Source organism: Cyanobacterium sp. HL-69, from assembly GCA_002813895.1.
Lineage (GTDB): Bacteria > Cyanobacteriota > Cyanobacteriia > Cyanobacteriales > Cyanobacteriaceae > Cyanobacterium.
Map to the genome: position 1 here is coordinate 1 of CP024912.1, position 57,671 is coordinate 57,671.

The following is a 57,671-nucleotide window of genomic DNA, read 5'->3' on the forward strand; positions in this document are numbered from 1 at the left end:
ATGAACAAAGGTGAATTAGTTGATGCAGTAGCAGAAAAGGCTTCCGTTACCAAAAAACAAGCTGATTCCGTAATCAGTGCCACAGTAGAAGCAATCATGGAAGCAGTTTCGAGCGGAGAAAAAGTAACCCTCGTTGGTTTTGGCTCCTTTGAAAGCCGTGACAGAAAAGCACGTGAAGGTCGTAATCCTAAAACTGGTGAAAAAATGAATATTCCAGCTACTAAAGTTCCTGCTTTTTCTGCTGGTAAATTATTCAAGGAAAGAGTTGCCCCTCCTAAATCCTAGTTAATCCCTAGGTTGATTTTTCCATAGGGGTAAAAAGAATAAATCCTCTTTCTGCCCCCTTTTGATTTTCAAAGGGGGGAACAGTCTCATTCTATGGATAAAATAACGTTCAATCATTAAAACACTATTACATTTTCCCCTTAAACTGAAAATCCTATCTAAATTCAGTAATACCTACCTATTCAATTCTAATGGGATCGACATCAATACTAAAGGAAACCGTACTAGGACAATATTGTTTTAGGGTTAATAATTGTTGTTTTAACTCATGGGAAAAAGGCTCGAGGGATTTGAGTAAAATTTGCCAACGATAACGCCTTGCTACCCTCATCACATTGGCAGGGGCAGGCCCTAAAATTTCTACATCATCGGGGAGTATTTGTTCACAAACATCGACGATCGCCTCTACCGCTTCCCTTACCTTGTTTCCATCCGCTCCTGTACACTTGAGCAAAATTAAACTACCATAGGGAGGATAATCTAGGGCTTCCCTTTGTTCCAATTCTGTGGCAATAAATGCAGAATAGTTGTGAGTTTGTACCGCCCCGATAACGGGATGCTCAGGGGAATAAGTTTGTATTATAACCTGTCCGGGATCATCTCCCCTTCCTGCCCTTCCTGCCACTTGGGTTAAGGTTTGAAAAGCCCTCTCACTGGCGCGATAATCAGAATGGAATAGTAAACCATCGGCAGATACTACCCCCACCAGAGTTACTTGAGCCAAATCGATGCCCTTAGTTAACATTTGTGTACCAATTAATACATCCGCTTTTCCCGCTTCAAAATCTTCTAAAATACGGCGGTGAGCATTTTTGGTACTGGTGGTATCACTATCAAACCGTAATATTTTCAACTCAGGGAAGGCTTTTTGCAATTCTAATAATACCTTTTGGGTACCCGTGCCAAAAAACTTGAGATAGGGTGAGCCACATTCGGGGCAGTTTCTCGGATGAATTTGGGTATGGTTGCAATAGTGACAGCGTAACAGTTGGGTAGCCCCTTCCTTGGGGTAATGATAGGACAAGGAAACATCACAATGGGGGCATTCCATCACATAACCACAACTGCGACAAGATACAAAGGTACTATGTCCTCGACGGGAAATAAATAGGATGGCTTGTTTTCCTTCCTCCTTAAGATTACCCAAGGCGTTACCGAGGGCGTGACTAAAGATGCTACGGTTGCCCTTGCGCAATTCTTGGCGCATATCGACAATTTCCACGGGGGGTAAGGGGCGGTTATAAACTCGGTTAGGGAGGGATAGGTAATGATTTTTTTGCTCGGATTCTGGGGGATTTTGCCCCTCTGTGGCGAGTTGCCATGATTCAAGGGAGGGGGTAGCTGACCCTAAAATTAGGGGGCAATTTACCAATTCTGCACGCCATTGGGCGACGGTTTTGGCGTGGTAGGGAGGGACGGGTTGACTTTGTTTAAAGCTGGTGTCATGTTCTTCATCGAGGATTATCATACCCAGATTAGGGAGGGGTGCAAATACGGCGCTTCGGGTGCCGATAACCACTTGGGGTTCTCCTGTGAGCATTTGGCGCCATGTGTCATACCTTTCTCCGTCACTCAGGGCGCTGTGATAAACGCAAACTTGTTGTCCAAATCTGGCTCGAAATCTGTCAGTGAGTTGGGGAGTTAGGCCGATTTCGGGTACTAAAACAAGGGCTGATTTTTTTTGTGCGAGGATAGGGGCGATCGCCCTTAGATATACTTCTGTTTTCCCTGATCCTGTCACCCCATGGAGTAGGCTAATATTAAACCCTTGTAAACTGCTGATTTTTTCAAATGCACATTGTTGTTCTTCTGTCAACACTTTTGGTAAATCTTTTTTAGGGGCAGAATTTTGTAAAAGTCGCAAACTCTCTCTTTCTTGGATTACCACACAACCTTTTTTTGCCAAACTATTAATAACAGAATTACTATTTAACTCGCATTTTTGCATTAAATCTGGTTGGGACAATTCTCCCCCGTTTGCCTTGAGAATGGCTAAAACATCCCTTTGTTTTTGGGTGATGGTAGTGGCGGAATTTTCACTAATAAAAGTAACCACTTTCAGATATTTTGGTTTAGCTTTGGCGGGGGGTTGTAGGTAGGTTTGCGCCCAATCTCTTTTGACTAAATCGTTAATGCCCCTCCTCGCCCCTTTTACCTTTTGATTGATGTAACTAAAAGTGTAATCACCATTTTTACTATTCTGTAATAGTTGCAAAACTCGCCATGCCATGGGAGGACAAAAGTTTTCTGCACCTTGGGGAATGTTATCAAATAAAAGCCTAACTCTTTTTTGCGATTTGCCTAATAATTTGGGTGGTAAAGCACATTTAATTACATAAATTAAATCTGTTAAATAATATTCCGAAACCCTAGTTAATAATTCCCAATAACGAGGAGGAAAAAAGCCCGATGTGATGACATCTTCTACTGTTTTAATCTGGTCAATTTCTAATGTTTCTGGGGGTTTTGATACCAGTTTAAGGGCGATCGCACCTACCACCGAATTACCAAAAGGCACACTTAAAATATCCCCTGCTTGTACCTCCATTTCATCACCGATGGCGTAGGTATATAAACCCTCAGCATAGGGGCAATCCACCAACACCTCTACCCACTGACAGTTTTTTGAGCCATATTCTATTTTAGGCTCTGCTAAAGTGAGGGTGGATGAAGATTGAGAATACATAAGGATTACAGGAACAATAACATTTACATCAATTATAGGCTCATGGCTGAGAGTTATGATTTGATTAATTTACTATGGTTTCTTATCCACCACCCATTGCCTTAACTGTCCATTAGTTTAGCTTCTTTGAAAGTTCCAAGATTTTCTAATAGGGTGGCACTAGCTTCATTTAAGCCAATTAGTTCTACATCAGCGCCACTACGACGAAATTTGATCATCACTTTGTCCAAAGCTGCGATCGCCCCTTGATCCCAAAGGTGCGCATGGGTTAAATTAATAAATACCTTAGTCACCAAATCATCAAAATCAAATTTACTGTAAAATTCCTCAATGGAAACAAAGAAAATTTGACCAGACACATTATAGGTACACAAAGAATTTTCCTCATCCAATACCTTCTCCACAAATACCAATTCCGCAATTTGACGGGAAAAAAAGATAGTCCGTAAAATAATCCCTGTAATCACCCCAAGGGCAAAGTTACTGGTAACCACCGTAACAATCATGGTACTCAACATCACAATAGTTTCATTGGGAGGAGTGCGTTTAATATTCTTAAAAGATGACCAACGAATGGTACCAATGGACACCATAATCATCACCGCCACCAATGCACCCATGGGCATCCTTTGCACCCACTGTTGTAATACCAAAATGGCAAATAACAAAAACATTCCTGCCGAAAAAGTAGAAAGTCGCCCCCTACCCCCCGACTGCACATTAATCACCGATTGCCCAATCATGCCACATCCTGCCATACCCCCGAAAAAAGAGGTAATAATATTGGCTATACCTTGCCCTTTAGCTTCTTGGTTTTTGTTGCTAGGGGTATCGGTTAATTCATCTACTAAGGCGGCGGTGAGGAATGAAGCCAATAAACCCACCAATGCCATGGTTAAGGAGGTGGGTAATATAATTTGTAAGGTTTCTAAATTAAAAGGTACATCGGGTAAACGGAAAAAAGGTAATGTGGCGGGTAATTCCCCCATATCTCCCACCGTAGGCACTCCTAAGTTTACATCTAAGTTAAAAACCACCGTAACCACCGTTGCTACCAATAAAGCAACTAACGGGGAGGGTACAACCTGAGTAAATCGGGGTAAAATGTAAATGATTAATAATGAACCGATGGTAATGGCATATACTGCCGAAGGTACGTTAGTTAATTGGGGTAGTTGTGCTAAAAAGATTAATACCCCCAAGGCATTAATATAACCCATCATCACCGCCCTAGGAACGTATTTCATTTGTTTTCCTAGTTTGAGGATACCAAAGATAAGTTGAAGAATACCTGTTAGAAGGGTGGCGGCAAAAAGATATTCTATGCCATAATCTTTAACTAGATCAATCATTAGTAACGCCATTGCCCCTGTGGCTGCAGAAATAGAACCCGGTCTTCCCCCCAAAAAGGCGGTAGTTACTGCTATGATAAATGAAGCGTATAAGCCTACTTTGGGATCAACCCCTGCAATGATAGAAAAGGCGATCGCCTCAGGAATCAACGCCAAACCCACCACTGCACCAGCTAAAAGATCTTCTTTAACATTGGAAAACCATTCCCTTTGTAGGGTGAAAGTGTTAATCATCTCCTCCTCTCTCTATTTTTGGCACGGGGAAATTTTAATACTATCACAAAACTTTACAAAAAAAATAACTAGGATCATTAACCTACCGTAACAGTGAGAGGTTTTCGCACCTTTTTTCTGATAACCTAGATTGAGTCGTTAAAATTTCTATAAAAACTATTTATATGACCGCATCTAATGATAGTGAACGTACTATTGTAATTGGTACTCGTAAAAGTAATTTGGCTTTGGTTCAAACCTACTGGGTAAAAAAAGAGTTAGAAAGTCATTTCCCCCATGTGGATTTTGAAGTGGAAAAAATGAGTACCCAAGGGGATAAAATCCTTGATGTTGCCCTCGCTAAAATCGGTGATAAGGGTTTATTCACCAAGGAATTAGAGTTGGGCATGATTAATAATGAAGTTGATTTTGCTGTGCATTCTTTGAAAGATTTACCCACCAATTTACCCGATGGATTAATGTTGGGTTGTGTCAGCAAAAGGGTAAACCCTGCCGATGCTTTGGTGGTGAATGAAAAGCACAAGGATAAACAGTTAGATACTCTACCCGAAGGCGCTGTCATTGGTACTTCTTCTCTACGTCGTCTTGCCCAGTTGCGCCACCATTATCCTCACCTTACTTTTAAGGATGTCCGTGGTAATGTTAACACCCGTTTGGCGAAGTTGGATGCAGGGGAATATGATGCCATTATCTTGGCTGTGGCAGGGTTAGAAAGGTTGGATATGAGTGATCGCATTCACCAAGTTATCCCTAGCGAAATCTCCCTCCATGCCGTAGGGCAAGGGGCTTTGGGCATTGAGTGTCGCACGGGGGATGAAGCTGTTTTAGAAATTATTAAAGCAATCCAAGATCAAGATACCCTTGATTGTACCCTCGCCGAGCGCTCTTTTTTACGGGTGTTAGAGGGGGGTTGTCAAGTGCCTATCGGAGTTAATACTTCCATTGAAGGGAATCAGTTAACTTTGATAGGTATGGTTGCAAGTTTGGATGGTCAACAGTTACTTAAAGATAGTGTAACGGGCGATCGCACCAATGCTGAAAAAATAGGTCAAGAATTAGCCGAAAAACTCAAAAATCAAGGCGCAGGAGAAATCTTAGCCGCTATCCTCGCCGAAATTGATCGCTAATTTTTATTTTGTAGGGGCGATTTCGTCTCTACATTTTATCAAGTAATTCATTGCACTTATCATGTTAATAACTAAATGTCTTGGATTGATAAAGCACAAACATTTTTGGTCATATTATCAGTTGGTGTTGGTTTAATATTAGGGCAAATAAATTGGATTGCTCAAATTAGTCCTATTTTGATTTTACCTTTACTAATATTGATGCTTTATCTTACTTTTTTGCCCATAGCATTAAGAAAGTTCAGTGGGATTTTAAATCAATTTAAAGTAGTATTTCTAAGCCTAACTATAAATTTCATTTGGACTCCTATTTTTGCATGGATTCTAGGAATAGTTTTTTTAGCAAATGCTCCAGATTTACGAATCGGATTAATTATGCTAATGGTAACACCATGCACTGACTGGTATATTATTTTTACTGGTATTGCAAAAGGTGACGTTACTTTAGCTACAGGACTTTTACCGCTAAATTTAATATTGCAAATTGTTTTGTTACCATTATATTTGTTAATTTTTACAGATAACTTAGTAAAAATTAATGTTAATGAACTTTTTGAGAGTGTATTTTTAGTTTTAATTTTACCCTTAGCCATAGCAACGATAACAAGGTACTTTATATTTCAACAAAAAAAAACTATAAAATGGTTTTATCTTAACATACCAAAAATAAATTTAACTCAGCTATTAACCTTAAATTTAGCGATAGTAGCAATATTTGCATCCCAAGGAAATACTCTTTTAAATAGTCCTCAAATATTCTTACAACTTTTGACTCCCATACCACTTTTCTTTGCGATAAATTTTCTTTTAGCTTACGGTATTAAAAATTATTTTCATTTTTCTTACGAACAATTTGCCTGTTTTAGTTGCACTACTTTATCTCGAAATTCTCCCTTATCCTTAGCTATCGCTACATCTATTTTTCCATCTCAACCGCTGATTTCTCTAACGTTAATTATTGGGCCTTTAATTGAATTACCCATTATGGTTTTAGTCTCTCAATTACTATTAAAAATCAGAAATATCAAACCTAAAGTTTAAGAAAAAGTCTGAAATTGCTCTAAAATAATTCTCATAGACGGGGATTATTTTGATCGCCCTTAAATAAGCGAACATTGGTTAATATACATAACCTATCCATAAAAAGCCTATTTTTAGAAAGACTACACAGTGGAACATCCCAAAATGGATCTAGGCGCGATCGCCCCGTGCTAGTATTAGATGGTGCCATAGACACAAATTTGATTAAATCTAATATTTTCTATGACCAAGAAAGATAAATTATGGAAAAAAGCAAAAACTAATCCTCAAAATCTCACTTTTGCTGAATTTGAAACCTTATTAAAACAATGTGATTGGCAACTTAGCCGTCAAAAAGGGAGTCATCGTTTATGGTATTCCCCAAAAAATCAACCATTACCAATTCAACCTCAAAAAGACGGTAAAGCTAAGATTTATCAAATCAAACAGTTTTTAAAATATCAAGAGGAAATATAACTATGAGTATCAATAATTATGATTTTGACAAATTTACTATTAATCTTTATGTAGATGAGAATAACGATTGGTTATGTTATTTTGTGGAAATGCCCAATATCTCTGCTTTCGGAGATACTCCAGAGGAAGCATTAATGGAATTACAAACAGCATGGGAAATGGTGAAAGAAGATTTTATGATCAAAGGATTAGATATTCCCATTGCACCTCGTCAATTGGCTTTTTCTTAACGAAAACATTCTATCCTCACGAAGATTATTTTGATCGCCCTTAAATAAGCTAAAGTAGTTAATATATATAACTTATAGAAGCAATTATAAATAAATAACTACTCCATGAAAAGCCTATTTTTAGAAAGACTCCATAGCGGAACATCCCAAAACGGATCTAAGGGCGATCGCCCCGTGCTAGTATTAGATGGTGCCATGGGTACAAATCTACAAGTACAAAACCTCACCGCCGAAGACTTTGGCGGGGCAGAATACGAAGGCTGTAACGAATATTTAGTCCATACCAAACCAGAAGCTGTAGAAATCGTCCATAGACAATTCCTCGAAGCGGGTGCTGATGTCATCGAAACCGACACCTTTGGGGGTACCCCCTTAGTATTAGCAGAATATGACCTCGCAGATCAATCCTATTACCTCAACAAAACCGCCACCGAATTAGCCAAAAAACTAGCCCAAGAATATTCTACCCCCGAAAAACCTCGTTTTGTGGCAGGAAGCATTGGCCCTGGGACAAAACTACCCACCCTCGGACATATCGACTACGATAGCCTAAGAGATGCCTATGTAACCCAAATCCATGGTTTATACGATGGAGGTGCCGATTTACTATTAGTAGAAACCTGTCAAGACGTACTACAAATCAAAGCCGTCCTCAACGCCATCGAAGAAGTATTTAAAGAAAAAGGAGAAAGACTACCCCTGATGGTATCCGTCACCATGGAAACCATGGGTACAATGTTAGTAGGTACAGAAATAAGTGCAGCCCTTGCCATCCTTGAGCCTTATCCCATCGACATTTTAGGGCTAAACTGTGCCACAGGCCCAGACTTGATGAAACCTCACATCAAATATTTAAGCGAAAATTCTCCCTTCATCGTCTCCTGTGTGCCAAACGCTGGTTTACCCGAAAATGTTGGCGGACAAGCGCACTACAAACTATCTCCCATCGAACTAAAAATGCACCTAATGCACTTTATCGAAGACTTGGGAGTACAAGTAATTGGGGGTTGTTGCGGTACTCGCCCTGATCATATCAAAGCATTGGCGGAAATTGCTAGTACCCTTAAAGCAAAAGAGCGTCATTACAATTATGAGCCTTCCGCCGCCTCCATTTATGGTACTCAACCCTACCATCAAGATAACTCCTTCTTGATTGTAGGAGAAAGACTTAACGCCAGTGGCTCGAAAAAATGCCGTGATATGCTCAATGCCGAGGATTGGGACGGTTTAGTATCCCTTGCCAAAAATCAGGTAAAAGAAGGGGCGCACATCCTCGATGTGAATGTGGATTATGTGGGGCGTGATGGGGAAAAAGATATGCACGAATTGGCTTCCCGTCTGGTGAATAATGTCACCCTTCCCCTCATGTTAGACTCCACGGAATGGCAAAAAATGGAGGCAGGTTTAAAGGTGGCAGGGGGTAAATGTATCCTCAACTCCACTAACTATGAGGATGGGGAGGAAAGATTTTTTAAGGTGTTGGAGTTAGCCAAGCAATACGGGGCTGGGGTAGTAATTGGTACTATCGATGAGGATGGGATGGCGCGCACGGCGGACAAAAAATATGAGATTGCGAAACGTGCTTATAATGATGCCCTTAAATTTGGTATTCCTGCCCACGAAATCTTTTTTGATACCCTTGCTTTGCCTATTTCTACGGGGATTGAGGAGGATAGGGAAAATGGTAAGGCTACCATCGAATCTATCAAGCGCATCCATGCAGATTTTCCTGAATGTCATTTTATGTTGGGGGTTTCTAATATTTCCTTTGGGTTGAATGCGGCGGCGCGTCAGGTTTTAAACTCTGTATTTCTCCATGAGGCGATGCAGGTAGGGATGGACGGTGCGATCGTTTCTCCTAATAAAATACTACCATTAGCGAAAATAGATAAAGAAGTCTTAGAAATATGCCTAGACCTAATCTATGATAATAGAAAATTTGATGGGGATATTTGTAGCTATGACCCCCTAGGAAAATTAACCACTTTATTTCAGGGGAAAACCACGAAAAGTAATAAGAAAAATGTGGCTGATTTACCCATCGAAGAAAGACTTAAACAACATATCATTGAAGGGGAAAGAATTGGTTTAGAAGATGCTTTAAATATAGCCCTAGAAAAGTACCCTCCTTTAGATATTATCAATGTTTATTTATTAGATGGTATGAAGGTTGTGGGGGAATTATTTGGTAGTGGACAAATGCAGTTGCCCTTTGTTTTACAATCTGCTCAAACCATGAAATCGGCGGTAGCTTTCCTTGAACCTTTTATGGATAAAGCGGATACAAATAGTAATGGAAAAGGTACATTTTTAATTGCCACAGTGAAGGGAGATGTTCATGATATTGGTAAAAATTTAGTAGATATTATTCTTTCTAATAATGGTTATAAAGTTGTTAATATTGGTATTAAACAACCCGTAGAAAATATTATTCAAGCCTATCGAGAATGTAATGCTGATTGTATTGCTATGAGTGGTTTGTTGGTAAAATCTACCGCTTTTATGAAAGATAATTTAGAAACATTTAACCAAGAGGGAATTAATGTTCCTGTTATCTTGGGTGGGGCTGCTTTAACTCCAAAATTCGTCTATGAAGACTGTCAAAATGTTTATAACGGTAAAGTTGTTTATGGTAAGGATGCTTTTGCTGATTTACATTTTATGGACAAATTAATGCCTGCTAAAAATAGTAAGCAATGGGATAATTTAGAAGGCTTTTTTGGCACATTTGAGGAGGAAAATAATCTCTTTAAAGGTCGTAATTTTGATGATTCGGGAGAGGTACAAAAAGAAGAGAAAAAAGAGCAGGAGAAGGAAGAAGTTAAGGTAATTGATACTCGCAGAAGTGATGCTATTGATCCTAATATTGAACGTCCTACACCTCCTTTTTGGGGTACAAAAATTATGTATCCTGATGAGTTTGATTTTGATGATCTTTTTTGGTATTTAGACTTACAAGCATTGTTTGCTGGGCAGTGGCAATTCCGCAAACCTCAAGGGCAACCAAGGGAGGAATATAATGAGTTTTTAGCTGAACAAGTTTATCCTATTTTGCAGGAATGGAAAGCAAAAATAAAACTAGAAAATCTTTTACATCCTACCCTAATTTATGGTTATTTTCCCTGTCAATCGGAGGGGAATACTTTATATATTTATAACCCTGAAAATCCAGAAGCTAAGGAAGAAATTGCTAAGTTTGATTTCCCCCGTCAAAAGTCGGGTAAACGGTTATGTATTGCGGACTTTTTCGCCTCGAAGGATTCAGGGGTAATTGATGTTTTCCCCATGCAGGCGGTAACGGTGGGTGAGATTGCCACGAAGTACGCCCAAAAACTGTTTGCCAAGGATGAATATACCAACTATCTCTATTACCATGGTATGGCGGTACAAACGGCAGAAGCCATGGCGGAATGGTGCCATGCAAGGATTCGTCGGGAGTTAGGTTTTGGGGATTTAGAGCCTGATAATATTCGGGAGATGTTTAAGCAACGTTATCAGGGTTCACGGTATAGTTTTGGTTATCCTGCTTGTCCTAATATGTTAGATCAATATGTGCAGTTAGATTTATTGGATACTAAGCGTATTGGTATGTATATGGATGAGTCTGAACAAATATACCCCGAACAGTCCACAAGTGCTATTATTTGTTACCATCCTGTGGCTAAATATTTTAGTGCTTAAATGAGGTTTTGGTGGGGATTACCCACCCTACAATGAATCATTGTATGATTAGTAAAATAAAAATTAATCATTAAATCAATAAAATATTATGACTTATACAATCGATGCTATTTTTCATGGTAAAGTTTTTGAACCATCATCACAAGTTAATTTAAAACCAAATACGAAGGTTAAAATCACCATAGAAGAAAATCAAGAAAATGGAGAGTTCAATCGAGCTTACACTTTTTTAAAAACAGCTAGAAATCTTAACATAGATGCTCCAGCTGACTTTTCGGAAAACATTGATAGTTATTTATAAGGCGAAATAGATGATAATAAATAGTAAAGTTTTCTTAGATACCTCCTATGTTATTGCCTTAATTTCTACTCAAGATAACTATTATTAAAACGCCTAAATAATTGCTGAAATTTTAGAAGAAAAATCTATTACTTTAATTACCACTCAAGCAATTTTATTAGAAATTGGTAACGCACTATCTAAGTTAAAATATCGTCAAGTGGCTATTTCTTTATTAAAATCGTTAGAAATTGATCCGAAAGTAGAAATTATTAACTTATCCGATGAACTCTATCAACAAGCATTTAAACTTTATTGTCAGCGTCAAGATAAAAAATGGGGATTAGTTGATTGTATTTCATTTATTGTCATGAAAAGATATGAAATTACTGAGGCTTTAACAACGGATATTCATTTTCAACAAGCTGGTTTTCGGGCTTTATTAAAAGAATTAGCTAAAAATTAAAATATGATAATTCACGGTATAGTTTTGGTTATCCTGCTTGTCCTAATATGTTAGATCAATATGTGCACTTGGATTTATTGGATACTAAACGCAGTGATATGTATAGGTCTTCATCAGAGCAAATATACCCTGAACAGTCCACCAGTGCTATTATTTGTTATCATCCTGTGGCGAAGTATTTTAGTGCTTAATTTCTTAAAAAATGGTGGGCTTTTTGCTCACCCTAAAAATTACAATCCAAGATAGAGATGGAAAGATCAAAAATGTTAAATAAACACTGGGATTCTATTTTTGCTGACAAAAAAGATCATCAATTAGGTTGGTACGAAAAGGATATAAATCAAACTCTAAAATTTATTGACACAACCATTAATTTTTCAGTCTCTAATCACACTGTTTTTTTACCAGGTGTTGGAACTTCTCTTTTAGTGGATGAACTAATTATGCGAGGAGCAAATTTAATTTTAAATGATATTAGTGAAGAAGCCTTAAATAAATTAAAAATTAGAATTAATAAAATTAGTAATGACAAAAATAAAATTCATTGGTTACATCATAATATTGCTCAACGACTACCAATAAATATTCCTTTATGTGACGTATGGATAGATAGAGCCGTACTTCATTTTTTGCTCACAGAAGATGATATTAACGGTTATTTTCAAAATTTACATTCTTTCGTTAAGTCAAAAGGCTATGTATTACTGGCGGAGTTTTCTGTTTATGGGGCGAGTAAATGTGCAGGTTTAGAATTACATCGTTATTCTTTAGAGGAAATGACTGAAAGAATGGGAATTGATTTTAAATTGTTAAATTATGAAAATTACACATTTATTAACCCTTCGGGTAATTCACGCCCTTATATATATACTTTATTTCAAAGACAGTAATTTTTAACATTCTAAATTTATATTTTTTCAGATAAAGATTAACCCTTGAAGCTGAGTTTTGGCTATTTGATATGAAGACAAATCAAGAAAAGCAATTAATTTGTGACTGGGAAGAGTTCTGGGGTTATTGTGAGACAGTAACTCAAGGTATTATTAATAATAATAAATCTTATACTCAGGCGATCGCCATTATACGAGGAGGATATTATTTAGGAGATTATATTTCTCGCCGTCTCAATATACCTTTAGGAGTCATTGCCACCAAAAGTTATTCTGACGTTAACCATAAACAACAAAAATTGACCATCGGAGAATTTTCTTGGGTAGAAAAGCCCTGTGGTAAAATCTTATTAGTTGATGACTTGGTAGATAGTGGTGTCACCCTAAAAGCCATCAAAGAAAAACTAATTCAAGAATATAAAGTGGAAGTAGATACAGCTGTGATTTGGAAAAAATCCCATGGTCAATTTGAACCAAACTACTATCATAGTATTACTTCCTCAGACTCTTGGATTGTTCAACCCTTTGAAAAGTAATAATAAATTTAAATCTCTATTAAAAATAACATTTTTTATTTTAATTACTACTCTTGAATTTCAATTACAAATTAATATAAATGACTTTGAAGGCAATTTTGTTTGATTTTAGTGGCGTTATCATTAATGATGAAAATATTCATCGTCAATTGATTAATGATTTATTAATAGGTGAAAATTTGAGACCTTCAGGGGAAGATTATTATAATTTATGTTTTGGTAGGTGCGATCGTTTTTGCCTAAAAGATATACTAGAAAAAAAAGGTCGTGTGGTTACTAATGATTACTTAGATCGATTATCTATCAAAAAATCTCAAGATTATCGCTTGATGATTAAGGGTATGGACAACCTCCCGATTTATGAAACTGTCATTGGCTTTATTCGTCAGATGCCCGAAAAATGCTTACACCTTGCCCTCGTCACAGGGGCTTCTAAGGATGAGGTAGAGTTTATATTGGATAGAGCAAAAATAGCAGAATATTTTGATGTTATTGTTACGGGGGAAGATGTCAAAGCCCGTCAACCTCAGCCCGATGCTTATCTTTTAGCGATGGATAAGTTAAACGAAAAATATCCTGATTTACAATTAAAACCTAATAACTGCTTGGTAATAGAAGACACTCCCGCAGGAATTGAAGGAGCAAAAAAGGCTCAAATGCAGGTGGTTGGTATTACCCATACTTATCCTTTCCATATGCTTCACCGTAAGGCTGACTGGTGCGTTGATTATTTAGCAGAGTTAGACTTAGATTTAGTTAGTGAGGTATTAGCACGAGATTGATTTTTGATCTATACTTGTATATGGTTTCGATCTGGGGCATTAGCTCATTTGGTAGAGTGCTGCGATCGCACCGCAGAGGTGAGGGGTTCGATTCCCCTATGCTCCATAAAACAGAAAAAAACCCGATGGATGGTCGGGTTCAGTTTTTTAATCATCATGAATCAATAAGGATTTACTTAATTTAAGTGAGCATTAAATATGCTTAATATCACAAGTAAGAGGGCAGGAAGCATATAAGGGTAGTATTTGCTGATTGACTTCATGGTCATGGAGCCAACCAAGCCATTTTACATCACGGGGATCAATTCCTTTTATAGTCAATAGCAAGGAACTAAGAAGAATTGTTACTGCCATAGATCCTAAAATGCTACCTGTCACTACCAAGATAGCACTGGCTGGTAAAATTGATTGTAATATGATCGCTCCTAAAATTCCCACGGTCATTAAAATGACTACCACAGGAAATCCTACTACCAAAAAACATACTGTAAGGGTAAATGTCCAAAGTAGGAAATTTTTGGCGATCGCTACAAAATAATTATTCTGCCAACCGTCTCGTTGAGATATTTGCATTATATGATACTCCTTCTATTTATTAAAGACAACAAAGATTTTTTCTAACTTTACTTCTCCGATGGAAAAGTCGGAAACTTTTAAAGTTTTTCTCTATATTGTCAGTATAGGATAACTAAAATGGAAATGAAGGTTTTTGCAATATTTTGTTACATCTTTCTCTAAAAACTGTGGTATGAAAATCGATAATTCCTTGATCCCCATTAATTTCTGGAACTTTTTTAAGTTTGAGAAGTTTAATTGTTACATTTCTTTACTTTGTAACTAATTTCTCTCAGGATTGGTCTGAAAAGTCATCCCTTTCGCCTTTATATGAACTTTACATATAAAAGTAAACACAAAAAAACTCCGTGGAATTACGGAGAGAATAATTTAAAAACCATTGATGAATAACAAAAAAGCCGTTGAGCCAATATTTAGCTTTTAGAGAGCTTATTTTTCTTTATCAATAAACCAACAGACATAAATCCTAAGCCTAACATCATACTTGGTTCAGGAATTTCTTTTTGCTGAACAAAAACAGAAACATTGGATAAACCTTGAGCGTCTCCTTTCTTGTTGGTACTTACTCCTGATGTTACCCATTTTATTGTGCCAGGGTTAACCACATCACCCCAAATGGGAGCATCCCATTTATATAAGCTGATGGCTGTTGAGGATTTAAAACTAACTACAACATTAAAGTTTCGGGTAAAAGTTAAATCATCGAATGGAAGACCCTCTTTTTCGTAATCTTTTTGAATAAAAGTATTAATTTTATCAATGTCAAATGATATACTTCCCGTTGTTCTATTATTATCATCAGTTGAAACACTGAAACGAGAATCAACCTGATCGTCTTCTCCTAAGTTTTGTTTTCCGAGAGAAATCCAACCTCCTGAACCAAAAATTTTGTCCCCATTTAATAAATTAGTTGCCAGAAGTTCTGGAGAATTACCACTATCTTTTTTTTCTGAAGGTTTAGGTTTAGTATCATAGGCTCCTCTACAATCACTATAAGCAGGTTGAAAAACTTCCGCTGCGGCACTACAATCGAGACCTGTTGGTGATAAGCTGGCGGCTTGAACATTAGACCGATTCGCAAGGGACAGGCTCAGCCCCAAAGTTAGTAAACTCGCTCCAAGTATTTGTTTATATCCTGTTTTCATTATCTTTAGTTTTGTTATTTATCAATGTCTTTGTTTACTAATTATTTTTTTATTTATTCCCTATGACTTACTTAAGTATAAGTAAGTATAAGGTTAACATTATTTTCTAAAAAAGATCAATATTTTTAAAATAAGATTTTGTAAAGTTGATTAGAAGCTTTTAGCTTTATTTTTATGGACAAAATTATTTTGAGTAAATAATAGCTATATGTAACGAATAAAGATATTTGTGTGCTGCTTGAACCTATAGTCAATGACACTAAACATTTTTCAAAATACTACTTTTTTTGACGAATAGACTATCAAATAGTTAAATAGTCTGTATTTTTTGTTAAAAGTATTTAACAATAATTCTTGATAGATTCAACATACGTACGTAATATGTTAAGACAAAAATCTGCGCTAGGTTCATAGTAAATTTTCAGAAAAAAATGTGTAACTTGCCATTTGTTTGCTAATGTCTAAAAAATAGTCATATTACACTCATAGCGTACTAACTGAGCAAAAATACTCATGGTTGAACAATTAAATTTACTGAATCAAGGTCAAGTTATTCCTACGGCACTACATACTGAAATGGAACGCTCATATTTAGAATATGCCATGAGTGTGATTGTGGGACGGGCTTTACCTGATGTGCGGGATGGATTAAAGCCTGTGCATAGGCGCATTTTGTATGCCATGTATGAATTGGGATTAAGCCCCGATCGCCCTTTTCGCAAGTGTGCAAGAGTAGTGGGGGATGTTTTGGGGAAATACCACCCCCATGGAGATCAGGCAGTGTATGATGCCATGGTAAGGCTGATACAGGACTTTTCTAGCCGTTATCCCCTGTTGGCTGGTCATGGAAATTTTGGGAGTGTGGATAACGATCCAGCAGCTGCCATGCGTTACACTGAAACGAGGTTAGGGGCGATCGCCTTTGAAACCATGCTAGAGGAAGTAAATGAGTCCACGGTGGACTTTAGCTCTAACTTTGATAACTCTCAGCAAGAACCCGTGGTTTTACCAGCAAAACTACCGATTTTGCTCCTTAACGGTTGCTCTGGTATTGCCGTAGGCATGGCGACTAATATTCCCCCCCATAACCTTAATGAAATTGTAGATGGTTTAATTGCCCTTATCGATCAACCTGATATTAGTGATGAGAAACTAATTAAATTAATCCCGGGCCCTGATTTTCCCACAGGGGGAGAAATTATTGACACCAAAGGCATAAGAGATGCCTACTCTACAGGGAAAGGTATTATTCCTGTGCGTGGACTAGCCACCATCGAAGAATTAAAAACTCAGAAAAAACGTAGTCGTACCAAAACTGCCATTATCATTACCGAGTTACCTTTTCAGGTAAATAAAGCAGGATGGATTGAAAAGGTTGCTCATTTAGTTAATCAAGGCAAAATAAACGATATTTCCGATATACGGGATGAGAGCGATCGCACTGGGATTAGGGTAGTGATAGAATTAAAAAGAGATGCTAACCCCCAAGCCATCCTTAACCAACTTTATCGACAAACTGCCCTCCAAAGTAACTTTGGCGTAATTTTGCTTGGTTTAGTGAACAAAAAACCTTGTCAGCTTTCCCTCAAAGAAATATTACAAGAATTTATACAATTTCGAGAACAAACCCTCACCAGACAATATAACTACGAATTAGAAGATAAAGAAGATAAAACTAACCTTTTAGCAGGGTTAATCAAAGCCCTAGATAACCTAGATATAGTTATCGACATTTTACGCCATGCCCCCGATGGCACTACTGCTAAAACTACCCTCCAATCAGCCCTCGATATTAACGATGCTCAAGCAAATTCCATCCTTGCCATGCCCCTTCGTCGTCTTACGGGGTTAGAAAGAAAGAAAATAGAGCAGGAATATCAAGATTTAGAAAGTCGTATCAATCAATTGAAAGAGTTACTAGCAGATAGAAAGGAATTTCTAAAAGCCCTCAAAAAAGAATTGCGTAGTTATAAACGCAAATTTGGTGATAACCGTCGTACCAAAATTATTACCGTCACTACCCCTGAAAAGGATACTAAAACTTCTGATAGTAAAACTAAATCTCAAACTCCCGCCCTTCCCCTCATTACCAGTCAGGAATTAACCGATGATGCCGTGGTACAAATTAGTGCCAAAGGGAAAATTTATTGGCAGCCCCAAAGTGCGATCGCTTCTACCCCCATGATCAAGAAAAACACTGATTTAATTACCCATCAGGAGTTAATCAAAGACAAAAAAGAAATAATCGTTATCCTCGATAGCGGAAAAGCCTATCCCCTCAGCGTTAGTGATATTCCTCGCCATCCCACCAAACAAACCATCAGCCGACTTATTTCCGAAAGTGCCACCAAAGACAACCATCAACCCATCAACTACATTACCATTACCCCCGAAAATCAACACCTCAGCCTAGTGTTACTCACCGCAGGGGGATTTATAAAACGTATTGCCATCAGTGAATTAGACAACATCGGCAATCGGGGCTTCACCCTCATCAAATTAAAACCAAAAGATAGTCTTCACTCCCTCTTTATCGCCCAAGAAGGTCAAGAATTAGTTACCGCTACCACTGGGGGGCGTTTACTCCGTCATACGGTGAATGATGACAACATGGCAATTATGGGTAAATCTGCTCAAGGTAATATTGCCGTTAAAGTGAGGTTTGGGGAGAGTATTATTGGTTCGGTATTGGTAGATAAAAAGGAAAATGTGCTGTTAATTTCTGAGATGGGTTACGGAAAAATAGTTCCTATTAATAATTTACGTCCCCTTGGTACAGGTAAGGGAGGGGGTTTAGGAAATCAAAGTTTCCGCTTTAAACAAAAAGAGGATAATTTGGTAACAATGTTAGTACCCAATGATCATAAAACCGTCATTGCATCTACGGATTTAGATAAACGACTCATCATTGATGTTAATAAATTATTTAATAATGATGGTGAAAAGGCGATCGCCAAGTTAATGGATCAAGAAAAAGTAACTTTTGCCGTTAATTGGTGGGGAAGGAGTTAGTTAAATTGGGGTAACAAAACCTAACAAAAAACCCTGCAATCAAGAGATTGTCAGGGCAAATCAATTTTTAATGCTTCCTTCTCCCTAGGGCATAAGGAAAAAATTATTTATTTATCAACATCTAACCTTTCTTCCAACTTAGCAATATCTAAGAGAGTTTTAAGCACAGAATCAGGGTTAAGACTAATGGAGTCAATGCCTAATTCCACAAGGAAACGGGCAAATTCGGGATAGTCGCTGGGTGCTTGTCCACAAATACCGATTTTACGGTTATTTTTATGGGCTTTTTCAATTACCATTTTCACCATATCCTTCACGGCTTGGTTGCGCTCGTCAAATATATGAGCCACGAGGGAAGAATCTCGATCCAATCCGAGGGTAAGTTGGGTTAAATCGTTAGAACCAATGGAGAAACCATCAAAGATTTCACTAAATTGATCCGCTAAAATAACGTTACTGGGTATCTCACACATCACATATACCTGTAAGCCATTTTCCCCCCGTTTTAAGCCGTGTTTTTCCATTTCTGCTAATACTCGACGACCTTCATAGGGTGTACGACAGAAAGGAATCATCGGTATTACGTTAGTTAAGCCCATGTCGTCCCGTACCCGTTTAAGGGCTTTACATTCTAAGCCATAGGCATCCCGATAGTTTTCGTCATAGTAACGGGAAGCACCACGCCAGCCAATCATGGGGTTTTCTTCGTGGGGTTCAAAATCTTTACCCCCTAAAAGGTTGGCATATTCATTGGATTTGAAGTCAGACATTCTTACTACCACAGGATTAGGATAGAACGCCGCTGCGATCGCCCCTACCCCTTGAGCCACCTTATCCACAAAGAAATCAGCTTTGTTTTCATAACCCCTCGTCAGGTGCGTAATTTCCGCTTTTACCCCTTCATCGGTCAACTCATCAAACTTCATCAAAGCTAAGGGATGAGCCTTGATATGATTGGCAATGATAAACTCTAAACGAGCCAAACCAACCCCATCACAGGGAATAGAAGACAACTTAAACGCTTCCTCTGGGTTGCCCACATTCATCAAAATTTTAGTCTTAGTTTTCGGCAAATTATCAAGGGGAGTTTCAATGACATCAAAAGGAATTAAATCCTCATAAACTCGACCTTCTTCCCCCTCCGAACAAGACACCGTAATATCTTGACCTGTTTTGATAGTTGCCGTGGCATCACCACAACCCACAATGGCAGGGATACCCATTTCTCGGGCAATGATCGCCGCATGGCAGGTGCGCCCCCCTTGATTAGTAACGATCGCACTGGCTTTTTTCATAATCGGCTCCCAGTCTGGATCAGTTTTATTGGTTACCAAAACTTCCCCTTCCTTAAACTGGGCTATTTCATGGACATCGAGAATGACACGGGCTAAACCTTGCCCAATCATTTCTCCTACCGCACGACCTCTTACCAAAATATTACCACTGCCAAGGAGTTTATAATCTTTCAGGACATTACCAGCCTTACGAGATTGTACCGTTTCGGGACGAGCTTGGACAATGAATAATTCTCCCGTTTGTCCATCTTTCGCCCACTCAATATCCATGGGGGTAAGTTGTCCCCGTTTTTCGCTGTAATGCTCCTCAATAATACAAGCCCATTTTGCAAGGATGAGGGCTTCATCATCGGTAATGGCGTATTGTTCCCGTTTTGGCTCAGACACAGGCACGTTTTTCACCTGTTTACCACCGCCCAAGTCATAAACCATCTTAATTTCCTTAGAACCAAGACGCTTGTTAAGGATGGGTTTAAAACCTTGTTGAAGGGTAGGTTTAAAGACGAAAAATTCATCAGGGTTAACCGCTCCCTGCACCACGTTTTCTCCTAAGCCATAGGCCGCTGTGACAAAGGCGGCATCTTTAAAGCCTGTTTCGGTGTCGATACTGAACATTACCCCAGAGGATGCTAAATCCGAGCGCACCATTTTTTGAACCCCCACCGAGAGGGCTACTTCAAAGTGATCAAACTTATTCATGGTACGGTAAGAAATCGCCCGATCCGTAAAAATAGAGGCAAAACATTTATGGCAAGATTCCAATACATCTTTTACCCCATGGACGTTAAGATAGGTTTCCTGTTGCCCCGCAAAACTCGCATCAGGTAAATCTTCCGCGGTAGCAGACGATCGCACCGCCACATCAGTATCATAAGCACAATCCCGCTTTCTCATTTGCAATTCTTCAGTTTTTTCACATAAAGCAGGATCTGCCCCATATCTTTGGCACAATTTAAAGTAAGCATTGGCGATCGCAAACTCCAACTCTTTAGGAAAAGGAGTATTCAAAACCAACGCCCTTGCCTGTTTTCCCACCGATTGCAAACTAGCGAGGTTATCCACATCCAAATTAGCAAAGATTTGACGCAACTGAGCCTCAATTCCTGCATTTTTCACAAAGTAACGATAAGCATGGGCTGTGGTAGCAAATCCAGTGGGTACATTTACTCCTTTTTTCGTCAACTGTTGAATCATTTCCCCAAGAGAAGCATTTTTGCCCCCCACCATGGGAACATCTTCAATGCCCACTTCCTCAAACCACAACACAAATTTATTTTCTTTGTCGGTTATGGAATTAATTTTTTCTGGAGCGGTGTTAACCATAATAACTGATCTCCTCTATGATTATTGTCATCTTCCAATACTTAGAAACAGATCTATTTATCAAAAGTAATAGAATTTTTATTAACTAAATAACCTTGTCAATAGTTGTTATTAAGGCAATATTTCAACAATTATTTTAAAGGGATTGTTATTACTTTGATACCTTTTATTTTTTCTTAATAAAACTTTCTAATTTTATCGTAAATCTTTTATCAAAAAAAAGCTAACATATCTTAATGTTTCTAATATGATCAGAAGATTTTGTGAATAGTTGATAATTTATTTAAAAGCCTATTTTCATTAAAGCAAATAAATGATCCCTATTATTCACTTTGACAAAAAACTTAACGAATCTTTGATTTTGTATATAGAACCCATTTGGTATCTCAGGAAGCAGTGAGTCTTTTTAAAAGTAATCGAATAAAACATAAGTTAACTTTTTGGGTGGAGTTGAATAAGGTTCTTTCAAAGTTTTTGACCAAATTTTTACATCTTTCCATCCAAGCATTAGATCTTTCAATGATCCATCTTGCTTTGACTACCACAAATCCTTTTTTTCCTTCTGATTTTTTTTGTTCAGAAGAGATTTTGCCTGATTTTTCCATACGAATTTTCTTTCCAATTTGTGGATAAACTTTTTCTAATTCCCTCATGATAAAATCAGGATGATAACCCGAATCCACGAGGATCGTAATTTTATGAACATTCATGGGTTTGGCACGAAAATAATCTATGTTCTCACTCAACATCATGATTAATCCTCGATCATCGGAAACACTTGCCTTTGTGCAACAAGTGAAAAAAGGAAATCCCAGACTATCCACTGCTAAATGTCTTTTAATACCATTGGTGAGTTTATACCTACAAAATCCTTTACTCTCTACTCCTGCACTACAAGTATTTTGTACTGCTTGAGAATCAATGATTATTAATCGAGTCCAAGTGGATTTTTTTTTACTTTTTCCCTTAGTTGCTTATGAAGCTCACACATCACCATTTCAAAGATACCCTCTTTTTTCCAGTTTTTATAATGCCAGTAAACTGTAGAATAAGGCGGTAAATCCTTGGGTAAATCAGACCAATTACAGCCATTTTTGAGTTGATAAAAAATACCATCCCAAATTTGTCTTTTAGACCACTTTGGTGGACAAGTTCGTTTCTTTTTTGGTAACAGAGGTTTGATTACTTCCCATTCTTCATCACTTAGACTGCTAGAATATGCCATCCTTCTATTTCTCTATGTTTTCATCTCAATATTCTACTAGATACCAAATGGGTTCTATAAAAAATCTTTTGAATAGTTCTGTAAAACAATACTAAATTTTTTTTGAATAATATATCTATCCGTTAACTTGAAATGGAGATGATTAAGCAACGCCTACAATCATAAACCGTTCCCCGCCATAATTAGTAAGTTATTAAAACAGGATTGAATATTAATTGAGGTAAAGTTGTAAATTTCACAAGCTAGAAAAAACCCCAACCACCATAAGATGATTGAGGAAAAGAAAAGTAGTATGTAACAAAGAGATAGATTGCGAAAAATTAGGCTTTAAAATTTACCCAATCTTTAGGTTGTAGGAAAAAGTCCGTTAATTGTGCTTCAGGACTTCCTTTTTCGGGTTGATAACCATATTCCCAACGGGTAAGAGGGGGTAAAGACATCAAAATAGATTCTGTGCGTCCATTAGTTTGTAAACCAAAAATAGTACCACGGTCATAAACCAAGTTAAACTCGACATAACGCCCACGGCGATACAGTTGGAAATTACGCTCCCTTTCACCATATTCCATGGAATTACGACGCTCTACAATGGGTAAATAAGAAGGTAAGAAGGCATTGCCACAGCTTTGTACAAAGGCAAATATATCTTCCCAACTGTGATTTACTTTACCCACTTTCTCGCTATATTGATGGGCTAATCCTTGATTGTTAGAACCTCCATAAAGGCTTCCTTCGCTGTTTTGGTAATCGAAGAAAATACCCCCAATACCCCTTGCTTCCTTACGGTGTTTAAGATAAAAATATTCGTCACACCATTCCTTGAAAGCGGGATAATATTCGGAATTATGGCGATCGCACCCAGTTTTCAAAGTTTTATGAAAATGTACCGCATCCTCCGCAAAAGGATAATAAGGAGTTAAGTCAGCACCGCCCCCAAACCACCAAACAGGGCCTGCCTCAAAATAACGATAATTTAAATGCACCGTAGGCACATAGGGATTACGAGGGTGAAGCACCATGGATGTACCCGTAGCATAAAAACCATGACCAGCACCCTCAGGACGTTGGATAAGAATAGAAGGAGGCAAAGTATCACCCCAAACCTCAGAAAAATTCACTCCCCCTTGCTCAAAAACACCCCCATCACGAATCACTCTAGTGCGTCCACCGCCCCCTTCTGCCCTTTCCCATTTATCTTCCTGAAAACGAGCTTTGCCATCGATTTCCTCCAAACCTTGACAGATTTTGTCTTGCAACTCCATCACAAATTTTTTAGCTCGCTCTCTGGAGTTGGTGGGAATATCTATTTTCTTTTGATTAGATGCTTGATTTAATACCGTGGTCATATTAGCTTTTGTCAAAAAATAGTAGTAAAGTCATTCATCACTATAAAGCGATAAATAAAGCATTAGCCAGTATTTGAAATAAAACTTTACAGTTTGAATAAATGAATGAGAGTGACAGAAAACAGTGGAGTGCTGATAATAACAACAGTTTTAGGGACACATAGCGACAAGGGGAAGAGTAATAGTATTTTTGGTTTCTTTTTATTTAGCAAAGCTCAAGTGCTTAAAGGAAAATCGTTTATATACAACAAATAGAGCAGGTTAAGTGACTTGTTAATAAAGATAGTCTTTAAGTAATGTAACAAATTGATGCAAAGAAAAGATAATCACTCTAAAATCAAATAAATATAATCGCTATTAAGTAATTAAATATGACATCTGCCGCAATTCAACCTCAAAGCAATAAAAAGAAAGCCATAAAAGAAACCTTACTTACTCCTAGATTCTATACCACCGACTTCGAGGCGATCGCCTCCATGGACATCTCCAGCCAAGAAAAAGAATTGAGAGCCATGTTAACCGAAATGAAAAACGACTACAATCGCAATCATTTCATCAGAGACGAAGACTTTGAAAAAACATGGGATCATGTAGATGGAGAAACCCGTGCCGCCTTCATCGAATTTTTAGAGCGCTCCTGCACCTCCGAATTTTCAGGCTTTATTCTTTTCAAAGAAATATCTCGCCGTATCAAAGAAAAAAACCCCCTTCTTTCCGAAGTTTTTAGCCTAATGGCAAGAGACGAAGCCCGTCACGCAGGATTTTTAAACAAAGCCATGGGCGACTTCAACATTTCCCTAGACCTGGGCTATCTAACCAAACATAGAGTTTATACCTTCTTCAAACCAGAATGGATAATTTACGCCGTTTACCTCTCTGAAAAAATTGGCTACTGGCGCTATATCTTAATGTATCGTCACCTCGAAAAAAATCCCGACTACCAATTTTATCCCCTCTTCAAAAAATTTGAACATTGGTGTCAAGACGAAAGCCGTCATGGAGACATCTTTAACGCCCTCCTTCGCTCTCAAAAATCTATGTGGCAAGGATGGAAAGCCAAATTATGGGCAAAATTTTTCCTTCTTTCAGTTTTCGCTACCCATACCCTCACCGTCCACGAAAGGGAAGACTTTTATCAATCCGTAGGCTTAGATGCCGAAGAATATGACCGTCAAGTAATCATCAAAACCAATCAAACCGCCGCCAAAGCATTCCCCGTCATCCTCGATACCGACAACCCCACCTTCTTCCCCAGACTCGAAAAATGTAATGAATACAATATCCAATTACAAAAAATTGGGGATTCACAACAACCCCAATTTATCAAAATGCTTCGCAAAATGCCTATTGTGGTAGCAATCTTCTGGAATCTACTCTGTCTATATTTACTAAAATCTAAAGATGCCGAAGAATTAAGAACCGTTGTTCTTTAAAAATTACTCAAATCTAAATTATTTCCCACTAAAAATCCATACCACTTACCATGGTGGGAAATATCACCAATTACCTGAAATGAAAAAATAACTAAATAAAACCAAAATCACAGACGAACTAAAATATTATTACCATGGGTATCTGTGCCACAGGTAGATAAGAGATCATATTTCTCCGCCAACGATTTAACAACATTCATCTGTTTACGACTGGATTCCCAAGGTTGAGGATTACCATAAGCATAATAACTTTCTACCCCATCAATGCCCAACAAACTTGCTTCAGGAATTAACTCCTCGGCACGACGACGATAACGGCTAGGATGTGCCAACACTACCAAAGCACCAGCTTTATGAAGACTATTAATCACCTCTTTTGCCTGAGCATCATTTCCTTCTGGCTTATATCCTCCTAAATACTTTCTCATCACAGGAGCATGGGGATCAAAACCATATCCAAGTATGTGAACGATGGTACCATTCAACTCAGAAGTAATTTCCACTCCAGTCCAAAGATGAGGCAACAAAATGGAGTCGTTAACCTGCTTCTTTCGTTTCATCCAAGATAAAGCACGATAAAAACCATCAATACTATGATGATCCGTAATAGCTAAACCTTGCAAACCAATTTGAATGGCTTGTTCTATAAGTGATTCGGGGGTTAATTGTCCATCCGAACAACTGGTATGTAAATGGAAATTATATTGAAATGGACAACTACTAGGTTGAAGATTTGCCCATACCTGTTCTAGTTTCTTGGTATCTTGAGATATTTGGTTGTTAACCCATAGGGGTTTCTTTTCTTTGCTCAATAGCATAAATCGGTTAATTGTTACAGATTGTTAAACTTAATTTAACAAATAAAACGATGTTTTGACCGTAAAAAATGAACAAATAATTGATTTTTTTTATCAGAAATACTAATTTAAGTATTATTACTTATGCTTGTTTTTTATTACACAGATTAGTTAGTTAAATCATTAACAAGTCATTAATCTTAAGTTCACCACAAATTAAAAAAAATACTTAAGAATAAACTATTGAAGCTCTGTATGATTTAGCTTATCAGCGATTAAAGTAACCCGTAAAGATTTGATATTAAATAGAGCTTTTTTGCTTAACTATTAATTATTTTTAGTTTTTTCTCATAAAAAATGGGTTAAAATTACTATTCATTTACCGTCGCATTTTTATGGTTAATCTAAGCAAATACGTTTACTTACTTGTGTTAGGGGCGCTGTTACCCAATATTTATCTAAAAGCCAATGCACAATCATCCCAACAGGTTTATAATCCCATTGCCATTGAACATAATCGTATGATTCAAGATACCCTCTCCCCTAACGATATTCCCACAGGAGAAGGAGGATTTGCTCGAGATTACTATCTTAATTTAACCAGAGGAGAACAGATTGTCGTAGATCTCACCTCCGATGAATTTGATACTATTGTTGTTTTGATGAAAGAAGATGGTACAACTATCGCCGAAAATGATGATAGTCCCGATGGTACTACCAATTCATTATTGTTTACTCGTATCACCGAGGACGGTAAATATATAATAAGAGTTCGTTCCTTTGCTCTTTCTGGAAGTGGAAACTTTAATCTCCGTGTCACAAAATTACAAGAGAAAAATTAGTTATTTATTAGACAGTGACGTCATCTGTTAATGGTTTTATTATTAATTGTCTTTATAGTATTTATTGTTATGAGTTCAGCCAAAGAAAAAGTAGAATCCATGTTGAGAAAATTACCCGATGATTGTACTGTAGAGGATATACAGTACCATTTGTACGTATTAGGTAAAGTTCGCCAGGGTTTACAGGTAGCTGATACCGAAGGGGTTTTGCAACAAGCAGAAGTAGAGGGATTGTTAAATAAATGGCTTATCGAGTAGTTTGGTCTTTAAAAGCTGTAGAGGATGTAGAGGCGATCGCGGCTTACATTGCAAGAGATTCACCGTCCTATGCCGCTGCCGTTGTACAAAGAATTATCTCCATCACCCAAAAACTCCCAGAAAACGGCACAGAAGGCAGATTAATCCCCGAATTTGAAGAATCCACCATCATCGAACAATTCGCCTACAGCTATCGCCTAATCTATCGTCTAGAAAAAGAAACATATACAGTAGTAGCCGTTATCCACGGGAAAAAACTTTTATACCTAACCGACTAAATACATAGACAAAGTGAGCAAAGTTCACTACTACATCACATTAACTATATGGGTTGAATCTTCGCTACTGAGTAGGTTGGCGAAATTGATTCTAGCTCTTGTTCTAGTAAGACTTTTATACCCAAAGTAGGGGCAAGGGGCTTAAGCCCCTTATTATCCATTACCCAAATCTATTTAATTACGCCTACTCACTTACTTCACTAATAAGATACTTGTCATTAGTATTGAGAAGGTTAAAACACAAAAGCCAACACAAAAAAGGAGCAATCAAAAGAAAAAAGAAAAAAAGATTGAAGGTCAAAAGCCTTATTGTGTAGTGATTGAGACAGAAGATTGAAAAAAGATGGTAGAAAAAGTTGCCATTTTAGAAAAGGTTAGTTATATTAGTATATGTGCGATTGAGGGCAACACGCCTTCCTGACACACCACGAACCTCGACAATTCAATAGTTTGAAAGCCATTTTTCAAGTATTACATATATCCTTGTCAAAATAACTTTATTTAAAAAACAAAAGTCTTAAACCTCGGTTTAAGCATTGCCAAGAAAGAGCAAGTAAAACTACTTCAAATCAAAAAGGAGTAAATCGCTTTAAAGTGATGGAAACTTTACAATGGAGAGTTTGATCCTGGCTCAGGATGAACGCTGGCGGTATGCCTAACACATGCAAGTCGAACGGTCACCTTCGGGTGATAGTGGCGGACGGGTGAGTAACACGTGAGAATCTGCCCTTAGGTCGGGGACAACAGTTGGAAACGACTGCTAATACCGGATGAGCTGAAAAGTAAAAGATTTATCGCCTAGGGAAGAGCTCGCGGCTGATTAGCTAGTTGGTGGGGTAAAAGCCTACCAAGGCAACGATCAGTAGCTGGTCTGAGAGGATGAGCAGCCACACTGGGACTGAGACACGGCCCAGACTCCTACGGGAGGCAGCAGTGGGGAATTTTCCGCAATGGGCGAAAGCCTGACGGAGCAATACCGCGTGAGGGAGGAAGGCTCTTGGGTTGTAAACCTCAAAACTTAGGGAAGAAGAAAGTGACGGTACCTAATATAAGCATCGGCTAACTCCGTGCCAGCAGCCGCGGTAATACGGAGGATGCAAGCGTTATCCGGAATCATTGGGCGTAAAGAGTCCGTAGGTGGCACTTCAAGTCCGCATTTAAAGACCGAGGCTCAACCTCGGGCAGGGTGTGGAAACTGAAGAGCTAGAGTACAGGAGGGGTAGAGGGAATTCCTAGTGTAGCGGTGAAATGCGTAGAGATTAGGAAGAACACCAGTGGCGAAGGCGCTCTACTGGACATGTACTGACACTGAGGGACGAAAGCTAGGGTAGCGAAAGGGATTAGATACCCCTGTAGTCTTAGCGGTAAACGATGGATACTAAGTGTAGCGGGTATAAACTCCTGCTGTGCTGAAGCAAACGCGTTAAGTATCCCGCCTGGGGAGTACGCACGCAAGTGTGAAACTCAAAGGAATTGACGGGGACCCGCACAAGCGGTGGAGTATGTGGTTTAATTCGATGCAACGCGAAGAACCTTACCAAGACTTGACATCCGATGAATCTTGATGAAAGTTAAGAGTGCCTTAGGGAACATCGTGACAGGTGGTGCATGGCTGTCGTCAGCTCGTGTCGTGAGATGTTGGGTTAAGTCCCGCAACGAGCGCAACCCTCGTCCTTAGTTGCCAGCATTAAGTTGGGGACTCTAGGGAGACCGCCGGGGAGAACTCGGAGGAAGGTGGGGATGACGTCAAGTCAGCATGCCCCTTACGTCTTGGGCTACACACGTACTACAATGGTTAGGACAAAGGGATGCGAAACCGCAAGGTGAAGCGAAACCCATCAAACCTAGCCCCAGTTCAGATCGTCGGCTGAAACTCGCCGGCGTGAAGGAGGAATCGCTAGTAATCGCAGGTCAGCATACTGCGGTGAATCCGTTCCCGGGTCTTGTACACACCGCCCGTCACACCATGGAAGTTGGTAACATCCGAAGTCGTTACTCCAACCCTTATGGGGGGAGGACGCCGAAGGTGGGACTAGTGACTGGGGTGAAGTCGTAACAAGGTAGCCGTACCGGAAGGTGTGGCTGGATCACCTCCTTATAAGGGAGACCATGTATAGTGGTCAGCAAGGAATGTGATGAAAAATGGTACTTCAAACTAGAGATTGGGTTCATGGGCTATTAGCTCAGGTGGTTAGAGCGCACCCCTGATAAGGGTGAGGTCCCTGGTTCAAGTCCAGGATGGCCCATAGGTGGGGGTATAGCTCAGTTGGTAGAGCGCCTGCTTTGCAAGCAGGATGTCAGCGGTTCGAGTCCGCTTATCTCCAGTGAGAAAACTTAGCACTGTTCGATGGAACAAATGCTGAGGAAAAAGTCTCAGTAAGAACCTTGAAAACTGCATAGAAAAAAAAGTAAGTAGGAAGTCTGTATTAAACAGATAATTAGGTCAAGCAATCAAGGGCTAATGGTGGATACCTAGGCACACGAAGGCGAAGAAGGACGTAGCAACCTGCGAAAAGTCTCGGGGAGTTGGAAGCAAACATTGAGCCGAGAATGTCCGAATGGGGCAACCCTAAAAACACACCTATAAAAAGGTGATGAGCGAACCCGGTGAACTGAAACATCTTAGTAGCCGGAGGAAGAGAAAACAAAAGTGATTCCCTTAGTAGCGGCGAGCGAAGCGGGAGAAGCCTAAACCAGTGTTTACGAATACTGGGGTAGTGGGACATCGATATCAAGAGTGGACGTTAGACGAACTAGCTGAAAACTAGACCAAAGAAGGTGAAAGTCCTGTAGTCGAAAACAGAAGTAATTGTAGGTGAATCCCGAGTAGCACGGTATAAGAGAAATCCCGTGTGAATCAGCCACGACCACGTGGTAAGGCTAAATACAAAGTGTGACCGATAGTGAAAAGTACCGCGAGGGAAAGGTGAAAAGAACCCCGGGAGGGGAGTGAAATAGAACATGAAACCATTAGCTTACAAGCAATGGGAGTCCGATAGAACGGATGACCGTGTGCCTGTTGAAGAATGAGCCGGCGACTTACAGGCAGTGGCAGGTTAAGACGGAAAGTCGAAGCCAAAGAGAAATCGAGTCTGAAAAGGGCGCTAGTCACTGTTTGTAGACCCGAACCCGGGTGATCTAACCATGTCCAGGATGAAACCCCCGTAACAGGTGGTGGAGGTCCGAACCGACCAATGTTGAAAAATTGGCGGATGAGGTGTGGTTAGGGGTGAAATGCCAATCGAACCCGGAGCTAGCTGGTTCTCCCCGAAATGTGTTGAGGCGCAGCGGTGTGGAATGTCATGGGGGGTAAAGCACTGTTTCGTTGCGGGCTGCGAGAGCGGTACCAAGATGAGACAAACTCAGAATACCCATGATTGTAGCACTAGTAAGACGGTGGGGGATAAGCTTCATCGTCGAAAGGGAAACAGCCCAGACCATCAGCTAAGGTCCCCAAGTAAAGACTAAGTGATAAAGGAGGTGGGAGTGCAAAGACAACCAGGAGGTTTGCCTAGAAGCAGCCATCCTTGAAAGAGTGCGTAATAGCTCACTGGTCAAGCGCTCCTGCGCCGAAAATGAACGGGGCTAAGTCTTTCACCGAAGCTATGGACTCATATTGAGTGGTAGGGGAGCGTTCTCTATTGGGAGAAGCATTAGCGGCAAGCAGATGTGGACGATAGAGAAGTGAGAATGTCGGCTTAAGTAGCGAAAATTGAAGTGAGAATCTTCAACCCCGAAAGCATAAGGGTTTCTCCAGAAGGTTCGTCCGTGGAGAGTTAGCCCGGACCTAAGGCGAAGCGAATAGCGTAGTCGATGGCAAGCAGGTAAATATTCCTGCGTGGTTTTACAGGAGCTATTAAAGGGACCCATGAAAGATAAACTCATCCTAAGTGGATTGGAAGCAACTTCGGTTGTGAGAGTGTAAGGATAGTGGCAAGAAAAGCTTTAATAGTGTTGAATGTAGAATCCCGGTACCCGAAACCGACACAGGTATGCAAGTAGAGAATACTAAGGGGAGCGAGTTAACTCTCTCTAAGGAACTCGGCAAAATGACCCCGTAACTTCGGGAGAAGGGGTGCCACCGAGAGGTGGTTGCAGTGAAAAGGCCCAGGCGACTGTTTAGCAAAAACATAGGTCTCTGCAAACTCGAAAGAGGAGGTATAGGGGCTGACGCCTGCCCAGTGCCGGAAGGTTAAAGAAGTTGGTCAGTCTTAGGATGAAGCTAGCGACTGAAGCCCCGGTGAACGGCGGCCGTAACTATAACGGTCCTAAGGTAGCGAAATTCCTTGTCGGGTAAGTTCCGACCCGCACGAAAGGCGTAACGATCTGGGCGCTGTCTCGGAGAGAGGCTCGGCGAAATAGGATTGTCTGTGAAGATACGGACTACCTGCACTTGGACAGAAAGACCCTATGAAGCTTTACTATAGCTTGGAATTGTGTTCGGGCCTGCTGTGCGCAGGATAGGTGGGAGACGATGAGATTATCCTTGTGGGGATAATGGAGTCAATGGTGAGATACCACTCTCAGAAGGCTAGAATTCTAACTCTTAAATGAGGACAGTTTCAGGTGGGTAGTTTGACTGGGGCGGTCGCCTCCAAAAAGGTAACGGAGGCGTACAAAGGTTACCTCAGACTGGTTGGAAATCAGTCGAAGAGTGCAAAGGCAGAAGGTAGCTTGACTGCGAGACATACAGGTCGAGCAGGGTGGAAACACGGTCTTAGTGATCCGACGGTGCTGAGTGGAAGGGCCGTCGCTCAACGGATAAAAGTTACTCTAGGGATAACAGGCTGATCTCCCCCAAGAGTTCACATCGACGGGGAGGTTTGGCACCTCGATGTCGGCTCATCGCAACCTGGGGCGGAAGTACGTCCCAAGGGTTGGGCTGTTCGCCCATTAAAGCGGTACGTGAGCTGGGTTCAGAACGTCGTGAGACAGTTCGGTCCATATCCGGTGCAGGCGTGAGAATATTGAGAGGAGCCTTCCTTAGTACGAGAGGACCGGGAAGGACGTACCGCTGGTGTACCAGTTATTGTGCCAACAGTAAACGCTGGGTAGCCATGTACGGAGTGGATAACCGCTGAAAGCATCTAAGTGGGAAGCCCACCTCAAGATGAGTATTCTGGTGTAAGGTCACGGGAAGAACACCCGTTAATAGGCACAAGGTGGAAGTGCAGTAATGTATGGAGCCGAAGTGTACTAACAGACCGTCAGCTTGACCTATTCCAAACTTACTTATAATTATCTATGCAGTCTTGAGGGTTTTTTAACCTCATAATCTTGGCAGGTGTATCTAGCGTTGTGGAACCACTACGACTCCATCCCGAACTCGTGGGTGAAACACAGCAGCAGCGACGATACTACGGGGGTAGCCCCTTGGGACAATAGTTCTATGCCTGCCTTAATAATTACAAAAAAACCGCTCCATGGCGGCTTTTTTTTTACTTTTTTTTATATTCGACTTTGATATGACCTTGTAGCTCGAAATAGGCTAAAACTCTTTTTTTCGTATATCATAGAATAAGACATATTGGCAAAATAATCGAGTTGAACAGTTTTAAAATATGACAAACCAGCCTGATAGAATTATTATATTTGACACTACTTTGCGTGATGGGGAACAGTCTCCTGGGGCGAGTTTAAACGTAGAAGAAAAATTAAAAATTGCTCGTGCGTTAGCTAAATTAGGTGTTGATGTCATTGAGGCTGGTTTTCCCCACGCTAGTCTGGGGGACTTTGAAGCTGTCAATAAAATTGCTCAGGCTGTAGGGACAGAAAATGGACCCACTATTTGTGGTTTGGCAAGGGCAACGGAAAGAGATATTAAACGTGCAGGAGAAGCTCTTCAACCTGCCTATAAAAAAAGAATCCACACGTTTTTAGCTACATCAGATATTCATTTGGAATATAAACTAAAAAAGACTAGGGAAAATGTCTTGGCAATGGTTCCTGATATGGTTGCCTATGCAAAAACCTTTACGGATGATGTGGAATTTTCTCCTGAAGATGCAGGGCGTAGCGATCCAGAATTTTTGTATCAAGTGTTGGAATTGGCGATTAAGGCTGGGGCTACCACCGTGAACATTCCTGATACGGTAGGTTACACCACTCCTAGTGAATATGGTGCTTTGATTAAGGGTATTAAAAATAATGTACCCAATATTGATCAAGCAATTATTTCTGTCCATGGTCATAATGACTTGGGCTTGGCAGTGGCAAATTTTCTTGAAGCTGTTAAAAATGGTGCAAGACAATTAGAATGTACCATTAACGGCATTGGGGAAAGGGCTGGAAATGCGGCTTTAGAGGAGTTGGTAATGGCTCTCCACGTTCGCCGTCAATACTATAATCCATTTCTGGGCAGACCTCCTGAGTCTAATGAGCCTTTAACTAATATTGATACGAAACAAATTTATAAAACCTCTCGTTTGGTGTCTAATCTCACAGGAATGTTGGTACAACCTAATAAGGCGATTGTGGGGGCTAATGCTTTTTCCCATGAGTCGGGAATTCATCAAGATGGTGTTTTGAAAAATCGTCTTACCTATGAAATTATGGATGCAGAGTCCATAGGCTTAACTACTAACCAGATTGTGTTGGGTAAACTATCTGGACGTAATGCTTTTCGTTCTCGTTTACATGAATTGGGTTTTGAATTGTCAGAGAATGACCTCAATAAAGCATTTTTACGTTTTAAAGAAGTAGCTGATAAAAAACGAGAAATTACGGACTGGGACTTGGAGGCGATTGTTAATGATGAAATTCAACAGCCCCCTGAGTTATTCCGTTTAGAGTTGGTGCAGGTGTCTTGTGGGGATCATTCTTCTCCGACAGCGACTATTACCCTCAGAAATCCTGAGGGTGAAGAGTTGAGCGATGCGGCTATTGGAACTGGTCCTGTGGATGCGGTTTATAAAGCCATTAATAGAGTTGTGAATATTCCCAATGAGTTGACGGAATATTCTGTTAAGTCTGTGACTGCTGGAATTGATGCCATGGGAGAGGTGACTATTCGCCTTAAACATGCAGGACGTACCTATTCTGGTTATGCGGCGAATACGGATGTGATTGTGGCTTCTGCACGGGCTTATATTAGTGCTTTGAATCGTCTTTATGCGACGATTAAGGCAAAACAGCTAATTAAAGTGAAGTAGTTTATTAAAGAAAATGGTGGGCACATTGCCCACCTTACTACATGAATTCTTCAATTTTGGGAGATTTTCATATATGAGTAAGATAGTTTATGAGGGGTTGACTACTTCTTTAAAGCGGATTTCATCTCGGTGGGGGTCACAGTATGCTACTTCTAGCATAAAAGTTTCCCCTACTTTTGTTGGTCGATCGCACTTATAGGGGAATTCTAAACCTATGTCTTCAAAAAGAATGAGGGCAAGGCGATCATCTTCCCGTAACCAACGTAACATCAAAACTTCCCAAACCTCATCAGAATGTTGTTTGAGATATTGTAAAGTCCAATAACGGTTGGTTTGTCTTTCCACTAACACCGCTTCTGAAGAAGTAGAAGTGACATTAAAGAGAATCGACTGCATCTCATCCCTTGCAAAAGGTAACTCATCACCCCGTAAATGGGCTTTGATTTGAAAATGAGCTAGTAAATCTGTATAACGGCGAATGGGAGATGTCACCTGAGTATAAGTATTTAAACCCAAACTAGAGTGACGGATGGGAGACAAACCCGTTTCACTTTTGGGCATACAACGGCGAATGGCAGACGATCGCACAGGTCCTGCAGGAAGGAGAATTAACTCTTCATGGGGGGGCAATTCAGGCTGAGGTTGTCCACGGAAAGGCACGGGAATATCATGCTCCTGACAAAAGCGCCCTGCCACTTCCCCCGTGAGAATCATCATTTCCGCTACCAAGGTACGGGAAAAGGAATCATGTAATAACTCAATGGTTACATCGTCTTCTCCTTGTACTTTAATAATCGCCTCTGGCATAGAAATCATTACCGAACCATTATCTCGGCGCCATTGCGATCGCAACTTAGAAGCCTCCGCCAACTGCTTAACTTCTGGTTCTGCTTGTATATCAAGGTGTAACATCTCATCCACATCATGATAAGTGAGACGGTAAGTAGGCTTGATATGGGTAGAGTGTATTTCATAGTCCTTGATGCCTCCTGCTTCATCAAGAGTTACTCCAAAACTAAGGGCAGGGCAAATTTGACCTTGAACCAAACTCATAGGACCTGTGGCCAATACAGGGGGAAACATGGGAATCATCCCCGTGGGTAAATATAAGCTGGTACTGCGTTTACGCGCCTCCAAATCTAAATCATCATGGGGAGTAATTAACCTAGTAGGATCTGCAATGTGAATCCAGTAACGCAAAGTACCATCCTCTAGGGTTTCTACACTCAAACCATCGTCAATTTCCTTAGTGCTTTCATCATCGATGGTATATACCTTGTGAGCGGTCAAATCTAAGCGAGGCTGAAGGTCTGGGATTTCTATTCCTTTAGAAATATCATAGATAATTGACTGAGCCATTTCTGCTACCTCTAAAGGAAAGTTGTTTGGATAAGAGCTACGGCGCAAAAATAAATTTTCATGCTCGCTCCATAATTTCAGGTCAATCAATAACTGCCATGCTTCTTGAACAGTTTTTGACCTGTCGATGTTTTCTAAAATCTCTTGGGCTTGTTTGGGGGGATTATCGGGTTGTAATACCCATCTCTCCACAAAGTCTAATTTAATTAAATCGTTATCTGTCCATGTAACCTCTTCCCCGGCTAGGGCTTGATTTAACCGTTCAAAAAATTCTTCTTTTTCTTTCCTTTTCTGAGTTTCTATTTCGATTTGATGTTTAATTTCCTCTACCTGGGTGGTTGGGCGAGGTTCATAAATATCACCCTTCTTTTTGAAGTATATTTTATCGTCAGACAATAATAAGTAAGATGCGTAACAAAGGAGGGGAGTCTCTTCGGAAAAAATTAACCCAGCTAATTCGGGGGGAGTAATGGGAGTTGATTCTTCCATCAACAATTCCCATGCTACTTCTAGACTAGAAGGATCTAAATATTTCTCTACTTCTTGGCTAAATTTCTCAATATCTGAAGGTTTGAAGGATTCTCCCTTTACAAGGTAATCAATTTTTTGGGGTCTAACTTTATGGTTAGTACCATTTTTATCAATGGCAATCCAATCTTTTTTTCCTTCTGGTTTCTCAATAACTGCTAAACGGCGATCGCCATTAACCTTAAATTCTACTAGCGTTCCTTTTTCCACCCTGAACCCTTCTTACTATGATTTGATCAGCAACATACTTAAGTTTAAGATTATTAGGCAAATGTGTAAAGTAAAACCCATTGTGAGAGAAAATGGGTGATACAAATAAGTAAAATTATTAAGAATAGTTAATAAAATTTTAAAATATTCTTTAAAGAAATATTAAATATAAATGAATACTCTAGCATTAGGGTAAGATCAATATACTTGTCACAGAAAAAAAGACTAGCAAATTTATTAACAAAATGAAATTAATAAGATAAGGGAAAAACAATTCAAAATTTAAATAATGTTTGCTTTTCTTGACATAACGGTAGTTGTTATCAAATGAATACAGAAGAAAAATAAGAGATAAAAATATATTTATCACTAAACTAATTTTATTTCCTTCTTCATTAAAAGTAACTAAATTTTTCTATTTCTTATTAATAACTAATCTAATAATATTTTCTTTGACATCTATTTCAATCATTAAGAAAAAATATCATTTAAGACAAAAAATATGGGTAAACCAACAGGATTTTTAGAATTTGCAAGGGAATTACCAGTGGATAAAGATCCCCTTGAGAGAATTAAAAATTGGGATGAATTTCATTTGCACCTACCCGAAGAAAACCTAAAAAATCAGGGTGCCAGATGTATGGATTGCGGTACGCCGTTTTGCCATACAGGAGAGTTAATCAGTGGCATGGCTAGTGGTTGTCCTGTGAATAATTTAATTCCTGAGTGGAATGATTTGATTTACCGTGGTTTATGGCAAGAAGCCCTAGAGCGTCTCCACAAAACTAATAATTTTCCTGAATTTACAGGGCGGGTATGTCCTGCACCCTGTGAGGGTTCTTGCGTTTTAGGTATCAATAATCCCCCTGTTACCATCAAAAACATCGAGTGTAGCATTATTGACCATGGTTGGGAGCAAGGTTGGGTAACGGCTCACCCCCCTGAAAAAAGGACGGGCAAAAAGGTTGCTGTGGTGGGTTCTGGCCCTGCGGGATTGAGTGCCGCTGCTCAGTTAAATAGAGCTGGTCATTGGGTGACGGTGTATGAAAAGGGCGATCGCCCCGGGGGACTGCTCATGTATGGTATTCCTAACATGAAATTGGATAAGGAAAAGGTGGTAATACGCCGTATTGGGGTATTAGAAGAAGAAGGAATCAAATTTGTTTGTAATACCGAAATCGGTAAAGATATAACCGCAGAACAGTTGGTGCAGGATAATGATGCGGTAATCCTTTGTATTGGTGCTGGAAAACCAAGGGATTTACCCATAGAAGGCAGAGACTTAAAAGGTATCCATTTCGCCATGGACTTCCTCACCGCCAACACCAAGGCACTTTTAGACGCAAACCCAGAAGGGTTGATTTCTGCCCAAGGAAAGGACGTGGTTATCATCGGCGGTGGTGATACAGGTACAGACTGTGTTGGTACATCTGTTCGTCATGGGTGTACCGCAGTAACTCAACTAGAAATTATGCCCAAACCCCCAGAGATGAGGGCAAAAAATAATCCTTGGCCTGAATATCCTAAAATTTATCGTCTCGATTATGGACAGGAGGAAGCCGCCGCCAAGTTTGGAGAAGATCCCCGTTTTTATACCACCACAGCCACTAAATTTGAAGGGGATGATGATGGTAACGTAAAAGCTGTTCACACCGTGGAGGTGGAGTGGCAACGCAACGAAGATGGACGTTTTATCCCTAACCCCATCGAGGGAAGCGAAAAAGTAACCCCTGCCCAACTGGTGTTACTCGCCATGGGTTTCTTGGGCCCAGAGCAGTTTTTGTTAGAGCAAATGGGTTTAGAAAAAGATCACCGTAGCAATATCAAAGCTGACTATGATGATTATAGTACCAGCATTCCCAATGTGTTTGCAGCGGGGGATTGTCGTCGGGGTCAAAGTCTTGTGGTGTGGGCTTTTAACGAAGGTCGTGGAGTGGCTCAAAAGTGCGATCGCTTCTTAATGGGTTATAGCGATTTACCGAATTAAATATAGGGAAAGGAAGTAGCACGCTACTTCCCAACCAAACCTAATTCATACCCACTAACTTAGCGCTCAAATCCCATAACTTAAGAGCCTTACTTTTATCACTTGCCTCATCAGAAACCTCCTGAGCAAAAGATTCTCGTCCTTCTTTTTGACGATTACCCCAACTCCAGTAAACTCCAGAGATACCAAAATCTTCTTCCCCTACTACCATGGCAAGTCTTTCCCCTGCCAACTCCTCAGTCACATAACCCCCCGTGATATTTTTCTGGAAAACAGGGAATATTTTTTTGAATAGGGAATAGTGATTACGGAATAAAGCAGTTTCAGCCACACAACCAGGATAAAAAGAATTGAAAATAATCCCCGTAGAATCATGATAGCGACGGTGCAACTCCTTCATGGTGAGAATGTTACAAAGTTTACTATCCTTGTAGGCTTTGCCTGACTTAAATTTTTTACCACTAATCATGGAAATGGGAGCCTTAAATCCTTCCTCCATGCCTTTTAAATCTCCTAAATCTGGAGGTGCAGGAATAGGAATTTTTCCGCCCAACTCTTTTGGATTAGCCGTAACAGTACCCAAAATTACTAACCGTGGGTGAGGATTAGCAGCCTTTTTGAGATCCTCTAACATGAGGTTACAAAGAAGAAAATGCCCTAAATGATTGGTTGCCACGCTGATTTCATAACCATCTTCGCTATACATTGGCTCTTTGAGGAGGGGATAATATACCGCAGCGTTACACACCAAAGCATCGAGATTTCTGCCCGTAGCCCGAAAATCCTCCACAAACTTATGCACACTCTTGAGGGAAGCTAAATCGAGGTGAATAATTTGATAACTGTCTTCGGGGATGCCCACTTCCTTGGCTACTTTTTGGGTTTTTTCGAGGTTACGACAAGCCATGATGACGTGCCATTTTCCTGTTTTTGCGAGGGCTTTTGCCCCATATAAACCTACCCCAGATGATGCCCCAGTGATGATAACTGTTGATTTTTGAGCTTCTACCATATTTATTTGCTTTATTTTATCGCCGATAAGTTTATAAATTTTTAATCATTAATTATTTTAATAATCCCACAGAACCATATTTTCTTTTTCTAAGTTTCTTTAAGCTAGAGGTCATCTTTTTTAATATTTCTTTATTTCTCTAGTCGAGGCTCAAACTCAAAATTACCATTTTTATAATCTAAGGTTTGAACAAAAAAGTCCACTACCTCATTCTTTTCTCCAGCGATTAATACCTTTGCCTGATGTCCTTTTTCTAAGATATAGTTTCTCTCACATTGTTCGTAAGCATAGATAATTAAAATATCCCCCTTTTCACACAACAAAGCAGCACCACCATTAGGGCATATTTCCCCACTACCCTTAGTACCCGGAATAGCGTAGGTTGACCATCTTTGGGCATTATTCAAATTAGCAATTTCCACTTCTTCTAGGGGTAAAATACCTACCATTTCCATTAATTCAGGGTCAATGGTAATACTACCCACATAATTAACATTCGCTTCTGTCACCCTCACTCGATGTAACTTGGCGTGCATTAATTTAATAGTTTTCATAAAAAATAGTATAAGTTTGGCTTCAAAACATAAAAAAGTTGTCCATAACTATGCTACAGTCTCTCGACAATCTTCCCAAGAAGATGGATAATTAAGTTTGAAATTCTCAAAATTAGTCTAATACCGTCGCAAACTTATACGTAAGTGATTTAGTTAGAAAAGAAAAGATTGTACTATCTGTTGCCAAATTTTAGACATTCGGTAGCTTTAAATTGTCAAACTTAGTGTTTTTTCGCCGATAACTTTTCAAAATTATTTTATCCGTTAAGATTTTATTTTCCTTAAGATACTCAATAAAAGGTAATTTTGTAGTAGAAACTTCATGTGAATTTTACATACTTAAGTATATTTATAACTACTGATCTTAATCACAAAATATTCTTTTACGTGACAACAATTATTAAAGTATTTTACTTAAATCATTGTACGTTAATTGTTCTATTTTTACAACTATAAAAAATGTAACGTTAGTTACAAGACCTCTTAATTTGGCACTGTGTGGAGGTTAAAGAAGAAATCACTAATTGTGAAAAAAATTTAGTTGCTGATGTCTTGTTATATAAGGGGTTTAGATAGTTTTACTTTTTAACTCAGAACTGATTTTTAGTGAGGATATATTTTGTTTAACGCTAGGCTATAACCTCTGTGCCACATACTACTAAGCTGATTTTACTAATTTAAAGTCAAATATCAATAATTGCTCACACGAAGCAGTAAGAAAAACTAATTTTAACTCTCCTTCAGAGCAATTAAACTTAATTAAAAAATAATATAAATTATGGTGTTTTTAAGTTTATCAAAGTTTCATAGAAAATCTATTGACAAAACCTCGAGACTTAGCTAGGATAAGTTAGTAAATAATAAGATTTATAATTCTCAGAAGAATACTATGAAAAAATCTACTCTATCAACCCTTTTAGTTGGCGGTTTGATTGCCCCCGCTACTATGATTGGGTTAACAGCTAGGGGCGCTGATGCTGCTGCCTTTTTCCAGATTGATACTTTTGATACTGGTCGTACGTTAAATCTTGATACATTCAATGAACCGGTCAGAACATTTGGTACTACTAACAATAGTTCTTTAACTCAGACAACGGCTAATTATTCTGACTTGAATGATGTAATCGGGGGTTCTAGGAGATTAGAACTTACCAAACTAAGCGGTATTGCTTCATCTACACTAGGAGTTGCCGGTGATACACTACCCCCTGACCCTCCAGCATATCTTTCTTGGGATAATGGAAATGCACAAACCTCCGCAAAAGTTATTTGGAACGCTAACGGTAGTGGTTTAAATTTTGATGCGACACCATATTCCAGTATAGCTTTAGATGTTTTGGAGGTTGATTTGAATGTTAATGTTGAATTTGTATTAAGCGACGGTGTGAACACCACATCTTTAGCTTTAACAAATTTAGCTGCAAACACAAGAGCTTCGTTTGAATTTTCTCAATTCAGTAATCAAAGTTTCAATTTCTCAAACATTAACACTATTACGATGAATTTGACAGGTCCTGTCGCAGTAGATGCAACCTTCGATGCCTTGGGCTTCCAAGCAGTACCTGAACCTGGCACAGTTGGTGGCTTATTAGTTCTTGGTTTACTAGGGGTTGCTGGCGCTAAAAAGAGATCTCATAAAGCAGAACAAAACTAGACACAACAAATTATTCCGTAGTGATTATAGAATTTAAAAACGTTGTCTGATTAATCGGATGACGTTTTTATTTTAATGGAGAAAGGGAAATTTTGAGGAAAAGAATCCCTTTACAGAAAACTCGAATTGTGGATAAATAAAAGATACAATCAATTATCACCATGCTAAGTAAAAAACAATTTGGCATCACCATTTGTAAGTTTAATGACTACTGAAACATATATTAACCATCCCACGTTTGGACTACTTTATCGATTATGCCTCATTGAGAAACAGGAGGAATTGTTTACGACTCTCTATGCTCAAAGGCTTTTTTTTCGTGTGAAGGTTGAACAACGGGAGACTTTTTTTGAACCCCTGACGCGCTCGGAGGCGAGGTTGTTGATGGAAAGTAAGTTGAGGGGTTTGAGGAGTAATGGGGACTGGAATGCTTATAAACAGTTAAATGAGATTTACCAGCGCACTTTCCAGTAGAAATAATATAAATTTATTAAAATTTTAGCAAAACAAAAATAAATACCCCTCCTAGCCCCTCTTAAAAAGGAGGGGAGTAAATTATTCATGGCGAGTACCAAGATATAATTCACCCACCAAAGGATTATCTAACAAATCAGAACCTTTACCCTCGATCGCATCTTTACCGCTTTCTAAAACATAACCCCTATCCGCCATCATCAAGGCTTTTTTGGCATTTTGTTCCACCAAAACGATCGCCTTTCCCGTGGCATTTATCGCCTTAATTTGCTCAAAAACATCATTAACCAAAATGGGAGATAAGGCCGCCGAAGGTTCATCCAACAACAGCAAATCAGGATCCAACATCAATGCCTTACCCATGGCCAACATCTGCCTTTCTCCTCCCGACAAAGTACCAGCTTTTTGCCGAAAACGCTCCTTTAACTTAGGAAACATAGAATAAATGATCTCTTTTTGTTTTTTGCAAGAGCCAGAAAGAGTATAAGCCCCCATTTCTAAATTTTCCTCCACCGTCAAAGTAGCAAAAACATTAGAAATTTGAGGAACGTAACACATCCCTAACTTAACAATCTCATTGGACTTTAACCCCGCAATATTACGGTCTTTAAAAATTATTTCCCCTTGATTGGGAGTCAAAAGCCCAAAAATAGTTTTGGCAAGGGTCGATTTTCCCGCCCCATTAGGACCTATTACGGTGATTAATTCCCCTGGTTCAACTCGAAAATTAATGCCCTGTAAAATGTTTAAGTCTTTGATATATCCGGCATAAACATCTTTTACTTCTAATAGGTTAGTCATGAATTATAAATAGAAATAGGGGTTAACGAAAAAAGATTTGGTTAGGATAGGGAACGGGGAATAGGCAACAGGGAATGGTTTTTGTGTCCATACCTTACAGTATTGTTAAGGTTTCTATGTTTCTACCTATAATCTATTCAGTTTCCCCCAAATTAGTAAGACAAAATCAATGTAGTTTCATGGTCCATTGTCAATTGTTTAGAACCTTTCGCCGATACCAAAGTGAATGCGGTTGTCACCCTCATCATTGATACCATAGTCGATGCGGATAGGGCCCACAGGGGATTGAATCCTGACCCCTAAACCATAACCAAACCCACTACCGCTCAACCCTCGTACTTCGGCAGGTTGCCCGGGTACTGATGAACCAGAACCCAAATCGGTTCCAAAGTCGAGGAATAAGGCACCACCCACCACAGAGAATATGGGGAAGCGATATTCGGCACTAGCTTGGAGGAAGGTGCGACCATTACCAAGATCTCCTTCTCCGTAACCTCTGACGGAGTTACTACCCCCTAAAACGAAGGCTTCGTAGGGGGGTAAGTCTCCTAAAATTGTCCCTGCTTGGACGTTAAATGCAAGGGCTTGGGGGCCTTCGGCAAAGTCGAAATCGAGGAAGTTGACGGGAATATAGTGGCTGTAGTTTGCCCGAATGCGGTTAAAGAGAATATTTCCCGAACCAAGGGGAACAGTTTGCTCCATGCCCACCAAGAGGAAGTTGCCCTCTGTGGGTTGTAAACGGTTATTACGGCGATCGCGCGAAGCATTGAACCTTAAAAGGAAAAGATCATCCTGTCCTGATTCACTGAGGGATAGTAATTCATTGCCAAATTCAGCGGAGGAGCGAGGGCTGAGATCCCCATCGGTGTTTTTAATTTCTACCCTTTGGTATTGGAATCCTGCACTCAATACCCAATCAGGGCGAGTGAAAGGATCTTCGGCAATGGGACGAGAGAATGTGACTCCTGTACCTGAGCGCACTACCCGAGGGCGAGTATCCCCTATCTCGGTTCTGATGCTGTCGGTATCTGTACCATCAAAAACAAGAGAGATAGAGCGACGACGGAAAATATTGGCGGTGTATGAGGTGCGATCGGGGGTGGTGGCAATCCAAGGATCTCTTAAGCTCAGGTCAAATAATAGTTCCCTTTCTCCTAACTGAAATTCCGCCCCTAGGTTTTGATTATTACCCCCTAGGTTTTGTTGTTGATAACTCAAGGTTCCAAAAAATCCACTATTGGAACTAATACCAGCACCAGCGGCGATGGAACCCGTATTGGCTTGTACTACTTCTATGTTCATGATCACCTTAGAGGGATCTTCGGCTTCACTAAAAGAAAGACGTACATCTTGGAAAATACCTAAACCAAATACCCTTTGTAAGTCTCTTTGGGCTGTATTACGATTAAAAATATCCCCTGGTTTGAGTTGTACTTCTCTGGTGATAATAAATTCTCTGGTTTTGCCGTCAACTTCTTCGTTATCTTCGCTAAAGTATTTTACTTGTATATCTTCGATTTCTCCTTCCGCAATGGCAAGGGTAACAACCCCATCGGAGGAAACTTGAGGAGAGCTTACCACCTGAGCTAAATCGAAACCATTGTCGCTATACCAAGTATTGATGGCGGTAATGCCCTCTTGTAAATCTCGGAGGTTAATAATCTCTCCATATTGATCCCCAAAGGCTTCGTCAATGACTTCTGGGGGAATTTGAGCATCGGGGCGATCGCCCGATACCGTTTGTATTTCTACCCTTTGCAACACAGGGTTAGGTACTACGGTATAGGTAATTCTGACCCCCAAAGGAGTATCACTAGGCACTACATTGGCATTACTAAAAAAACCTGTGGCGAAAATAGCGTTAATATCTTCCTGTAGTTGAGTTCTGGTGGTAGTACGCCCTGGAGCTGTTCTAATGACGTTATAAACTAGGTCTTCTAATTCTCCCTCTACCCCTTCCACTAGCACTTCTGCCACTAATACCCTCGCTTCTTCTTCGCTCTGGGGTTGATTATTTTGAGCTAAGAGGGTTTGGGATGATGATGAAGATTGGGGGCTTGTTTCTAGGTTAGGAGATAATTCTTCTCGGTTAGATGAGCTTATTTCTAGGTTGGGGGACGATTCTTCTAGGTTAGATGAGGCTATTTCTAAATTAGGAGATAATTCTTCGTTATCTTTAACTATAATTTCTTGAGAGGTATCTTCTCCCACAAAATTTTCTGGACGGGGGGCTTTGTTTATCTCAATGTTTTGATTAGTAAACTCTTGGGGCTGATGAGGGATGGTGCTAAGGCTAAAATCTACATGGTTGGTGAGGGATGGAGTATCTTCGATTTCTACCTCTGGATTAGCTTTTAAGGGTTGACTAACCATGAAGGTGGTTAGAAACAGAAGAGCAGAAAGAATGGGAAACTTGGCTACTAGCTTTGCCATGGATGTTTTGGGGTGAAATACACCATGATGATTATGGTTAGTAGCTTTTAAGTTTAAGGTCATTTTTTCTGCTTTTTGGGCGGTTTTCTTTTTTTGCACTACAGAGGTAGAATTTTGCTTTTTTTTTCTCATTTTGTTGTTGCTCACAGCCACACACCAAGTTTTTTAGTAATAAAAATAATTGTCTTTAATATACTAGCTATTTTCTAGTTTTTCAATTTGAGTTAGGACTCTAGTTTGTACTTTTTGATAGGCAGATTCTACCTCTCCCAAGTCTTTCCTAAATCTATCTTTGTCCATGACTCTTTTTTCTTGATCTTGTTCCTGATTATCCCATAGACGACAGGTATCTGGACTTATTTCATCGGCGAGTAGTATTGCGCCTTGAATATCTGTGCCAAATTCGAGTTTAAAGTCAACTAGGGTAATTTGACAACTATTAAAAAATTCGATGAGGTGTTGATTAATGGTTTTAGCGAGGGTTTGTAGTTGTTTAATTTGCTCGTCAGTGGCAAGGTTTAATAATGCTAATCTGTCGGGGGTGAGCAAAGGATCTTGGAGGGCATCATCTTTGAGGTAAAATTCTACGAGGGGATTGGGTAGTATTTCTCCTTCGGGTAAGCCCGTTTCTCGGCAAAGGCTACCAGCGGCGATATTTCTCACTACAACCTCTAGGGGAATTATCTTTACTGCTTTGACAAGCATTTCTCGCTCGGAGGTTTTTTCGATAAAGTGGGTAGAAATGCCTTTTTTTTCGAGGTATGCTAGAAGGGCAGATGCGATCGCACAGTTCACTTTCCCTTTATCGGTGATAGTACCTTTTTTCTGAGCATTAAACGCGGTAGCCGAATCTTTATAATAGGTTAAATAAACCTGCTCATCATCGGTAGGGTAAATAATTTTCGCTTTACCTTCATATAATTTTTCTTTTGCATTCATAGGAATAAAGTCAATAAATTAAAGTTTAATTGTCCATTGTCCATGGTTCATTGTCAATTGCTTAAAACCTTACCCCTAAGTTCTTGATTTAACCAATAAGTGTTACTAGATAAAGATTTTAAATTTTGGGGGGTAACTTGCCAACACTGCCTAGGAGAGAATAAAATTAATTCTGCCTTTTCCCCTTGTTGCAAACTAATGGGCTTTTGATTGAGACAACGGAGAGGATTAACGCTGAGGGCTTCCCAGAGTTTAAGGGCGCTGATTTGCCTAGTATCCACAAGGTTTTCCCATAATAAAGGTAATACTAACTCATAACCGATCGCCCCAGAGGGTGATTGAGCAAAAGCGACAGTATTTTCTTCATAGGTATAAGGGGTGTGGTCAACGGCGATCGCATCTATGACTCCATTTTTTATGCCTTCTACTAGGGCTAGACGGTCATTTTCTGCCCCTAAAGGGGGTTCTAACTTCAAATTTGGGTCGTAACTCTCTACCGCCTCACTATTGAGCAAAAGATGATGCCAATTAACACTGGCCGTAATGGGTAAACCCTCCTCCTTTGCCCGTTCAATCAACTTTACTCCTCGCTCGGTGGAAACCCTCATCAGATGCACCTTTGTTTTCGTCAGGCCGACCAATTCAACGATAGAGGCGATCGCAATGGTTTCACTCACTGCAGGACAACCCATCAAACCCAAGCGCACAGAGGTACTATTTTCCCGTACCACCCCAGCCCCCCGCAACTGCATATTACACGGGGAAAGAGCCACAGGTAAATCAAACGGGTGAGCATATTCCAACATCCTTCGTAACAACAAAAGATTGTCACAGGGCATATTATCCGTAAAACCCACTACCCCAGCCTCCGCCAAAGAAGCCAACTCCGCAATCACCTCCCCTTTCAAGCCATTGGTTAACGCTCCCCACAGGTAAAACCGAGAAGATAAATCCCTCACCCTTGCCTCCAAAAAAGCACAAGTAGCAGGATTATCCATCACAGGACTCGTATTAGGCAAAATAGCAGTGCGACTAAATCCCCCCGCCTCCATAGCACCCGCAAGACTTTCTAAAGTTTCCCTTTCCTCATAACCAGGCTCACCACTAATACTATATATATCCACCAACCCCGGCCCTAGAATCAAACTATCCCCCTCCATCACCTCTACCGACTCGGCATCATAACCAAGATTATTGCCCACTTGCTCAATCTTGCCATCTATCACCAAAACATCAGTAACATTATCCACTGCACAAACAGGATCTAATATTCTCACCTGTCGATAAATTCGAGAGTTAGGTTTCACCGTCATTAACACTTTTACTTATGAGGGAGCAGAAAATCTTTTTTTCTCTTCCTTGTCCGACTTACCATTTTACGTTCAAATCTCCTCCTCTTCAAAATTAATTTTTGTAAACAAAACAGCAAAATGTAGCATTTTATACAGAAATAATGTTTAAATAGGATCAATTAAGAAAAAACTTTAACGAAATTGATAGATAGGAGAAAAAATATGAATACCGAAAACCAAGCCCGTCGTCTCATGATGCGTCATCACCACGCTATAAAAAATCGTCAACAATCCATGTTAGGAAGAGTTGCCTCAGAAATCGGTATGGATATTGATGCTTCTCAACATTGTCAAGGTACTCAGGGTAAACCTAATTCTAGCTTTCGTGTTACCTACGATCGCAGCGGTGCTTCTTTTAGCTAGAAAAAAATATATTGATTGATTATTTTTCATTGTTGTTAATTTCCAATTCATGATGGTTAATTTACTCTAGGGGCGTAGTATTCTGCGTCTCTGTTTTTTTTGTAAAAATGTGTAATGAGTAGCTCTTGGTAAACTACTGTAAAATACTAAGTATTGCCTTTACGAAATAACGGGAAAATGATCAACAGTAAAATTACCTTATACAACAGTCTTTCCAATCGAGAAGAAGAATTTAACACCGTCTGCGAAAATGAAGTAAAAATGTATTGTTGTGGTATTACTGTTTATGATTACTGTCATTTAGGTCATGCCCGTACTTGTATTGTATGGGATGTGGTGAGAAAATATTTACAATGGCGCGGCTACAAAGTTACTTATATCCAAAACTTTACTGACATAGACGATAAAATTTTAAACCGTGCTAAAAAAGAAAATAGCTCCATGGAAGAAGTATCGGAGCGTTTTATCAAAGCCTACTTTGAAGACATGGAAAGGCTAAATGTAACCCCTGCCAACGCTTATCCCCGTGCTACCCATGCCCTTGATGGCATCAAAAAATTAGTGTGGGAATTAGAGCAAAAAGGCTATGCCTACGAAAAAGGAGGAGATGTTTATTATTCTGTCCATAAGTTTGCTGACTATGGCAAATTATCAGGGCGTAAACTAGAAGACTTACAAGCAGGGGCAGGGGGTAGAATAAATCAGTCGGGGGTAGAAAAAGAACATTCCTCTGATTTTGCCCTCTGGAAATCTGCCAAAGCAGGGGAGCCTAGTTTTGATTCCCCTTGGGGTAAAGGGCGCCCTGGCTGGCACATCGAATGTTCTGCCATGGTAAGGGATATGTTGGGGGAAACCATTGATATTCATGCGGGGGGCAATGACCTTATTTTTCCTCACCATGAAAACGAAATTGCCCAATCAGAAGCTGTTACAGGTAAATCTTTGGCTAACTATTGGATGCACAATGGCATGGTAAAGGTTGAAGGGGAAAAGATGTCTAAGTCTTTGGGTAATTTTATTACCATCCGAGAGCTTTTAGAACAATATGAGCCTATGGCGGTGCGGTTGTTTGTCTTACAGGCTAATTATCGTAAGCCCATCGATTTTACTAAGGATGCCATGGAGTCGGCTACCAATGGTTGGCATACCCTAGGAGAAGGTTTACAATTTGGTTTTAAGCATGGAGAAGCCTTAAATTGGACAGAAAAAACCCAACATACCATGATTAAATCGGTTCAGGAGCGTTTTTGTCAAGAGGTGGATCGAGATTTTAATTTTGCGGCAGGGGTAGCCATTTTATTTGATTTAGCAAAAGATTTGCGTCGGGAGTCAAATATTATGATTCATGAGGGCAAAACCACCACATCATCTCAAGAGTTGGGAGATAAATGGCATACTTTAATGACTTTGGCTGATGTGTTAGGGTTAAAGCTAGATGCAGTACAATCTGATACGACTTCAGCCCAGATGAGCGATGAGGAGGTAGAAAATCTTGTGCAGGAAAGAATTACTGCCCGTAAAAATAAAGATTTTGCTCAGGGCGATCGCATTCGGGATATATTAAAAGAACAAGGAATCACCCTCATTGACGGGGCTGGAGGTGTGACAAAATGGCATCGCTGAAACAATAATTAAAAGTGTTGGAATGTAGGACAGGTATAATAGATTATGATACCTCCCTCTTACCTTATACCTGTTCTTTTCTTCTCCATTTTCTACTATGAAAAATAAGGTTAAACAAATTAACGTTGGTTTAGTTGCCCTGATAATTTTTGCTTATTTGGGTAACTACTTTAACCTAAGATTATTTTTTGGTGTAGATTTTATTTTTGGAACTATTTTTGTGTGGTTAATTTCTTACTATTATGGTAAGTTTTGGGGTACTGTCGCAGGTTTTATTGCAGGGGTACATACCTACTTTTTATGGGGACATATTTACTCTGTTATTCTTTACACCCTTGAAGCCTTTACAGTTAACTTTTTTTGGCAAAGAAAATCTAAAAGTTTAGTTCTATTAACTACTTTATTTTGGTTAATTATTGCAACTCCTCTAATTATCATATCTTATTTGTACATTTTAAAAGTATCGTTACTAGGGGTGCTTTTAATTATTCTTAAACAGACTATAAATGGCATTTTAAATGCGATTATAGCCAGTATATTTATTTACTATTTCCCTTTAAATAAGATATTAAAAGTTCGTACTAAAAAGTTAGTTTTACCTTTTGAGCAAACCCTATTTAATTTATTAATTATTTGCACTTTTATTCCTCTGCTATTATTTAGCATTATAGCGAGTAATCATCAGTTACAAGAAATAGAAGGTCAGATAATTTCTAGGTTAAATCAAGTATCGGAGAGTTTTACTAATAAAATTAATTTATGGCAACAAGAAAATCAAAGGGCGATCGCCCTGTTAGCCGAAAAAGAGTCCAGTAATGGAGATGATAATAGAGAAAATAACCTTTCTTTAATAGTAAATATATTACCCTATTTTGACACAATTTACGTTACTGATGAACAAGGAATTATTATCGATGCTGTTTCTAAATATCAAGTTAGAAGAACAGAATTAATCGGAGTAGATATAAGTAATACAGATCATTTTATTATTTCAAAATTTAATGGACAAAATTTAATTACCGAACTTCACAGCGATATAGGAAATGAAAATCAACACATCGGTTTTGTTAGTTCTATTACCAAAAATAGTCAATGGTCTGGTCTTGTTTATGGAGCTATTAATATTAACTCTCTTCAAACATTTCTTAATGAAAATGCTACAGTTTTTCAAACTGATATGTACCTTTTAGGGCAACAAAATAAAATTCTTTTTAGTGCTAGTTCTCACCACACAGAAAATCAGTTTTTTAGCTTAGAAACTGATGATAATTATGAAGTGCGATCGCCCCGTTACAACAACCAATATCCAGACGAAGGCATCTATCAATCTTTACCCATAGTGCGAGGAATGCCCATCATGTCTCGATGGAGAGAATCAAGCTATTTTAAACAAATACCCATCCCCGAAAACCTCCCCCTAGACATTATCAGTAGCGTTCCCACCCGTCCTTATGTAGATAGTCTGCAAAGATATTATGTAAGACTCCTTACCATCATGATGGTAATAGTTTTAATTACCTTTTTCCTAGCGTACAAAATCAGTCAAAACATAGTTAAACCAATCAAAAGTTTAACAAAAATCACCACAGACTTACCAGAAAAAATTACCAGCGACCAATCCCTAGAATGGGAAAAAACCACCATCAAAGAAATAGAAATTCTCAGCAGCAATTATCAATCAATGATAATAGTGTTAAGGGAAAAATTTACCCAACTCAGAGAATCAAAAGAAAACCTTGCCATCAGGATAGCAGAGCGCACCAGAGAACTACAACTAAATACCGAAAAACTAGAATTACAGATAGAAAAAAAACAAGAAATAGAACAAAGACTAAGGGAAAAAGATGAACGTTATGAACTAGCCGTTTCAGGTACCAACGACGGTATCTGGGATTGGAACTTAAACACCAACGAAGTTTATTACTCCCCCGCATGGATGCGCATTATCGGCTACGAAGAAAACCCCCTTCCTAGTATCCTCGATACTTGGTTTGAACGCATTTATCAAGAAGATAAAGAAAATAATCTCCAAGAAATATACCTCTACTTAAACAGCAAAAAAGAACTATATCAAAACATTCACCGCCTCAAACATCGTAACGGTGAGTATGTATGGGTACAAGCCAAAGGAAAAAGAGACTTCGACAGTAACGGGAAACCCTATCGCCTAGTAGGTACCATTACCGACATCACCGACAAAGTAAAAGTAGAACAAGAATTAAGAATTGCCAAAGACCAAGCAGAGGCAGCTAACCTCGCCAAAAGTCAATTCTTAGCCACCATGAGCCACGAAATCCGCACTCCCATGAATGCCGTCATCGGTATGACAGGCTTACTCCTTGATACAGAATTAACCCCAGAACAACAAGAATTTACCGAGATTATCCGCACCAGTAGCGATAGTTTGCTCAGTATCATCAACGACATACTAGACTTCTCCAAAATTGAATCAGGAAAACTAGAACTAGAAAAACAACCCTTCTCCCTCTATCAAGTAGTAGAAGAATCCCTGGACTTATTAGCCCCCAAAGCATCCCAAAAAAATATCGAATTAGTTTACTTCCTTGATCCGGACATTTCCCCATCCATCATTGGTGATGTCACTCGTTTGCGACAAGTATTAGTAAACCTGCTCAGTAATGCCGTCAAATTTACCCCCAAAGGAGAAGTTATTTTATCCGCCAACATCGACTCTCCCCATCTTTCTGATAGTCAACAAGGTTACTTATTGTTTGTGGTAGAAGACACGGGTATTGGTGTTCCCAGTAACCGCATGGACAAATTATTTAAAGCCTTTTCCCAAGTAGATGCCTCCACCACTCGTAACTATGGCGGCACAGGATTGGGTTTAGCCATCTGCCAAAAATTAGTTAACCTAATGGGGGGTAGAATGTGGGTAGAAAGTCAAGGTCATGTGGCAGGAGATTGCCCTCCTCAATGGCAAATTACCTCCCATAGCGATACAAAGGGTTCAAAATTCTGTTTCACTATCAAAACCAGATTTTCCAGTGACATCCCTAGCTCTATGGAAACGAACAATTCACTGCTCAGAGGTAAAAAAGTTTTAGTGGTGGATGACAATGAAATTAACCGTCGTATGTTGCTCAGTCAGTGCCATAAATTTGGACTAGAAGTATTCGTTACCGCTTCAGGGGAAGAAACCCTCACCCTCATTGATCAAGAGCAACCAGACATCGACTTAGCCATTCTTGATATGCAAATGCCAAAAATGGATGGGGTAACCCTTGCTAAAGCTATTAGTGCCACGGAAAAATATCACTCAACTCCTTTGATATTATTGAGTTCCATCGGACACGCTGAAATCGAAAAAGCCCTCGAGCAAGTCAATTGGGCGGCAACCCTCATTAAACCCATAAAACAATCAAGACTTTATTATATCTTGTCCAAAATTATTCAAAATCCTGCCCTCAAAGCAAAGCCAGATCAACTTTCTCCTATTTCCTTAACCGATTCCATGGGAGGACAAGAATTGGCCATTACAACTCCTTTAAAGATACTCATTGCCGAAGATAATATTATCAATCAAAAGGTAATTACTAATATTCTTAAACGTTTGGGGTATCGTGCTGATGTGGTAGCCAATGGTTTGGAGGTATTAGATACCCTCCGCCGCCAATCCTATGACCTCATTTTAATGGATGTACAAATGCCAGAAATGGATGGTTTAACCGCTACTCGTCAAATACGGACTCTCTGGAATAGTGCGAGTAATGATTTTTACGGACAACCCCCTCAAATTATTGCCATGACAGCTAATGCCATGGAAGGGGATAGAGAGAGGTGTATTGAGGCAGGAATGAATGATTATTTATCGAAACCTGTAAGGGTGGAAGCTCTTATTGAAAAGTTAAAAACCGTGAAACGATCTGATTCTGCCGTTATATTTAATAATAGTTATCAGAAAGAAAAACCTGTTATCAAGCGCTCAATGACTGAACTAGATCCAAATATAATTGCTGAATTAAAGGACATGATAGGGGAGGAAGATTTTGAAGAGGTTTTCCAAGATTTAATTAATTCCTATTTAGAAGATAGTCCTAAGTTAATGGAAGGTCTTAAATTAGGGGTAGAAAAACAAGACCTAGCACAAATTAAAATTAGTTCTCACACTCTTAAGTCTAGTAGTGTTACTTTGGGAGCTACCTATTTATCCGACTTGTGTCGTCAAGTGGAAGCCCACACCTCCGATGGCAACATGAAGGCAATGGGGGAGTTATTGCCCTTGATTTTGACGGAATATGACCATGTGGAGGATTTGATGAAGGAGCAGTTACAGAAGTTAAACTGATTGATGGGTTAGGGAAGGGATTTTATAGTTATTATGAATGATTTTGCCGTCTGAAAATTGGATGGCTCGGTTGGTGAGTTGGGCAACTTCGTGTTCGTGGGTAACTAAGATTATGGTCATTCCTTCTTGGTTTAAGTCCTCAAAAATTTTCATTACTTCTTTGGTTGTTTCTGAATCTAAGGCTCCTGTGGGTTCGTCGGCGAGGAGGATTAGGGGTTTATTGACGATCGCCCGGGCGATGGCAACCCGCTGTTGTTGTCCTCCCGAAAGCTGATTAGGACGGTTATGGAGACGATTTTCTAAACCAACTTTTGTCAGGGCTTCCACTGCTCTGGCTTTTTGTTCTTCGGGAGATACCCCCGCATATTTCATGGGTAAAATTACATTTTCCAAAGCACTTAATTGGGCTAAAAGATGGAATTGCTGAAACACAAAACCGATTCTTTGATTGCGAATTATGGCTAGTTGCCGAGATGATAAGGAAGCCACATTATCCCCATTAAGATAATATTCCCCCTTGGTAGGTCTATCTAAACAACCTAAAATATTCATCATCGTAGATTTACCAGAGCCAGAAGTTCCCATAATAGAACAGTATTCTCCCGGCTCAATGGTTAAATTTACATCGGACAGGGCAACCACTTCTGTGTTACCACTGCCATAAATTTTATAGATATTTTCTAACTTGATTAAACAATTATCTAAACTAGAATCTTTGTTTTCCATTCTCTAAGTAAGGTTCGACCATGAATTATACTTACTTGCATAGTAAGCTAAAATCGACTCTAGTTGTTCGTTTTCCTTGGTAGGGAGATCCCCATCATACTCTATCAGTAAGCCCCCCACCTGACTTTGTAAATATTCAAATTCTTGGGAGGTTTGTTCTAATAAACTTACTTCAATGCCTTTTATCTGTCTTAGATGAGCCGCCACTTCCCTATATATAGCCAACGGAAGGCGATCGCACCTTATCTTTCTTTGTACTCTTTCCATGTATTACTCCTGCACACAATAAAATGATCATCAAAACTAAGTATTAAGACTGCGCCTCAGTCACGGGAGCAGGTTGCCCCACTTGACGAGTAACCCTCTTACCCATTTCCTCAAAAATCACAGTACCTTCTAAAGCACCTAAATTTCTTTCTACGAAATATAATCCCTCCTTCAACCGCACCGACTGACCTTCAGCAGGGTTAATATTAATAGCCCTAACCATTACCATACCATCAGTACCCATAAGAGACTCTCCCACCCTTACCGTGCGAGTAGAACCTCCCTCAGGAGTAGAAATGATCGCAACATTCTGTCCATTCACATCCATCACCCCAGAAATCAAAATTCTTTCTGCAAAAGTCGGTGGTGGTGGGGGAGGAGGAGCAACTTCCCCAGGTGCAATAGGAACTCCATCTGGTCCAATAATGGTGCCATCAGGGCCTACGGTGCTTCCTGGAGGTAAAGGAATTCCACCAGGTCCTACGATAGTTCCATCGGGTAATGTTGTCCCTGGAGGAAGAGGGGCTCCATCAGGTGCCATAGCGCCGGGAGGAGTTCCACCGGGGGGGACTGTTCCAGGGGCAGTTCCATCAGGTTGTGTAGTGGCACCATTTTCTATTTCTTGAGGAACTGTTTGAATAGTTACCCGGGGTCCCGTTGGCAATGCAAAAGGATCACTTCTGCCATCTTCGATTTGTCTTAACCTAGTCTCAGGATCCGTAGAAGGAATTATACCCCCAACCGTACCCACCGCCACAGGAACATCAAAATCTTCCCCATCGTCTTGGGGTTCTTGGGCTGGGGGAATAGGAGGAATATCTTGGGAAAAATCATCCTCATTATTACCAATGGTACATCCCCCCAAAAATAACAAACTAGAGAGCAATAAAATAGATATTTTATTCATAGAAAAAAAGTGAATTTTGATAGACTATTTTAACAATAATCCTTAAATATATTTTACTCAAATTCATCTTGTTGGATCATTCCTCTCATGCTACTAATACCTTTTTTGATGCGACGGGACACAGTAATAACACTAACCCCCAAACGCTCTGCGGTTTCTTTTTGGGTTAAATCTTGTAAAAAAACAAATTCTAATACTTTGCGAGTAGTATCTTCTAATTGAGATAAAGCACCTTGAATTCTGATCTTATCTTCTTCTACTAACTGAAAACTATGGTACTGAGAATCTGGGAGCATTTCCCCAAGAGTAGATCTATCCTCATCCTGACTAGTTTTCGCATCAAGGCTCAGAGGCTCTCTATTTCTATAAGCTAGTTTTACCTCTTGCCATTCCCCTAAGGATACTCCTAATTTTCTGGCAATTTCGTGATCATTAGGCTGACGTTTTAACTCTTCTCTCAACTCTCTGACCACACGATTCGCTTTATTTTTTAATTCTAAACAACGACGGGGAATCCTGACAGAATAACCTTTATCTCTGAGATAATGTTGAATTTCTCCCCGAATGTAGGGAAGGGCAAAAGAACTAAAAGCAAAACCTTTTTCTATGTCAAATCTTTCGATCGCCCTTAGTAAACCGAGACTACCAACCTGTAACAAATCATCAAAATTTTCTTGACATTGATTTGTCCAATGGGATGCCTCTTTTTTTACCAAACCTAAATTTAACTCTACAATACGATTGCGAACTCTTTGATCCTTGTTTTCGGCGTAGAGCGCAAATAATTCCTCGTTGGCTGTTTTGTACTGAGTGGTAGATTTTATGGGCATTTTCTTATCTCTGCTTATGAAATTCTTATCCAAATTATCCGATGGCTGTCTCGGTAATAACTTAGTTAGGCTAACGAATCTTTCAAGACACGTTTACATCATATGTTACTTTCATCTATTTACACAACCGTATTTTTACTGTTTTTGTTTACTCTAAAAAATGCAATACTTAGCTATTTTTACGGACACTTTACAAATATTTATTAAGTTTTATAACTTATGACTAAAGATTCTTTTATTTTGTTATATTTAATACCACTATATCATATTTATATCGCTATGGTAGTCTAACTGCACTTATAAGATATGCCAAATAACAGGAAAAGGTAAATCTATTTATGAAACAAGCCTCACACTCTATTACTTATCAATTATGAAGAATTGATTTTAGGCATTTTTGTACGATGGTTGCATAGTCATAATCATTAATAATTAATGATATTTTTTCAAGACATAAAGCTTTTTTCTTTCAAATTATTGGTAATACTTTATTCTCAATTTATTTATAATTGCTATCTTTATTTTTGATAGTTAACAAGTTTTAAAATAATTTTTATTTAGTCACTCAATTCATTGTGGGTAATACCAATGAACCGCTCACAATGTAAAATATATA

General features: G+C 39.4%; 44 protein-coding genes, 3 tRNA genes, 3 rRNA genes and 1 pseudogene. 30 read left to right on the forward strand and 21 right to left on the reverse strand.

Features of this window, described 5'->3' with window-relative positions:
- A complete protein-coding gene (locus tag AA637_RS00005) occupies nt 1–285 on the forward strand; it encodes an HU family DNA-binding protein (RefSeq protein ID WP_069791918.1) in 285 nt (94 codons plus the stop codon).
- Between the two features lie 178 nt (nt 286–463).
- On the opposite strand, the gene priA is transcribed toward AA637_RS00005, so the two are convergent.
- Both priA and AA637_RS00015 read right to left on the reverse strand, forming a co-directional pair.
- Nucleotides 464–2,971 (reverse strand): primosomal protein N', encoded by a 2,508-nt coding sequence (priA, locus tag AA637_RS00010; RefSeq protein ID WP_446683380.1) that lies wholly within the window; start codon nt 2,969–2,971, stop codon nt 464–466.
- Between the two features lie 101 nt (nt 2,972–3,072).
- Complete coding sequence (locus tag AA637_RS00015; RefSeq protein WP_446683381.1) at nt 3,073–4,557, reverse strand: SulP family inorganic anion transporter; 1,485 nt, start codon at nt 4,555–4,557, stop codon at nt 3,073–3,075.
- Nucleotides 4,558–4,721: 164 nt separating this feature from the next.
- Here AA637_RS00015 and hemC point away from each other — a divergent pair, with 164 nt between their 5' ends.
- Both hemC and AA637_RS00025 read left to right on the forward strand, forming a co-directional pair.
- A complete protein-coding gene (gene hemC, locus AA637_RS00020) occupies nt 4,722–5,684 on the forward strand; it encodes a hydroxymethylbilane synthase (protein WP_446683382.1) in 963 nt (320 codons plus the stop codon).
- Nucleotides 5,685–5,759: 75 nt separating this feature from the next.
- A complete protein-coding gene (locus AA637_RS00025) occupies nt 5,760–6,725 on the forward strand; it encodes an arsenic resistance protein (RefSeq protein ID WP_446683383.1) in 966 nt (321 codons plus the stop codon).
- Nucleotides 6,726–6,756: 31 nt separating this feature from the next.
- Here AA637_RS00025 and AA637_RS00030 read toward each other — a convergent pair whose 3' ends face one another.
- Nucleotides 6,757–6,915: a hypothetical protein gene (locus tag AA637_RS00030; protein WP_446683384.1), complete on the reverse strand. Its 159-nt coding sequence runs from the start codon at nt 6,913–6,915 to the stop codon at nt 6,757–6,759.
- Between the two features lie 32 nt (nt 6,916–6,947).
- Here AA637_RS00030 and AA637_RS00035 point away from each other — a divergent pair, with 32 nt between their 5' ends.
- The 10 genes and pseudogenes from AA637_RS00035 to AA637_RS00080 all read left to right on the forward strand — a co-directional run bounded on the left by AA637_RS00035 (nt 6,948) and on the right by AA637_RS00080 (nt 14,152).
- A complete protein-coding gene (locus AA637_RS00035) occupies nt 6,948–7,181 on the forward strand; it encodes a type II toxin-antitoxin system HicA family toxin (protein WP_446683385.1) in 234 nt (77 codons plus the stop codon).
- 2 nt (nt 7,182–7,183) lie between these two features.
- On the forward strand, nt 7,184–7,411 hold the full coding sequence (locus tag AA637_RS00040; RefSeq protein WP_446683386.1) for a type II toxin-antitoxin system HicB family antitoxin: 228 nt from the start codon (nt 7,184–7,186) through the stop codon (nt 7,409–7,411).
- Between the two features lie 105 nt (nt 7,412–7,516).
- Nucleotides 7,517–11,092, forward strand: a complete 3,576-nt coding sequence (gene metH / locus AA637_RS00045; RefSeq protein WP_446683387.1) for a methionine synthase — start codon at nt 7,517–7,519, stop codon at nt 11,090–11,092.
- A gap of 88 nt (nt 11,093–11,180) precedes the next feature.
- Complete coding sequence (locus AA637_RS00050) at nt 11,181–11,393, forward strand: antitoxin family protein (RefSeq protein ID WP_446683388.1); 213 nt, start codon at nt 11,181–11,183, stop codon at nt 11,391–11,393.
- Between the two features lie 109 nt (nt 11,394–11,502).
- Entirely contained in the window at nt 11,503–11,838 is a 336-nt protein-coding gene (locus AA637_RS00055) for a type II toxin-antitoxin system VapC family toxin (protein ID WP_446684617.1), read from the forward strand.
- Nucleotides 11,838–12,029, forward strand: a pseudogene (locus tag AA637_RS00060) (vitamin B12 dependent-methionine synthase activation domain-containing protein); the annotation flags it as partial. The gene AA637_RS00055 and the pseudogene AA637_RS00060, both read left to right, overlap by 1 nt.
- Nucleotides 12,030–12,086: 57 nt before the next feature.
- Nucleotides 12,087–12,728: a methyltransferase domain-containing protein gene (locus AA637_RS00065; protein ID WP_446683389.1), complete on the forward strand. Its 642-nt coding sequence runs from the start codon at nt 12,087–12,089 to the stop codon at nt 12,726–12,728.
- 71 nt (nt 12,729–12,799) lie between these two features.
- Nucleotides 12,800–13,264, forward strand: coding sequence for a phosphoribosyltransferase (locus AA637_RS00070; RefSeq protein ID WP_446683390.1), 465 nt, complete (start codon nt 12,800–12,802; stop codon nt 13,262–13,264).
- Nucleotides 13,265–13,344: 80 nt separating this feature from the next.
- Nucleotides 13,345–14,046: an HAD family hydrolase gene (locus AA637_RS00075; RefSeq protein ID WP_446683391.1), complete on the forward strand. Its 702-nt coding sequence runs from the start codon at nt 13,345–13,347 to the stop codon at nt 14,044–14,046.
- Between the two features lie 33 nt (nt 14,047–14,079).
- A tRNA-Ala gene (locus AA637_RS00080) sits at nt 14,080–14,152 on the forward strand.
- An 86-nt stretch (nt 14,153–14,238) separates the two neighbouring features.
- Here the strand turns inward: AA637_RS00080 and AA637_RS00085 are convergent.
- A complete protein-coding gene (locus AA637_RS00085; protein WP_446683392.1) occupies nt 14,239–14,619 on the reverse strand; it encodes a hypothetical protein in 381 nt (126 codons plus the stop codon).
- Nucleotides 14,620–15,035: 416 nt separating this feature from the next.
- Nucleotides 15,036–15,767: a PEP-CTERM sorting domain-containing protein gene (locus AA637_RS00090; RefSeq protein ID WP_446683393.1), complete on the reverse strand. Its 732-nt coding sequence runs from the start codon at nt 15,765–15,767 to the stop codon at nt 15,036–15,038.
- A 513-nt stretch (nt 15,768–16,280) separates the two neighbouring features.
- Between AA637_RS00090 and AA637_RS00095 the strand changes: the two genes are divergently transcribed.
- Complete coding sequence (locus tag AA637_RS00095; protein ID WP_446683394.1) at nt 16,281–18,779, forward strand: DNA gyrase/topoisomerase IV subunit A; 2,499 nt, start codon at nt 16,281–16,283, stop codon at nt 18,777–18,779.
- Nucleotides 18,780–18,886: 107 nt separating this feature from the next.
- Here the strand turns inward: AA637_RS00095 and ppsA are convergent, their stop codons facing one another.
- The 4 genes from ppsA to hemF form a co-directional block, all read right to left on the reverse strand.
- Complete coding sequence (gene ppsA, locus AA637_RS00100; protein ID WP_446683395.1) at nt 18,887–21,397, reverse strand: phosphoenolpyruvate synthase; 2,511 nt, start codon at nt 21,395–21,397, stop codon at nt 18,887–18,889.
- Nucleotides 21,398–21,783: 386 nt separating this feature from the next.
- Nucleotides 21,784–22,326 carry a transposase gene (locus AA637_RS00105; protein WP_446684618.1) on the reverse strand — a complete coding sequence of 181 codons (543 nt, stop codon included), beginning with the start codon at nt 22,324–22,326 and terminating at the stop codon, nt 21,784–21,786.
- On the reverse strand, nt 22,326–22,622 hold the full coding sequence (locus AA637_RS00110) for a transposase (protein WP_446682652.1): 297 nt from the start codon (nt 22,620–22,622) through the stop codon (nt 22,326–22,328). The genes AA637_RS00105 and AA637_RS00110 overlap by 1 nt, the downstream gene beginning before the upstream one ends.
- Before the next feature lie 320 nt (nt 22,623–22,942).
- Nucleotides 22,943–23,968: an oxygen-dependent coproporphyrinogen oxidase gene (gene hemF / locus AA637_RS00115; protein ID WP_446683396.1), complete on the reverse strand. Its 1,026-nt coding sequence runs from the start codon at nt 23,966–23,968 to the stop codon at nt 22,943–22,945.
- Between the two features lie 371 nt (nt 23,969–24,339).
- Here hemF and acsF point away from each other — a divergent pair, with 371 nt between their 5' ends.
- Nucleotides 24,340–25,401, forward strand: coding sequence for a magnesium-protoporphyrin IX monomethyl ester (oxidative) cyclase (acsF, locus tag AA637_RS00120; RefSeq protein WP_446683397.1), 1,062 nt, complete (start codon nt 24,340–24,342; stop codon nt 25,399–25,401).
- Nucleotides 25,402–25,508: 107 nt separating this feature from the next.
- Here the strand turns inward: acsF and AA637_RS00125 are convergent, their stop codons facing one another.
- Nucleotides 25,509–26,219, reverse strand: coding sequence for a PHP domain-containing protein (locus AA637_RS00125; RefSeq protein ID WP_446683398.1), 711 nt, complete (start codon nt 26,217–26,219; stop codon nt 25,509–25,511).
- A 374-nt stretch (nt 26,220–26,593) separates the two neighbouring features.
- On the opposite strand from AA637_RS00125, the gene AA637_RS00130 reads away from it, so the two are divergent.
- The 9 genes from AA637_RS00130 to AA637_RS00170 all read left to right on the forward strand — a co-directional run bounded on the left by AA637_RS00130 (nt 26,594) and on the right by AA637_RS00170 (nt 34,727).
- Nucleotides 26,594–27,040 (forward strand): PPC domain-containing protein, encoded by a 447-nt coding sequence (locus AA637_RS00130; protein ID WP_446683399.1) that lies wholly within the window; start codon nt 26,594–26,596, stop codon nt 27,038–27,040.
- 69 nt (nt 27,041–27,109) lie between these two features.
- Nucleotides 27,110–27,298: a hypothetical protein gene (locus AA637_RS00135; protein ID WP_015224124.1), complete on the forward strand. Its 189-nt coding sequence runs from the start codon at nt 27,110–27,112 to the stop codon at nt 27,296–27,298.
- Complete coding sequence (locus tag AA637_RS00140) at nt 27,283–27,576, forward strand: type II toxin-antitoxin system RelE/ParE family toxin (RefSeq protein ID WP_069790931.1); 294 nt, start codon at nt 27,283–27,285, stop codon at nt 27,574–27,576. The genes AA637_RS00135 and AA637_RS00140 overlap by 16 nt, the downstream gene beginning before the upstream one ends.
- A gap of 608 nt (nt 27,577–28,184) precedes the next feature.
- A 16S ribosomal RNA gene (locus AA637_RS00145) occupies nt 28,185–29,674 on the forward strand.
- Nucleotides 29,675–29,748: 74 nt separating this feature from the next.
- Nucleotides 29,749–29,822: transfer RNA gene (locus AA637_RS00150), tRNA-Ile, on the forward strand.
- Nucleotides 29,823–29,827: 5 nt separating this feature from the next.
- Nucleotides 29,828–29,900: transfer RNA gene (locus AA637_RS00155), tRNA-Ala, on the forward strand.
- A 117-nt stretch (nt 29,901–30,017) separates the two neighbouring features.
- A 23S ribosomal RNA gene (locus AA637_RS00160) occupies nt 30,018–32,796 on the forward strand.
- Nucleotides 32,797–32,856: 60 nt separating this feature from the next.
- Nucleotides 32,857–32,974: ribosomal RNA gene (gene rrf, locus AA637_RS00165) — 5S ribosomal RNA — on the forward strand.
- The 16S, 23S and 5S rRNA genes sit together here with 2 tRNA genes alongside, the layout of an rRNA operon.
- A 163-nt stretch (nt 32,975–33,137) precedes the next feature.
- On the forward strand, nt 33,138–34,727 hold the full coding sequence (locus AA637_RS00170) for a 2-isopropylmalate synthase (RefSeq protein WP_446683400.1): 1,590 nt from the start codon (nt 33,138–33,140) through the stop codon (nt 34,725–34,727).
- 87 nt (nt 34,728–34,814) lie between these two features.
- On the opposite strand, the gene AA637_RS00175 is transcribed toward AA637_RS00170, so the two are convergent.
- Complete coding sequence (locus tag AA637_RS00175) at nt 34,815–36,824, reverse strand: ribonuclease catalytic domain-containing protein (RefSeq protein WP_446683401.1); 2,010 nt, start codon at nt 36,822–36,824, stop codon at nt 34,815–34,817.
- 502 nt (nt 36,825–37,326) lie between these two features.
- Between AA637_RS00175 and AA637_RS00180 the strand changes: the two genes are divergently transcribed.
- On the forward strand, nt 37,327–38,811 hold the full coding sequence (locus AA637_RS00180) for a glutamate synthase subunit beta (RefSeq protein ID WP_446683402.1): 1,485 nt from the start codon (nt 37,327–37,329) through the stop codon (nt 38,809–38,811).
- 40 nt (nt 38,812–38,851) lie between these two features.
- Here AA637_RS00180 and AA637_RS00185 read toward each other — a convergent pair whose 3' ends face one another.
- Together AA637_RS00185 and panD are read right to left on the reverse strand one after the other, a co-directional pair.
- On the reverse strand, nt 38,852–39,823 hold the full coding sequence (locus AA637_RS00185) for a protochlorophyllide reductase (RefSeq protein ID WP_446683403.1): 972 nt from the start codon (nt 39,821–39,823) through the stop codon (nt 38,852–38,854).
- Nucleotides 39,824–39,954: 131 nt separating this feature from the next.
- Nucleotides 39,955–40,377 carry an aspartate 1-decarboxylase gene (panD, locus tag AA637_RS00190; RefSeq protein ID WP_446683404.1) on the reverse strand — a complete coding sequence of 141 codons (423 nt, stop codon included), beginning with the start codon at nt 40,375–40,377 and terminating at the stop codon, nt 39,955–39,957.
- Nucleotides 40,378–41,266: 889 nt separating this feature from the next.
- Between panD and AA637_RS00195 the strand changes: the two genes are divergently transcribed.
- Together AA637_RS00195 and pipX are read left to right on the forward strand one after the other, a co-directional pair.
- The gene (locus AA637_RS00195; protein ID WP_446683405.1) at nt 41,267–42,031 is read left to right on the forward strand and encodes a PEP-CTERM sorting domain-containing protein; all 765 of its coding nucleotides are present in this window, start codon (nt 41,267–41,269) and stop codon (nt 42,029–42,031) included.
- 204 nt (nt 42,032–42,235) lie between these two features.
- Nucleotides 42,236–42,505, forward strand: coding sequence for a transcriptional coactivator PipX (pipX, locus tag AA637_RS00200; protein ID WP_069791573.1), 270 nt, complete (start codon nt 42,236–42,238; stop codon nt 42,503–42,505).
- 81 nt (nt 42,506–42,586) lie between these two features.
- Here the strand turns inward: pipX and AA637_RS00205 are convergent, their stop codons facing one another.
- The 4 genes from AA637_RS00205 to AA637_RS00220 form a co-directional block, all read right to left on the reverse strand.
- Nucleotides 42,587–43,306 carry an ABC transporter ATP-binding protein gene (locus tag AA637_RS00205; RefSeq protein WP_069791290.1) on the reverse strand — a complete coding sequence of 240 codons (720 nt, stop codon included), beginning with the start codon at nt 43,304–43,306 and terminating at the stop codon, nt 42,587–42,589.
- 198 nt (nt 43,307–43,504) lie between these two features.
- Nucleotides 43,505–45,871, reverse strand: a complete 2,367-nt coding sequence (locus tag AA637_RS00210; RefSeq protein WP_446683406.1) for a BamA/TamA family outer membrane protein — start codon at nt 45,869–45,871, stop codon at nt 43,505–43,507.
- A gap of 63 nt (nt 45,872–45,934) precedes the next feature.
- Nucleotides 45,935–46,678: a phosphoribosylaminoimidazolesuccinocarboxamide synthase gene (purC, locus tag AA637_RS00215; RefSeq protein ID WP_446683407.1), complete on the reverse strand. Its 744-nt coding sequence runs from the start codon at nt 46,676–46,678 to the stop codon at nt 45,935–45,937.
- Nucleotides 46,679–46,731: 53 nt separating this feature from the next.
- A complete protein-coding gene (locus AA637_RS00220; RefSeq protein WP_446683408.1) occupies nt 46,732–47,991 on the reverse strand; it encodes a dihydroorotase in 1,260 nt (419 codons plus the stop codon).
- A 201-nt stretch (nt 47,992–48,192) separates the two neighbouring features.
- Between AA637_RS00220 and AA637_RS00225 the strand changes: the two genes are divergently transcribed.
- The 3 genes from AA637_RS00225 to AA637_RS00235 all read left to right on the forward strand — a co-directional run bounded on the left by AA637_RS00225 (nt 48,193) and on the right by AA637_RS00235 (nt 54,325).
- The gene (locus AA637_RS00225) at nt 48,193–48,393 is read left to right on the forward strand and encodes a hypothetical protein (protein WP_069791294.1); all 201 of its coding nucleotides are present in this window, start codon (nt 48,193–48,195) and stop codon (nt 48,391–48,393) included.
- 177 nt (nt 48,394–48,570) lie between these two features.
- Nucleotides 48,571–50,016 carry a cysteine--tRNA ligase gene (gene cysS / locus AA637_RS00230; protein ID WP_446683409.1) on the forward strand — a complete coding sequence of 482 codons (1,446 nt, stop codon included), beginning with the start codon at nt 48,571–48,573 and terminating at the stop codon, nt 50,014–50,016.
- 97 nt (nt 50,017–50,113) lie between these two features.
- Nucleotides 50,114–54,325, forward strand: coding sequence for a response regulator (locus AA637_RS00235; RefSeq protein ID WP_446683410.1), 4,212 nt, complete (start codon nt 50,114–50,116; stop codon nt 54,323–54,325).
- Here the strand turns inward: AA637_RS00235 and AA637_RS00240 are convergent.
- From AA637_RS00240 to AA637_RS00255, 4 genes are read right to left on the reverse strand one after another with little or no spacing between them, the layout of a single operon-like run.
- Entirely contained in the window at nt 54,317–55,051 is a 735-nt protein-coding gene (locus AA637_RS00240) for an ABC transporter ATP-binding protein (protein ID WP_446683411.1), read from the reverse strand. The two genes, AA637_RS00235 and AA637_RS00240, sit on opposite strands and share 9 nt — an antisense overlap.
- 3 nt (nt 55,052–55,054) lie before the next feature.
- Entirely contained in the window at nt 55,055–55,318 is a 264-nt protein-coding gene (locus tag AA637_RS00245; protein ID WP_446683412.1) for a hypothetical protein, read from the reverse strand.
- A gap of 43 nt (nt 55,319–55,361) precedes the next feature.
- Nucleotides 55,362–56,225, reverse strand: a complete 864-nt coding sequence (locus AA637_RS00250) for a hypothetical protein (RefSeq protein ID WP_446683413.1) — start codon at nt 56,223–56,225, stop codon at nt 55,362–55,364.
- Between the two features lie 53 nt (nt 56,226–56,278).
- Nucleotides 56,279–57,055, reverse strand: a complete 777-nt coding sequence (locus AA637_RS00255; protein WP_446683414.1) for an RNA polymerase sigma factor SigF — start codon at nt 57,053–57,055, stop codon at nt 56,279–56,281.
- Between the last annotated feature and the right edge of the window lie 616 nt (nt 57,056–57,671).

Excerpts from the sequence above, each read along its gene's own strand:
- AA637_RS00005 (WP_069791918.1), top strand. The coding sequence starts at position 1 with ATGAACAAAGGTGAATTAGTTGATGCAGTAGCAGAAAAGGCTTCCGTT.
- priA (WP_446683380.1), bottom strand. The coding sequence starts at position 2,971 with ATGTATTCTCAATCTTCATCCACCCTCACTTTAGCAGAGCCTAAAATA.
- AA637_RS00015 (WP_446683381.1), bottom strand. The coding sequence starts at position 4,557 with ATGATTAACACTTTCACCCTACAAAGGGAATGGTTTTCCAATGTTAAA.
- hemC (WP_446683382.1), top strand. The coding sequence starts at position 4,722 with ATGACCGCATCTAATGATAGTGAACGTACTATTGTAATTGGTACTCGT.
- AA637_RS00025 (WP_446683383.1), top strand. The coding sequence starts at position 5,760 with ATGTCTTGGATTGATAAAGCACAAACATTTTTGGTCATATTATCAGTT.
- AA637_RS00030 (WP_446683384.1), bottom strand. The coding sequence starts at position 6,915 with ATGGCACCATCTAATACTAGCACGGGGCGATCGCGCCTAGATCCATTT.
- AA637_RS00035 (WP_446683385.1), top strand. The coding sequence starts at position 6,948 with ATGACCAAGAAAGATAAATTATGGAAAAAAGCAAAAACTAATCCTCAA.
- AA637_RS00040 (WP_446683386.1), top strand. The coding sequence starts at position 7,184 with ATGAGTATCAATAATTATGATTTTGACAAATTTACTATTAATCTTTAT.
- metH (WP_446683387.1), top strand. The coding sequence starts at position 7,517 with ATGAAAAGCCTATTTTTAGAAAGACTCCATAGCGGAACATCCCAAAAC.
- AA637_RS00050 (WP_446683388.1), top strand. The coding sequence starts at position 11,181 with ATGACTTATACAATCGATGCTATTTTTCATGGTAAAGTTTTTGAACCA.
- AA637_RS00065 (WP_446683389.1), top strand. The coding sequence starts at position 12,087 with ATGGAAAGATCAAAAATGTTAAATAAACACTGGGATTCTATTTTTGCT.
- AA637_RS00070 (WP_446683390.1), top strand. The coding sequence starts at position 12,800 with ATGAAGACAAATCAAGAAAAGCAATTAATTTGTGACTGGGAAGAGTTC.
- AA637_RS00075 (WP_446683391.1), top strand. The coding sequence starts at position 13,345 with ATGACTTTGAAGGCAATTTTGTTTGATTTTAGTGGCGTTATCATTAAT.
- AA637_RS00085 (WP_446683392.1), bottom strand. The coding sequence starts at position 14,619 with ATGCAAATATCTCAACGAGACGGTTGGCAGAATAATTATTTTGTAGCG.
- AA637_RS00090 (WP_446683393.1), bottom strand. The coding sequence starts at position 15,767 with ATGAAAACAGGATATAAACAAATACTTGGAGCGAGTTTACTAACTTTG.
- AA637_RS00095 (WP_446683394.1), top strand. The coding sequence starts at position 16,281 with ATGGTTGAACAATTAAATTTACTGAATCAAGGTCAAGTTATTCCTACG.
- ppsA (WP_446683395.1), bottom strand. The coding sequence starts at position 21,397 with ATGGTTAACACCGCTCCAGAAAAAATTAATTCCATAACCGACAAAGAA.
- AA637_RS00110 (WP_446682652.1), bottom strand. The coding sequence starts at position 22,622 with ATGGCATATTCTAGCAGTCTAAGTGATGAAGAATGGGAAGTAATCAAA.
- hemF (WP_446683396.1), bottom strand. The coding sequence starts at position 23,968 with ATGACCACGGTATTAAATCAAGCATCTAATCAAAAGAAAATAGATATT.
- acsF (WP_446683397.1), top strand. The coding sequence starts at position 24,340 with ATGACATCTGCCGCAATTCAACCTCAAAGCAATAAAAAGAAAGCCATA.
- AA637_RS00125 (WP_446683398.1), bottom strand. The coding sequence starts at position 26,219 with ATGCTATTGAGCAAAGAAAAGAAACCCCTATGGGTTAACAACCAAATA.
- AA637_RS00130 (WP_446683399.1), top strand. The coding sequence starts at position 26,594 with ATGGTTAATCTAAGCAAATACGTTTACTTACTTGTGTTAGGGGCGCTG.
- AA637_RS00135 (WP_015224124.1), top strand. The coding sequence starts at position 27,110 with ATGAGTTCAGCCAAAGAAAAAGTAGAATCCATGTTGAGAAAATTACCC.
- AA637_RS00140 (WP_069790931.1), top strand. The coding sequence starts at position 27,283 with ATGGCTTATCGAGTAGTTTGGTCTTTAAAAGCTGTAGAGGATGTAGAG.
- AA637_RS00170 (WP_446683400.1), top strand. The coding sequence starts at position 33,138 with ATGACAAACCAGCCTGATAGAATTATTATATTTGACACTACTTTGCGT.
- AA637_RS00180 (WP_446683402.1), top strand. The coding sequence starts at position 37,327 with ATGGGTAAACCAACAGGATTTTTAGAATTTGCAAGGGAATTACCAGTG.
- AA637_RS00185 (WP_446683403.1), bottom strand. The coding sequence starts at position 39,823 with ATGGTAGAAGCTCAAAAATCAACAGTTATCATCACTGGGGCATCATCT.
- panD (WP_446683404.1), bottom strand. The coding sequence starts at position 40,377 with ATGAAAACTATTAAATTAATGCACGCCAAGTTACATCGAGTGAGGGTG.
- AA637_RS00195 (WP_446683405.1), top strand. The coding sequence starts at position 41,267 with ATGAAAAAATCTACTCTATCAACCCTTTTAGTTGGCGGTTTGATTGCC.
- pipX (WP_069791573.1), top strand. The coding sequence starts at position 42,236 with ATGACTACTGAAACATATATTAACCATCCCACGTTTGGACTACTTTAT.
- AA637_RS00205 (WP_069791290.1), bottom strand. The coding sequence starts at position 43,306 with ATGACTAACCTATTAGAAGTAAAAGATGTTTATGCCGGATATATCAAA.
- AA637_RS00210 (WP_446683406.1), bottom strand. The coding sequence starts at position 45,871 with ATGAGAAAAAAAAAGCAAAATTCTACCTCTGTAGTGCAAAAAAAGAAA.
- purC (WP_446683407.1), bottom strand. The coding sequence starts at position 46,678 with ATGAATGCAAAAGAAAAATTATATGAAGGTAAAGCGAAAATTATTTAC.
- AA637_RS00220 (WP_446683408.1), bottom strand. The coding sequence starts at position 47,991 with ATGACGGTGAAACCTAACTCTCGAATTTATCGACAGGTGAGAATATTA.
- AA637_RS00225 (WP_069791294.1), top strand. The coding sequence starts at position 48,193 with ATGAATACCGAAAACCAAGCCCGTCGTCTCATGATGCGTCATCACCAC.
- cysS (WP_446683409.1), top strand. The coding sequence starts at position 48,571 with ATGATCAACAGTAAAATTACCTTATACAACAGTCTTTCCAATCGAGAA.
- AA637_RS00235 (WP_446683410.1), top strand. The coding sequence starts at position 50,114 with ATGAAAAATAAGGTTAAACAAATTAACGTTGGTTTAGTTGCCCTGATA.
- AA637_RS00240 (WP_446683411.1), bottom strand. The coding sequence starts at position 55,051 with ATGGAAAACAAAGATTCTAGTTTAGATAATTGTTTAATCAAGTTAGAA.
- AA637_RS00245 (WP_446683412.1), bottom strand. The coding sequence starts at position 55,318 with ATGGAAAGAGTACAAAGAAAGATAAGGTGCGATCGCCTTCCGTTGGCT.
- AA637_RS00250 (WP_446683413.1), bottom strand. The coding sequence starts at position 56,225 with ATGAATAAAATATCTATTTTATTGCTCTCTAGTTTGTTATTTTTGGGG.
- AA637_RS00255 (WP_446683414.1), bottom strand. The coding sequence starts at position 57,055 with ATGCCCATAAAATCTACCACTCAGTACAAAACAGCCAACGAGGAATTA.